Here is a 57671-nt window from a genome sequence, read left to right as displayed (position 1 = left end):
GCCGTTGCTGATGATCGGCCGCTCCGACGGCGGCATCCGCCAGGTGGCGCTGGCCCAGCGATTGGGCATGGAAGGCCCCTCACTGGTGCGGCTACTGGACAAGCTGGCCGCACAGGCGCTGGTGCGCCGCGAAGCCGACAGCAGCGACCGCCGTGCCAATCAGCTGTGGCTCACCGATGCAGGCCAGGCGCTGGCCGGGCGTATCGAAATCCGCCTGGATGCGTTGCGCGCCGAGGTGTTCGGCACGCTCGGCGATGCCGACGTGCAGGTGGTACTGACCCTGTGGGAGCAGATCGCGCAGGCGCACGCGCGGCTGAGCCAGCCCGACTGAGTCGGGTGTCAGGCGTCGCCCTGCAGCGCCGCTTGTGAGTTGCGGACGGCATGGCGCGCACTGCGCGCTGCCCGGACGCAGGTGTTTCCCATTGCCCAGGATGTGCCCGATGTACGGCGAATTCAGTCTTTACGGGGTGTTCGTGCCCACCTTGCTGGCGTTGATGACGCTGGCCTACCTGCTCAATAGCGCGCTCGCCGCGCTGCTGACCCGCGCCGGCGCGTATCGCTACATCTGGCACCCGGCGCTGTTCAACCTGGCGCTGTACATCGCGCTGCTGGGCGGCCTGTTTTTCCTTACCCGTTGGATGCACTCGTGAAAAAGTTGATCAAGACCGCGGGGCCGGCGCTGCTGACCCTGGCAATGGTGGTGGTGGCCGCGTTGGTGTTGCAGCACCTGTGGCGCTATTACATGGAGGCGCCGTGGACACGCGATGCGCACGTGGGCGCCGATGTGGTGCAGGTGGCGCCGGATGTCTCCGGGTTGGTGGAGTCGGTGGCGGTGGCCGACAACCAGGCCGTCAAGCGCGGGCAGTTGCTGTTCGTGGTGGACCGCGCGCGCTATGCGATTGCGCTGGAACAGGCGCGTGCCGCGCTGGCCGAGCGCCAGGCCACGCTGCGCCAGTTGCGCCGCGAGAGTGCGCGCGATCGCAGCCTGCAGGACCTGGTCGCCGCCGAAGATGCGGAAGTGCGCCGTTCGAACGTGCAAAAGGCGCAGGCCGCGGTGGCCACGGCGCAATCGGCGGTGGATCTGGCCCAGCTCAATCTGGACCGTACCGAGGTACGCAGCCCCGCCGATGGCCATGTCAGCGACCGCACCGTGCGCGTGGGCAACTACGTCAGCGCCGGGCGGCCGGTAGTGGCGGTGCTGGACACCGGCTCGTTCCGTGTCGATGGCTATTTCGAAGAGACCCGCCTGCACGGCGTGCACCCCGGCCAGCGCGTGGACGTGCAGCTGATGGGCGAGCCGGGCACCTTGCACGGGCACGTGCAGAGCATCGCCGCCGGGATCGAAGACCGCTACCGCAGCGGCAGCGCCGGCGCGCTACCCAATGTCACCCCGGCGTTCGACTGGGTGCGGCTGGCGCAGCGCATCCCGGTGCGCATCGTGCTGGACCGCGTGCCTGCGCAGGTGCAGTTGATCGCCGGGCGCACCGCCACGGTGAGCATCCTGCCTGACACCGCTCACGCGGCCCCGGCCGCTGCGCCTGCCCGTGTGCAGGCCAAGGCGGCGCCATGAAACGCGCCGTGTTTCGTCCACTGGGATTGGCTGCACTGCTGACCACGCTAAGTGCATGCAGCACGGTCGGCCCCAACTACGCGCTGCCGGACGATGCGGCCTACCAGCGGCCAGCCGCCAATGCGGCGTTTCTGGACAGCGGCAACGACCAGGTGCAGCCCGGCGCCGCGCTGCCGGCGCGTTGGTGGGCGCTGTATCAGGACCCGATGCTCGATGCCCTGGTCGAACAGGCCTTGCGTGACAACGTCGAGCTGAAGGTGGCCGGTGCCAACCTGCGCCGCGCCGCTGCGGTGTACGAACAGGCCATGGATGCCGGCGGTTTCGATTACGAGGTGGACGCCGGCGTCAGCCGCGCGCAGGTCTCGGCCGAGGCGTTCCTGCAGGAAGAAAAGCTGCCGGTGTTCAACCTGGCCGACGGCAAGTTCGGGGTGTCGTATCAGTTCGATCTGTTCGGCAAGCTGCAGCGCGGCGCCGAAGCCGCGCACGCCGATACCCGGGTGGCCCAGGCGGCGATCGATCTGGCCCGCGTCAACGTGGCCGCGCAGGTGGCCGGCAGTTACGTGGAGATCTGCCACGCCAACCACGCGCTGCAGGTGGCCGAGCATTCGCTGCAGTTGCAGCAGCGCAGCCGCCAGATCACCCAGCGGCTGATCGCCGCCGGCCGCGGCACACCGCCGGACCTGGCGCGTGCCACCGCCCAGGTGGCGATGCTGGAAGCTTCGCTGCCGCCATTGCGCGCGCGCCGCCAGGCGGCCGGTTACCAATTGGCCGCCCTGCTCGGCAAGACACCAGGCGAAGTACCGGCCGGTGTGGACAGTTGCGAGCACGCCCCTGCGTTGCAGCAGCCGATTCCGATCGGCGACGGGCGTGCGTTGCTGGCGCGTCGCCCGGATGTGCGCCAGGCCGAGCGCCGGCTCGCCGCCGCCACCGCGCGCATCGGCGTGGCCACTGCCGCGTTGTATCCGGACATCCGCCTGGGCGGTTCGATCGGTGCCACCGGCCTGCTGGCGGATTTCGGCGAGCCGGCCACGCATGCGTGGTCGTTCGGCCCGCTGATCTCCTGGACGCTGCCGTCCAGTGGTGCGCGTGCCCGCGTGCGCGCCACCGAAGCCGGCGCCGACGCGGCACTGGCGCAATTCGACAACACCGTGCTGCAGGCCTTGCGCGAAGTGCAGACCACGCTGTCGCGCTATGCGCAGGATCTGGACCGCCTGCACCTGCTGGAACAGGCGCAGCAACAGGCCGAACTCGCCTCGGCGCAGAACCGGCGGCTGTATCAGGGCGGGCGCACGCCATATCTGTCCAGCCTGGATGCCGAGCGCACGCTGGCCACCGCCGACATGACGCTGGCCAATGCGCAGGCGCAGGTGTCGCAGGACCAACTGCAGCTGTTTCTGGCACTCGGCGGCGGCTGGGATGCCGCTGCCGGGCGCAGCGACACTACGGCTGCGCGATGATCCCCTTGTTGCGCGATCGCCAGGCCTGGCTGTTTTCGGCCAAGACCTTCGCCGCCTCGATCGCGGCGCTGTACTTGGGGCTGGCCGGCAATCTGTCGCGGCCGTACTGGGCGATGGCCACCGTCTACATCGTCTCGCAACCGCTGCTCGGGCCCACCCGCGCCAAGGGCGTGTACCGCGTGCTCGGCACCTTGCTGGCCGGCGTAGCGACGTTGGTGATGCTGCCGAATCTGGTGGAAACGCCCTTGCTGCTGAGCGCGGCGATGGCGTTGTGGCTCTCGGCCTGCCTGTTCCTGGCGCTGCTCAATCGCGGCCCGCGCGCTTATGCATTTTTGCTGGCCGGCTACACCACCGCCTTCATCGGCTTTCCTGCGGTGACCGCGCCCGAAGGCATCTTCGACACCGTGGTGGCGCGCAGCGAAGAGATCGTCCTGGGCACGGTGATGGCGGTGTTGTTCGCCGCGCTGGTGTTCCCGGCCTCGGTCAAGCCGATGCTCACCGCACGCATCGGCAACTGGATGCAGGACGCGGCGCAGTGGTGCAGCCAGGTGCTGCAGCGCGGCCCGTCGCAGGCGCCGCGCAATCGGCTGGCCGCCGATCTGGTGCAGTTCGAGGCTTTGATCGCGTTCGTGCGCCACGACGACCCACGTCATGCCGGCGCCGTTCCCACGCTGGAACAGCTGCGCGCACGCATGCTGATGCTGCTGCCGGTGCTGTCGTCGATTGCCGACCGCATCGATGCGTTGCAGCGCGATGGCGCGGCGCACGCGTCGGCGCTTGCGGCGTTGCTGGACGATGTTGCTGCGTGGGTGGATCACGTGGACCACACTCGCATTGGCGATGCTGATGCCAAGGCTGATGCACTGCGTGCACGCATCGAGGCACTGCGCCCGGTGGTGGATCAGGACATCGACCACTTGTTACTGGCCAGCTTGCTGCTGCGCCTGCAGGAACTGCTCGACCTGTGGCAGGACTGCCGTGCATTGCAGCAGGCGCTGGTGCACGGCACGGCAATGCCGCTGCCGCATGCGGTGCAGGTTGCGTCTATAGAGCCGGCACCTGCCAGCACCACGCGGCACATCGATTTCGGCATGGCCGCGTTTTCCGCACTGAGCGCCGGGTTCGCGTTGATGGCGTATTGCGTGCTGTGGATCGGCATCGGTTGGGAAGGCGGCGGCAACGGGGCGATGATGGCGGCGGTGACTGCCGCGTTCTTCGCCGCCCAGGACGACCCTGCGCCAAGCATGCTGTCGTTCCTGACCTGGGCAGTGGTGGCCAGCGTGGTGGCCGGCATCTATCTGTTCGGCATCTTTCCGGCCATCCACGATTTCCCGATGCTGGTGTTGGTGCTGGCGGCGGTGTTCCTGCCGATCGGCGCGCTGCTGCATCGCCCCAAAAGCATGTTGATCGCACTGCCGCTGGTGGTGAACCTCACCGCGTTGCTGAGCCTGCAGAACACCTACAACGCCAACATCCAGAGCTTCGTCAACGCCGCAGTGGCGATGGTGCTGGGCATTGGATTTGCAGTGGTGCTGACGCGGGTGTTCCGCTCGGTCGGCGCCGAATGGAGCGCGCGTCGGTTGCTGCGCCAGGGCTGGCGCACGCTGGCCGACGCGGCCGAAGGACATGGCGCGCAGGATCGCCAACGGTTCGCGGCGCGCATGCTGGATCTGCTTGGTTTGCTCGCACCGCGGCTGGCGTTGACGCCGGAAGGCAGCGACCTGGCCTCGGTGGATATGCTCAACGAAGTGCGCGTGGGCTTGAACATCCTGCAACTGCGCAGCGCGCGGCATGGGTTGCCGCAGGCCAGCAAGGAGGCGGTGGACGCGATTTTGGCAGAGGTTGCCAAGCATTACCGTCAGCAGGTTGCGCACAAGCGTCCGTTGCCGGGCCCACATGCGCTGCGTGAGCGTCTGGATGTGTCGCTGGCGCGTGTGGGCAAGGTGCCAGCGGGCGCGCATCGCGATGACGCGCTACTGGGGTTGATCGGGCTGCGTTACAGCCTGTTTGCACAGACAGTGCAGCGGCGCGAAAACATCAAGCACGAGCCATCTGCGTTAGCCCCTCTCCCCTCGGGGCGATAAGGCACTGCTTGCGCGCCACTGGCGCGCGTGCCTTGGAGCGCCCGCGCCGCAAGCGCGGGCCGGGGCGCGGAGCGGGGGTTGGGGTGAGGGTACGGGGCGAAGCCACTCGCGGTAGATGACACGAGGCTTCGCACGTACCCTCGTCCGCCCCTACGGGGCACCTTCTCCCCCCATAAAGGAGGACAATGTCCCGCAGGGAGAAGGAAACGGTACAGCCCGCGCGCGCTCATCACCGATTGCGCTGAAGCATCACCGCTTCGTCGTCCAGCCAATTGCTGCCCTTGTTGGTCAGGAAGACCATGTAGACCACCAACGACACCGCGATCACTGCGGTCGCATAGATCACGAACTCGGTCACATGCCCGGTCTTCAACGAGGCTTGATACAGCAACGGCGCCGTGCCGCCGAAGGCCGAATTCGCCAGCGCATACCCCAGGCCGACGCCCAGCGCGCGCACATGGGTGGGGAACAATTCCGCCTTCACCACCGCATTGATCGAGGTGTAGCCGGTCAGGATCACAAAGCCCACGGTGAGGATCGCAAAGGCGGTCAGCCAGTCGGTCTGCTTGGGCAATTCCATCACCAGGAACCAGGTGTACAGCACACCGCCGATGCCGAAGAACACCAGCAGGGTCTTGCGCCCGACGATGTCCGACAACCAGCCGCCCACCGGCTGCATCAACATCAGCACCGTCAACGCCACCAGGTTGATGATGGTGCCGGCCATGACGTCGCCCCCGGCGAACGCGGTCTGGATCATCTTCGGCCCGGTCACCGAATAGGTGTAGAACGCGATCGTGCCGCCGGCAGTGATCAGGAAGCACAACAGCAACGGACGCCACTGATTGACGAACAACTCGCGCATCGAGCCGGAGGCCTTGGCCTTGCCGGTGCGCGAATCGGCGATGGATTCGGAGCTCAGTGATTCGTCCATCGTGCGGCGCAACCAGAACACCACCAACGCGCCGATGCCGCCCAGACCGAAGGCCACACGCCAGCCCCATTCGGAAATCTGCGGAACCTCGAAAAAGTGCAGCATGATCAACAAGGTGGTCTGCGCCAGCACATGCCCGCCCACCAGCGTCACGTAGTGGAACGAGGACAAGAACCCGCGCCGGCCCGGAATCGCCGCTTCGGACATGTACGTGGCGCTGGTGCCGTATTCGCCACCGGTGGCAAAGCCCTGCAGCAGGCGCGCCAGCAGCAAAATGATCGGCGCAGCAATGCCGATCGTCGTCACGGTGGGCGTGATCGCAATGACGAACGAGCACAGCGCCATCATCGATACCGAAATGGTCAGCGCCAGCCGGCGACCGTAGCGGTCGGCAAAGCGGCCGAAATACCACGCCCCGATCGGGCGCATCAAGAACGTCATCGCAAAGATCGCCCACACGAACATCGTGGCGTTCTTGTCTTCCTTGGAAAAGAACTGCGACTCGAAATAGACCGCAAACACCGAGTAGACGTAGACGTCGTACCACTCGACCAGATTGCCGGCCGAGCCCTTGAGCGTGTTGGACACCGAGCGGCGAAGGCTACCGGGAGCTGCGCCAGAACCGGCGGCGATCGGAGGCGATGGGGGTGCGCTCATGCAGTCAGAACCTCATGGATGGGGCAGCCCCAAAGTATAGGTGCGCGCTTGTGTGACGCATGTAAGCATTTCGGCGCATATACAGACAGCCCGCAGATCCGGCTGCCACGGGCCAGCTTCAGCCCGCTTTGGGCGTTGGCGCCGCAAGCGATTCATGGCACATCCCCGACCGGTCGAAACAGCACGCACGCCGCTTGCCGGAGGCGAGCATGTCGCAGGCAGTGGCAATACGCTTGACCCGTGTGTCGGCCTTCTTGCCCGAGATGACCCAAAAGATCCCGTCGCGCTGCGCCACTGCGGTGAAGGTGTCCCAGGTGGCCCGCGCGTTTGGGTGCGCGGCCAACGCGGCATGCAGATCGTCCGGCAGCACCGGCTCGGGTTCTTCGGCAACCAGCACGATGTCCAGCACCGCCATCTCGCCAGCGACAACCCCGGCCGCACACTGCAGCGCACGATCCACCTTGAGCCAATGCCCATCCTGCCCGTCCGGCTGCAAGGTCGCCCGTAATGGATTACCTACGAAGGCACATGCCACGGTGAGCATGTTGCGAGTAGGCAATGTGTCGCTGCACCGAAAAAACGCCGTCACCCTCGCGGTTGGTCATGGACTGATCGGCGTCCCTCTCGACTTGCAACGACCGCTCACGACAGTTGGAAGAATCAGCCAATTGCACGGGCAGCAACCCACCGGGTCAGACGCTCTTGTGCTAACCGCGCAGCCATTTCATGAACCGACTGGGCGATGGCTTATGAAGCGGCCGCGCCTGTCGCACAAGTCGTTCCTTGTGCGACGCAATTTCTACGGCCTTTTCGTATGCCGCCTGAGTTTTCTCCAGGAAATGATCTGACGTTGGCGATGTTGGCCCTTCGGCGAACTCAAAATGCTCCAGATCTGGTGACGACAGATTTGACCTGTTTTGAAAATAATCCTGCGGTGGTTTTGGCGAGCCTGGAGACGACTTCCAATCTAGCGCAGCGGACGTTGACTCCTCTTGAGACTTCCTAGTTAACTCCTGTAACTGCGCTTGAGAGTTCCTAATGAAATTTTTTAACTCCTCGGAAATTTCCAGCGTCTTGGGAGGCTTACGGAGATCGTTGGTTTGATGATGCTCCAACAAGTAAGCTTCCATCTCCTCCATGAGTTCCAGTTTCTTGTGAAGGTTGCTCTTTCCGGAGCTGCTACCAATCGTGTGATTTTTACGATCTTGACTGACTACCGGGCTATCACCAGAATTTTCTGCGGCACGGAGTTTTTCATAAATCTCAACACCATTTAGCTCATCATTCTCTGAGAATAAATTAAAGATCTCTTGCTTATGGTATTCATCGATTTTCTGCCAGAAAAGGTTTTTTGGATTGGCGTCTTTGGCCCAGGGTATCAAGATCTCACCATTTGGCTTGATGCTGTCGCCCTGTTCTGCCTCGCGCAATTCTTCGTTACTTTCTTCCTCGATGGTCGCAAGTCTTTCTGGCGCAACCGTATTTTCTCTCGGTTCGTCGATCTCTTCGATTTCGCTACGTGTGCTACTGCCGCCAACACCTCGGATATGTGCTTGAACAGATGAAGCAGGCGTGTGTATGCCACCGCTAAAAACAACGAGTGGCGCATCAGCTTCGTGCATTTCTTTTGTTTCTTCGAAAAGCTCTTTCAGCGTTTTTCTTTTTCTCGGCACCTCCGCACCGCTCGCAGGGCGTTGGCCAAGCGTTGCCTGCCTGGTTGGCGCTTGAGCATGCTTTTCGCCGGCCAGGTGAGAGGCATCGACACCAGCTCTGGGGCTGGCTTCAGGCGGCATCCTGTCACCAGACGCGCGGCTACTTGTCCGTGATGTGCTTGCGCCAGCAGAGAAGCAAAATTTCTGAAGTAAGTCCTTCTTGGGCTTTGCATTTGGTCTGTTGGATTTTTTCCGATCAGGCGGCCTGCGCCCAAGCGGACTGTCAGGGTCGGGGGAATGATCGTCCCGCTGCCGCTGCGCATCCACTTTCGCGTCGCATCGGTCTTTGACAGCGGCATGGGGCTGCTGTCTATGGACACTGGGGGTAAATAGTGATTTCAAGGGAGTACCTCATCCGGGTAGGCAACCTGAGTAGCTTCGGTGCCTAGCGAATTCACAAAAGCTGCGAGTGGTTGCTCACGGCAAACGTCTTGAGTGGTTTCATTATTCGTTGGTCTACACGCGAACCGCGTCGTGGTACCTGCGAATGGCGTTTCTGGAAGAATTTTTGGTTTTCATGGCGTCACTTAGCTTGACGGGCTTGTTATTGTTTGCAACCTCTCACGGACCACACCACCCGTTCACGACGAAAGGCGAAACACCAGAGCCTTGCGCGAATAGTTCAGCTGGTACATGCCAACGCGTTAACTCAACCATTATGATTGGTTTATTTTTCGGATCGGGTATTTGCCTGCATGCAGGCGCACCTGATGCATTGAAGTGTGTCGCACTGCCAGCATCCCGACAGATGATTCCGCCGTCCCCAGACGTCTCCGGGCACGTCTGGGGTACAGCACGCCTGCTGTCCTCGGCGATTTCTGGATGTCGACGATTTGGTCATCAAGAATTCCCTCTCATGATGGAATGGCAGTACGCCTCTGCGCCAACGCAGCATGACGTTGAGCAGGGGAACCAGGTCCGATGGACAAATCTGGGCAATAACCGCCTGTCATGCCGAATGCCGACATTGCAGCCAGCCCGAATCACGCTCCTTCACACCCCCCATGCCGCGCGCCTTGCCAGAATGCCGGCCGTTTGTGGCCGTTGATGGCAGGGGAACAGGAGCTGGATGCATGCTATGGATCATCGTGGCCACGGTCGTCATCGCCTTGCTGGTGGGGCTGCTGTTGCTGAACTTCGCCACGCCTGAGAAGAAGCTCGCGCACATCCCGAGCCATTGCTACGACGTCTCCGACCCGCAGTTCAAGCGCGAGATGTCGGTGTTGCTGGGCCCGACCATCCTGCCCGGCAACAAGATCGAGGTGCTGCAGAACGGGCGCGAGATCTTCCCGGCGATGCTGGCGGCCATCCGTGGCGCGCAGCGCACCATCACCTTCGAGACCTATATTTATTGGTCCGGCGAGATTGGCCGCGAGTTCAGTGAGGCGCTGTCCGAGCGTGCGCGTGCGGGCATCAAGGTGCGCGTCACCATCGACTGGGGCGGCAGCCTGAAGATGGACCCGGCGCTGGTCGAGGCCATGACCGAGGCCGGCGTGGAGGTGCATCGCTACCGTCCGCTGACCTGGTACAACCTGCACCGCGTCAACAACCGCACCCACCGCAAGCTGCTGGTGATCGATGGCCGCATCGGGTTCACCGGCGGCGTGGGCGTGGCCGACCAGTGGATGGGCGATGCGCAGGACCCGGAGCATTGGCGCGATTCGCATTACCGCATCGAAGGCCCGGTGGTGGCGCAGGTGCAGGCCGCCTTCAACGACAACTGGATCAAGACCACCGGCCGCGTGCTCAACGGCGCCGAGTACTACCCGGAACTGGCCCCGGCCGGCGACAGCGACGCACAGCTGTTCGTGGCCTCGCCCTCGGGCGGCAGCGAAAGCATGCACCTGATGTATCTGATCGCCATTGCCGCCGCGCGGACCTCCATCGACCTGGCGGCTGCGTATTTCGTGCCCGATGCGCTGATCACCCGTTCGCTGCTGGAGGCGCGCAGCCGCGGCGTACGCATCCGCGTGCTGCTACCCGGCAAGCACATCGATGCGATCTCGGTGCGGCTGGCCTCCAAGGCCAGCTGGGAGCCGCTGTTGCAGGCCGGTATCGACATCCACGAATACACGCCCACCATGTTGCATACCAAGCTGCTGATCATCGATGGCCTGCTGGTGTCGGTGGGCTCCACCAACTTCGACATCCGCTCGTTCCGGCTCAACGACGAAGCCAGTTTGAATGTCTACGACAGCGCGCTGGCCGCACAGATGACCGAAGTGTTCGAGCGCGATCTGCAACGCGCCGAACTGTATACGCTGGAACGCTGGCGCAAGCGGCCGCTGCGGCAGAAGCTGGGCGAGAAACTGGTGCTTCCATTCCGGTCGCAGGTATAGAGCGCTAACGCATCGGCGTGCGCTGCGCGTGTCATGCCTGCAGCCGCAGCTGGCGCAGGCGCCACCACAGCCCGCCCACGTGCACCAGCGAATACAGCACCAGTGCCGCCGCGATGCCCAGGGTCAGCGGGCTGGCCTGCGACCCGGCAGCCGCCGCGCCCGCATTGGACGCGCCATCGGCCCAGCGCCAGGCCAGACGCCCCAGTAGCACCAGCATCAATCCGCCACCGATCCACGGATTGGGCGTATACCAGCCGCGCCCTTCCACCCATTCGGCATGCGTATAGCGCAGCGACACTGCGCCCAGCCCGACGCCGACCAGCGTGCCCACGGCAATACCCTCCCGCACCTGCGGCAAGCCGTACACCGCATACGCCAGCGCCGCTGCCGCGATGACCAGCACCACGCTGCGCAACGCCGTGCTCGCCGGCTTCCACTGCTGGCGGCCGAAGCTGCGCCGGATGCGCCGGTAGTAGAGGTAGCCGATGGCGGCCATCGAGAGGTACGGCGTCAGTGGTGCGATGGCAGCTGCGGGCATGGCGGTTCCTTTGCGGGGTGAGCTGAAGCGACCGACGCAGAATGAAACCAGCCACCGACGCGAACAAGGTGCCAAGTGTCACTTTCTGCAGGCGGCAGCGTGGCGGTCGGTCCCCGCAACCGACCATCCGGCAAAGCACTACGCAACCGAGACCACCACCGCGCAGGCGCTTGCCGCCCCGGCCGGTGAACGCCGCGAACGCGCACCAGCCGCTGCCACACGCGAACCAGAGCAGCACAGGTAGACTTGTCGGCAGAACTCCCCACCGCCGTGCCATGTCCGCCATCAAGCAAGACGCACATACGCTGATCGACACGCTGCCCGATGCTGCCGGATGGGACGACGTGATCCGCGTCGTGGCCGCTGCCAGCTTCCAGGCCGCGGTGCAGGACGGCATTGCCGCTGCAGAGCATGGCGCGTTTACCGCTCCGGCACAGGTGAGCGCACTGTTCGCCAGATGGGGCGTTGATGTTACGGCGTGACTGGACCGTCCCGGCCGTCACGCAGCTTGCCCACGCCCAGGATCACTACCACGCGCTCAACCCGACCGCCGCCGCAGCGATGGCGCGGCAGGTGCTGGAAGCCACCCGCACGCTGGCCGAGCAGCCCGGACGCGGGCGCGCCGGCCGCGTCGCCGGCACCCGCGAGTGGGTGGTCAAGCAAACCCCGTACGTGCTGGTCTACCGCGTGCGCGACGACGCGCTGCAGGTGCTGCATGTCCATCTCGATGCCAGCGACTGGCTACCACGGACCGAACCGCTGATCGAACGCATCGAACCGTGGATTGCCGCGCTGATCAGCGCGCTGTTGCACGTGCTGATGCTGCTGATCCTGCTGTCGGCCTCCACCCCCACCATGACCCCGCCGCAAGGCTCGGCCAGCGGTGGCCGCACCAAGGTGGATTTTGTCGGCGACACCTCCCAACCCGATCAGCCCACGCCCTCCCCGACGCCGACCCCTCCGTCGCAAAAACCCGCGCCCGTGCAGCCGCCGCCGGCCGCCTCGCCGGTGCAATCGACGCTGGTCAAGACCGCCAAGAACCCGATCCCGCCGGCAGGCAACACCCGCCGCGGCGGCCTGGTCGAGCAGCGCCAGACCCAACCGGTGCAGCGCCCCACCCCACCGCAACCGCCGGCCGAACCGTCGTCGCCGCCGCAGCGCCGCCCCGAAACCTGGACCGGCCGCCCGCCGGGCATGCTCGAAGAGCAAGCCGACGCCGCCGAAGACGGTATGTCCAACACGCCCACCATCAGCGAAGGCCGCCGCCGCGATCGCAACAACGCCCAACCCAGCCTGGATATCGGCGGCTACCAGGTCTATTACGAAGTACGCAGCGAAACCCAGCTACGCAACTGGCGCGACCAGGGCATGAAGGAAGTGGCCATCATCCTGCCTGGCACCCAATACCGCATGGTCTGCCCACTGGAAGTGGCCCTCAAGCGCGGCTCCAGCAAATGCCGCCTGCTGCCGCCGGATTCCCCGGAGCTGAAAGACATCGGCGATGCCCGCGAGGTCATCAACATGATGGAGGTCTACAAGCAGGGCGAGCCGGTGTGGCGCGGGCCAGGGCCGTATCGGTGAGATTGAGTTGTACTGCTGGACCTAGCTAAAAACTCAAGCCAAGGTGCGCGTGACTGGATCCACCGTTTGAGCAAGATTTTCTGGAATTACCACATACAGATGAGGTCATCTGTGCCAACGGTCAAGCAGGCCTCGCAGCTGACCTGGACCGAAAGCTCTTGAAGTCCCGCAAGTCTTGGCGCCTTATGCACGCCCGACAATAAAACCACACATAAATCTGATTTCAGACTAGCCTAGCTGAATTCGCGCAGTTGAATAATTTTCTTGATTTCAACTGTTCTCTTTGCTCAATGGAGAATCAGCGTCCAACGTTGCAAATTCTTTCACCTCAACCTCATTAGTCGCCCCTGAAAAACCCCCAAACCACATCCATTGCAGGGCGTCTCCCGCGTTTTCGGCGTGCTGGAACTGTCAGTTTTCGTTAATGTACGCACTGGTTTCTGGCAGTTTTCGCCCATGCGCACACGCCGTCCCGCTGCCGAGCACTTACCTGCCGATGAGTTGTTTCGTTCGCGTCTGGAAAACCAGATCGACCTGCGCCATCCACTGGTTCAACTAAGCCATCGGCTGCCGTGGAGTGCGTTGGAGCAGGCGCTATCGCTACATCACGCTATCCCACCATGTATGTCACCCATGGCTTCGGCGGCAACTACAACCGCTTTGCCGGCAGCATCGCGTCCACCTGGGCCGCGATGGCCGCCAAGCAGATGCCGCCGATGATCTGGGTGTTCCTGGACCAGTCCACGCCCACCGGCACCCGCGAGTTCGCCGACTCGGTCAACAACGGCCCCTGGGGCACCGCACTGACCGAAGAACTGATCCCCGCGCTGGAACGCCAGTACAAGATGGACGGCAAGGCCAAGGGCCGGTTCTTGAACGGGCATTCGTCCGGTGGCTGGGCCACGCTATGACTGCGCAGACGCGCTACCCCAAACTGTTCGGCGGCACCTGGTCCACCTCGCCCGATTCGAGCGATTTCCACGACTTCACCGGGCCGGATCTGTATGCGCCCAACGCCAACATGTACCGGCACGCCGACGGCAGCAAGGTGCCGTTGATCCGCGACCAGGGCAAGGTGGTGGCCGATCTGGAAACCTTTGCCAAGCTCGAACGCGTGCTGGGCCAATACGGCGGCCAGTTCACTTCGTTCGACTGAGTGTTCTCCCCGCGCGGGCCAGACGGCCGGCCGCTGCCGATGTTCGACCGCGACACCGGCACCGTCGACCCGGCCGTGGTGGCTTACTGGCGCACCCACTACGACATCGCCGCGCGCTTGGCGGCGCAATGCCCACGCTCAAGCCGGATCTGGACGGCAAGATCCACTTGATCGTCGGCACCGCCGACACGTTCTACCTGGATGGCGCGGCGCGCAAGTTCCAGGCGGTGCTGGACGGCCTGGGCGCCAAGAGCGACTTCCGCTACCTGGAAGGCCGCACCCACTTCGACCTATACAAGGAGGGCGACGACAGCAACGCCCTGATGAAGAAGATCGCCTGGGAGATGTACGCGGTGGCGCGACCGAAGCAGTAAGCGCGCCGATGCACGGCCGGCGCTGCCGACGGGCGCGCCGGCCGCACGCGCGTCAAACGCGACGGGCGCCGGGACCGCGCTTCAGGCCGAGCGCTTCGGCAGCTCCCACTCCAGCTGCTGCCTGAGCACCAGCAGCAGCACCTGCAGGCGGCCGCTGCGCACCAGGGCGGCCGGCGTCTGCCCGTCCAATGCGTTCATGGGCTTGCGGAACCAGCCGATCAGCGCCTCAGTGTTGCCGCCGTTCAAGGCCCAGGCGTGGCAGACAATCTCGCCCAGGGCCTGGATGCCGGCGCTGCCCAGCAGCTTGATGTGCTCCGGTGTGAAGGCGAACAGCGACAGCACCAGCTCGGCGTCGGCGGCCTTGCCGTGGTCGACCTCCATCTGCTGGCTATGCGCGGTGCTGTAGATGGACGCCTGCGCACGGAAGTCTTCGGCACGCCGCATGCCGGTGAGCAGTGATGCAATGAGGTCGGCGCGTTCCATGGGGCAATCCAGCGGTGTGATTGCGCGCACGCTATCGGTGTCACCACTGCGGCTCAATCGGGAGTCTCCTGACACGCGATCCCAGCGTCAGCAACCGTTGCGTTACCCAGCGGCCGGCCGCTGCGGCGTTGATGCCCTGGGCGGCGGCGGGCTGGTTGCGGCGTGCATGCACCCGCGGCCAGGCGGCGCCGGCCTTCGCCGTGTTTAACGCGGGGGTTGCTAGGCTCCGGGCGCGTCACTGGCAGCAGCCTGCAAGTCAACGGGCTGCAGTATTGGAGTGTCACCTCATGAGGAGTTGTCAGATGCCCTGGAAATCCGCGCTCGCCGTACTTGCCCTGTCCACCGCCGCACTGCCGGCGCTGGCCCAATCCGACCGACAGGTGGCCGAAGACATGATCACCCGCTCGGCCAATGTCTGCCCCGGCCACAGCACCGAACGCACCAGCCCCACCGTCAAGGCCGTGCCCGTGGGCGCGCTGCGGGTGATGCTGGAACGCGGCCTGGTCATGTGTCCGGACCGCCGCCTGGATGCCGCTGCGCCGGCGGTGTTCTACGGCCGCCTGGGCGTGTTCGCCTGGAACCCGGACGTGCCGGCCGCCAAGACCGTGATCGTCCAACGAATCGGCACGATGACCCGCAAGGACGACTACCCCGTCGAAACGCTGGTGTGGGATGCGAAGGGCACCGCGCTCAAACAGCAAACCGTGCCGATGTTCGAACCCAGGCCGGGTGCGGCGGTGTTGTACAGGGTGCGTTGAGGTTGATGCGATTGCACGCGGCGCCCGGTCAGACCCTGGCGCCGCGCTGCCCGCTCGCTTCGGCCGCATCGTCCGGACCATCGCCACCGAGCCGCTGCTCGTAAATCTCGTCGACCACACCGCGCACCGCGCGGGCGGCATTGAAGATGCTCTCGCCCAGAACCGACAGACTGGTGGCATCCAGCGGCTTGCCGCTGCACACCGCAACCATGTCGCTCTGCGCAGTGATCGTGCGCAGCAGCGTGTGGAACTGGTCGATCTGCTGCAGGGTGACGCCGAAGGTGAAGGGCTCTTCGGACGTTTGTATCCTGGCCGCTAGCCGAGCGCGCTGCCGGGTATTGGTCGTAATGGCTTTCGAAGTGGTCATGGCGTCCGTCCTCGACGTGAGCGGACGGGATGTCCGCAAGGCCACCGTAGCGCGCTTCTTCGGATATCTGAAAACCAGATATTTCGTCTGATTTTTCAGCGAAGCACAGGCTCGCGTCTCAAGCCAATTTTGTCGGTCCGACCGTCGCGGTGAAGCGCCGAGGATCACCGGTCATCGGATCATCGAATGCAAGCGTATGTGCGAAAAGTTGCAGCGGCCGCTCCGGATCATCGGGCCGCTGATCTTCCAGCTCTGGATAGAAGCGGTCATGCAGGATCGGTGCGCCCAGCGCGGCCATGTGCACGCGCAACTGGTGCTTGCGCCCGGTGACTGGCTCCAGCCGATACGTCCATGCGTGCTCGCCGCGCGCGACCACGTCGATCACTGTTTCGCTATTCGGCTCGCCCACGCCCTCGCGCATGCGGAAGAACGGCTCGCCCGGCTCCAGCCGGCTGCGATGCACATACGGAAACATCAGCCCCGGCAGCGGCGGTGCGATCGCAAGATAGTGCTTGCGGATGCGTTGTTCGCAGAACAGCGCCTGGTAGATGCCGCGTGTTGCCGGGTTGGCGGAAAACAGCACCAGCCCTGCGGTATCGCGGTCGATGCGGTGCAGCGGCACCAATGCAGGGTTATCCAAGCGCCGCACCAACCGCGTCAGCAATGTCTCGCGCACATAAGCGCCCGCGGGCACCACCGGCAGAAAGTGCGGCTTGCAGGCAACGACCACGTGCGCGTCGGCGTGCACCACGGTCTCGGCAAACGGAATGACCGGCTCGTCCACCACCTCGCGGAAGTACAAAATCTCCGCGCCCAGGCGATACGGTGCGGAGGCATCGAGCGCGCGGCCTTCGGCATCCAGCACACGCCCGCGCGCGAAGCGGTCCCGCCAGGTGGCAGCATCCACACCCGCAAAGCACGCGCACAGCGCTTCCAACACCGTGGACCAGGGGCCGGGTGGCAGCTGGAACTGGCTGGCGGGGATGCCATCGAGGATCGGGCGTGCCGGAAGCATGGCCACAACAAGGCGCGCTCATATGAACAGGGCTGGCATCGTACCTTGCCCGCGTTTGCCGTTTCCTCCTCATCTCTGCAAAGTGAACAGAAACGCCTCGGCGGCAACAGGTCTGACAGGCGATACGCATGACGCCACGTTAGGCAATGCTGCAGCTCTATCCCAAGGAGATGTGAATGCGCCTGCTTCCAGACACCAACCTGTGATCGGCGCGCGGAAAAGCGTCATTTTTCCCAGTAGTGCCTTTTGCCAATGGCCTAACTGCGATTTCTTGGACCGTCAACAAATTCAAAATTGCTACTTACAGTAAAGTCGCTGTGTCCTACGCCGACTCGCCGATAGCGCAGATCAAGGAAGCGTTCAATGACAGCTCAAATAAAGTTCAACAAGAAGATCATGCGTTGCATGTCACTCACCGTAGTGGCGCTGAGTGCAGCATGCTCGAATGCTTCGCCACCGGCTGGTGCGACGGTCGGTAACTTTGCAAACAAGTGGGCATACGCCACCGCCTGCGGTTCTGGCCACTTTCTGAGCGTTGACCTCCATCAGCAGAAGAGCCATGTCACGGGAGAGTGGAGCGAAGGAACCAACGCGCGTGGGGGTGGCGGAAAATTGGAAGGGGAAGTGCGTAGCGGAAAGCTCTACGTTCGCTACTGCAGCGATGATGGCGAGGCAGGCTATGAGGCATGTCCCAACTTTTCGGGGGAAGAAGATTACTTCGTTCTTGAAAAGCGGGCCTTGGTTCGCTACCAGAAGTTCGGCGATGCATATAAGCGAGATATCGCCTTGCACCCTGATATCAAGGGCAAGCAGATTCCATCCGAAACCTGTGCAGACACGGAAAGCGACTCATGAGCAGGCTGACAGATCAGGAGTTGCGGGCCACGCTGTACTTTGCCGTCGGCGTGTCATCCGAAAGCGGCTATGCCGCTTATCAATTGGAGGTCGCTGGCGACAATCTCAGGACACCGTTGCTAGAGCCGGCCGACAACAGTGGCTACACGATCGGCACCATCCAAACTGACTTGGGACAGCACTATCAGCCGAACATGCCTAACGGGGAGAATGTTCCAAGGGACCTCGTGAATGCCTATCAACAATGGGCGCATGGGCAGCAGCAAGATCTTGTTCTCAGCCAACAGCAGGTTGATCAGACAGTCGCCGATCTTGGCCGTAACGGCCGCGCTATCCGCGTCGATGCCGGTCGGCCGCTCGATGCTGAAGTGAAATCCAAGCTGGACGCATTCCTTTCTTCTAACGAGGGCATCAGCTGGGTACATCAACGCGATGTGGCGCAAATCGACAAGTTGATGGATCGCGCTATCGCGCCCTTGCAGCGGAGTGAGCTCTACCAGAATGCGTCTCTGGACGACCAAGTTAGGTTGGCGACGATGGTTGGGAAGGCCTACAATCAGAACGAAACGCGTACCGCGCCGATGATCCGCGACATCGAGGCAAATCAGTACCATTCGCTCACGGATGTGAGTGCCGCCATTGATGATCTGAATCCAAGGGCGACTGGACGTGGCGACTATCTGGAAGCTGGGCGAGACAAAGCGCTGGAGGGCGCCGAGGTGGTAAATGCATTGCGCAATGCGGATTCACGTAGCCCGCTTGCAACAGCATGGACCAATGTGGCCGCCAGCCCGCTTGTGGATCCGACAACACTCAATGCGCCGCAGGCAGGCCAAAACTTGGCGCACGAATACCATGCGGTGAAAAACCTGTTTCTGCACTACAACCGTGCAGAGGAATTCGTGAGCGCGCTGGATCGTGGCGCTACCTATCAAAATGCTTCAACGGACCGGGCAGACCCAACGCGATTCAATGGTGCCGGCTTTTATGCTGCCGGTAACGACTTGGTGACCTGGGACAAGACAGGTCAGGGTCACGCATTCTTGAATGGTGCTTGGAGCGGTGTTGAGCGGCAGAATCTTGCGCGTGTGCGTAACGATGACGGAACCACAGATCTGAACATCAACGAAAATGGTCAGGCGCGTAGATTGCTGCATGTCGATCCACATGCAAATCCATTGCGCGGATCGGAAGAACCAGCGCAGCCAACGCTGCATGATCAACCGCCCGTGGTGCCTAGGCATGGTTCCTTGCTTCCATCACAGGACCCGCTCCATCGCCAAGCCGAAGATGCCGTTCGCCGCCTTGAGCAAGGCCTCGGCCGTGAGTACGACGACAACAGCGCACGGCTGGCAGCAAGTAGCGCGTACTTAGCTAAAGAGAATGGGCTGACAAGAATCGATCATGTCGTGTTGAGCGAGAACTCTAAGTCTGTGCGACAAGGCGAGAACCTGTTCGTTGTAGAGGGGGCGTTGAACGATCCCGCACACAAGATGGCGCACATGAAGACCAACGACGCCATTGCACAGCCGGTTGAACAGTCTCTGGCGCAATTGCAGTCCTTAGGTGAGACGCAGCGGCAGCAACAGTCCCAGCAACAAGAGCAGCAGCGCGAACAATCGATCACTCCGCCGCCCCGGATGGTATGAGAGGGCACGAAATAGCTTTGGCCCTGAGGTTTCGCGAGGGCATTAATACTCCGACGCACGCGGGCGCGCTGATGGACGCATAAGCGGCCTCAAGCGGTGGAGCGAGAATTTGGTTTCTCACTTTCGAGCGCGTGTGGCTGATGTCTGGTGGAAGATTGCTCGCAACGGCGCAGATGCTCTGCTGACAAAACCTGTTGCAGCGGCTATGGTCGAAGCTGGGACGGGGGTTCTTGCATGGGACGCAGAAAGAAGAAAACCGGGTTTGAAGCATTGGCTGCATTACCGTGGCCGGGTGGCTTGGTTGCAGGAGTCGCTGCGTATCTTGCTGTGCGCTACGGCATCGGCTGGTGGTTTTCTCAACACGGCGGGATGCTTTCGCAGGGCATTGCCCAGCAATCGAGCGGGATGCTCGCGCCATTGGCGTGGACGCTGCTCGGCGTCTGCTGGCTTGCCGCGCTGTTCTCTTACCTGGGCACACGCAGCCGGCAGCGCTTTCTGGAAACACGCACAAGCCTGGAGAGCCTGGCCGCCGGCGGCTGGCGCCAGTTCGAACGATTGGTGGGCGAAGCCTTTCGCCGCCAGGGCTACAGCGTCGAAGAAACTGGCCTGGGCGGCGCCGACGGCGGCATCGACCTGATCCTGCGCAAGGACGGCCGCCGCACGCTGGTGCAATGCAAGCAATGGAAGCGCCAGCAGGTCGGCGTCAGCGTCGTGCGGGAAATGTTTGGCCTGCTCGCTCATCACCAAGCCCACGCGGTCAAGATCGCCTGTATCGGAACCTACACGAAGGACGCGCAGCGCTTTGCAGAAGGCAAGCCGATTGAATTGATTGGTGGGGAGCAGCTGCTGGGAATCATTCGAGCAGTGCAACTACACGCAGCGTCGCAACCGATACCACAAGTGGCACGCGTCGAATCCCACTTCGCTTCCACAGAATCCACTGCCTCTGCAACGATCGCCGCCCCAAGCTGCCCGCGCTGCGGCAGCGGGCTTGTGCAGAGAAAGAATCGGCGCACTAGCAAAAACTTTCTAGGTTGCAGCCAGTTCCCGAAATGCAGGGGAACTGCGTGAGGGCGTCTGACCACGTTTTTCCTTTTTTCGAACTTAAACTCGAGCGATGAACATGAGGCTGTCTGTAGACCTTAAGAACTGTTATGGCATCAGTGAATTGGTGCATGAATTTGATTTCACCAATAGCAATGGATATGCCATTTATGCGCCAAATGGTTTCATGAAAACTTCGTTTTCAAAGGCCTTCGATGATTTTTCCAAAGGACGAGAAACAAAAGACCTTATTTTTCCAGATAGAGCTTCAAATAAATTAATTAAAGATGCTGCGGGAACCGACATTGCTGCTGATTCAGTTTTTGTTGTAGAGCCATATAATGTCGACTTCGCTTCTGAGAATACATCATTACTTCTTGTGAACAGTGAAGTTAAACAAAAGTATGATTATGCTCTTAAAGAGATTGCGGACAAGCAGTCAGCTTTGGTTTTGAAACTTAAACAACTATCCGGATTGACGGGGAGAGCAATTACTGTAGAAACAGAAATTTTGAAATGCTTTGGAAAGAAATCACTCGCTGAACTTGTAGATTCACTGGAAGAACAAGTGAATGCCGGCACTCCGTCGCAGCTTTCCAGTGTCGTGTATTCGGAAGTTTTTAATGATAAGACTGTTGGACTTTTGGATTCCGGGTCCATCAAGCATCAGCTGGAAGAATACATCCAACAATACAACGAACTGGTGTCCAATTCTGATGTCCTCAGCAAGCAGTTCAATCATTACAGCGCGTCGACTGTTAACAAGCAGCTCAAAGATAATGGGTTTTTTGAAGCCAAGCACACAGTAAATCTCAGAACTAAAGATGGGATGAAAGAGGTTACTACTGCTGATCAACTTGCTGAGAAAATTGAGGAAGAGCGAAAGAAGATTCTGACAGACAAGGATCTTGCTACAAAGTTTGATGCGATAGATAAGAAAATCCAAAATACTGAGCTTAGGAAATTTAGAGACTACCTCTTTGATAACCAACACATTCTTCCATACCTGAAGGACTTCAAGAAGCTTCAGAAGGAACTTTGGATTGCTTACTTGGTCGATCAGAAGGACCTTTATAGTCAATTCCTCGAGGCCTACAGAACGAGCAAGGTCACTATTGAAGAAGCTGTTGAGCAAGCTAAGAGTGAAAGAACAGAATGGGAAGCAGTTGTTGATTCCTTCAACAAGCGGTTCTCTGTCCCGTTCAAGATGATTGTGGCAAACCAAGATGATGTAATCTTAAAAGGCTCACAACCTTCCATTTCATTCAAGTTTAGAGATGGTGATGGTGAGGGTGATGTTGCTAGAGAATCCTTGCTAAAGGTTCTTAGCCAAGGCGAAAGAAGATCACTTTATATACTGAACATCTTGTTTGAGATAGAGACAAGAAGGAAGAAAGGCGCAGTTACGATATTAGTGATTGATGATATTGCAGACTCGTTTGACTATAAAAACAAGTATGCAATCATTGAGTATCTAAAGGATATTTTCAACTCAGGGAAGTTCATGTGTTTTTTTCTCTCTCACAATTTCGACTTCTACAGGAGTATAAGCGGACGGTTAAGTTTAGATTGGAGCTGCAAGCTACATGCAACAAAAACCGGTAGAAAGTTGAAGCTGGTGCAAGAAAAATATCAGAACAATCCATTTGATTATTGGAAGAGGAATATAACCACACCCGCTTACTGCATCTCGGCCATTCCTTTTGTTAGGAATTTGGCTGAATTCTGCGGGCACAAAGATGAATTTTTGAAGCTGACATCACTGCTGCATGTCAAAGGTGACACCGACACTTTAACTCTTGATGAGCTTTGCTCGATATATAAAAAGATATTGGCTGATAAGCAGCAATTGACACTGACCCCACCAGCGAAGTTTGTAATTGATGTGATCCACGAAGAAGCAGAATCGGTTCTCAATCAGCAGGAGGAAGCAATAGAGCTTGAGGGAAAGATTGTCTTATCAATTGCCATCAGGCTTTTAGCCGAACGGCATATGATTAGAACCATCAACAATGCTGTTTTTATTGAAGCCATCAAGAAGAATCAGACAATCGAACTTCTTCAGGAATACAAGAGATTAGGCCTTGGTAGGCTGGAAGATGTTTCTGTTCTTGAGCAAGTTAACTTGATGACCCCTGAGAACATTCATCTAAACTCATTCATGTATGAGCCCATTCTGGATTTGGGAATAGCTCATCTGAAAACGCTCTATGTAGAAGTCAAGTTGCTTCCATAAAACAAGCACACGAGGTGACGGAGGTGATGTCACGTTTTCAATTGACATGGGACACCTTGACCTCCCATACATCCCCCACCCGCCATCCTCGCCTCCAGCCTCAACTGGAGAACACACGATGATGAAGTGGATGGGCACCGCGCTGGCTGCGGCACTGTTGGTGAGCGGTTGCGCCAAGGTGGAGGGCGAGCAGTTCGTTGGCCACTGGGTCAACGTGCAGACGCAGGAAGAGACGATGGACATCGAGCGCAATGGCGAGACCTTCATGGTCCGCAGCACCACGCCGAAGTTCTTCAGCCGCCAGCCCAAGACCGAGAGCTACCCGGCGGTGTACAAGGACGGGGCGCTGCAGGTCACCAACGATGGCGAGACGGTGAACTTCGCCATCGACGAGAGCAATGGCCACCTCAACACCGGCGGCGAGCAGTACCAGCGCGTGCCGGCCAAGTAACGCTGCTGCTGTCACCGGATGCCATCAACGCCCGCGTGCGGACCTTGACGGTCGCACGCAGGCGTTTTGGTCGTTGGGCCTTGTGGTTTTGCCGTCCGCTTCGATGGGCTGCCGGCCCTTGCCCCGCCTTGCGAAGACCCGTCCTGCCGCTCAGTTCGGCGCTTGGCCTGAATCTGCTGCCATCCATAGCGCACAAGCCTTACAGTGCGCAGGCACGCCAGGGTCATGGCGCTGCCCGACCGATCAATCCAGCAACTACGAGGGTGTCATGAGCAAGGGGATGGACCAGAAGAAGAGCCAGAAGAAAGAGCCGACCAAGACGCTGAAGGAAAAGCGCGCGGCGAAGCAGGAAAAGAAAGGCAAGTAAGCCGCCCGACCTGTTAGACGGCGAACGAGGTCAGGCGGATGCCTGGCCTCGCGGTTTTTTTTGGATCACCAGGCGCTAAGCGTTGGCTTGCGAACTCGGCCCGTCAGATTTCTCAATCGCTGCTGACATGGCGTGCGGCAGTACCCTCAACGCTGCTATAGACCGATCAACGGGCCGACCAAAGTTGCTGTGCTAATGTGGGTTTGTGCGGATTTCGGAGCTTGTCATGAGCCGTTTGACCATCGATCTGAGCGACCAGCAGCACCAGAGTTTGAAGGCGCTGGCGGCTCTGCAGGGCAAGACGATCAAGCAGTACGCGCTTGAACGCCTGTTCCCTGGCGACGTGAACGCCGATCAGGCGTGGCAGGAGTTGAAAACCCTGCTTGGGGAACGCGTCGCCGAAGGCCTAGCCGGCAAGGTGTCTAGCAAGAGCATCAACACCATTCTGGATGAGGAATTGGCCGAGGGCCGCCGCGGTTGATGCACGGCTACGTCCTCACCGACGCAGCCGAAGCCGATCTGCGGGGGATCATCCGCTACACCTCGGCACGCTGGGGCCAGGCGCAGGTTCGCCGATACATCGCAGACCCGGAACAGGGCATTGCCCATCTCGCAGCAGGGGAATGCACTTTCAAGGATCTGAGCACGCTGTACCCTGCGTTGCGGATGTCGCATTGCATGCACCATTACATCTTCTGCCTGTCGCGTGAGCACGCTCCATCGCTGATCGTGGCGATCCTGCATGAGCGCATGGATCTGATGATGCGTTTGGCCGGCAGGTTATAGCTCACGATCCACGTAGCGATGGTGTGGCTCTCAATTCAAGCGGCCAGCCGCTTGATCCGTGACGGCAGGTCGCCCAGCGCGCGATGCGCTTGTTCCAGTTCGTAATCGGCTTGCAGGCCCAGCCAGAAGCGCTCGGTCGTGCCCAGTGCTGCAGCCAGGCGCACGGCGGTGTCTGCGGTGATGCCGCGCTTGCCCAGGACGATCTCGTTGATGCGGCGCGGCGGCACGCCGGTGGCGCGCGCCAGTGCGTTCTGGCTGATGCCCATCGGCTCGAGGAACTCTTCAAGCAGGATTTCGCCAGGGTGGATGTTGGGTAGGACTGTCATGGACAGATGCCTCGTGCTCAGTGGTAATCGACAATTTCGACCTCGGAAACATCGCCCTCCATCCATCGGAAGCAGATGCGCCACTGGTCGTTGATCCGGATGCTGTACTGCCCGCGCCGCTCGCCCTTCAAGGCTTCCAACCGGTTGGCAGGCGGAATGCGCAGATCATCGAGGTGCGCGGCAGCGTTGAGCATGCGCAACTTGCGGCGCGCGATCGACTGGATGTCGGCCGGCAACCGGCGGGAGCGCTCACCCAGCCAGATCTTTTCGGCTTCCTTGTCGACAAAGCTCCTGATCATGCAGCAACCATAACGCGACCCGTCATATGACGCAAGCCGTCATGGATGGGTGGTCACTCAGTTTCCGTAGGCAGCAGTCATCCGAAAATTTCGGATGACTGACTCTTGCTGTAACTCAACTTTCGTTTAACACCGTTAATCAGAACAACGACCCCTGCACGGGTAAGGCAGTAGATGGTTCTGTTGCTTGCGTGGCGGGTGCCGCCTGCTGCTGTGCACCTAACCGCCACGCCAGGCCCGAGATGCGTGCGGCGTGCCTTGTCAGCGCGGCGCGGATGACCGCTTCGCTGCCGGACAGGTGCAGGGCGCGGCGGGCGCGGGTGATGCCGGTGTAGAGCAGTTCGCGGCTGAGCACGCGGGCGTCGCGGGTGGGCAGTTGCAGCCAGACGTCGTCGAATTCGCTGCCTTGCGCCTTGTGCACGGTCATGGCGAAGGCGCTTTCGTGCGCGGGCAATGCGGCGGGGTGGAAGCCGCGCACCTGGCCGTCGCCGTCGCCTTCGAACCAGGCGACCAACGGGCCTTGGGCAAGGTTGTCTGTGGCGGGGGTATCGCGCGGTGAGGTGCTGCCAGCGTGGCCCGGCCTTGAAGGCGGTGCATCGTTGCCGCGCGTTGGAAAGGCGCTTGCGTCGCTTGGCCCGGAGGAGGCACTTGCGTCGCTTCGTCCAGAAAAAGAACCCGCATCGCTTCGCAGGCAGATGCCGACGTCGCCGTTGAACAGGCCGTGGCGGTAGCTGTTTTCGGTAATCAGCAGCAGGCGGCCCTGGAACCAGGGCGAGGCAGCACCGAGGCGGCGGGCGCCGGAGCCGGTGTCGGCCAGCAGTTGTTCGATGCGGGCGTTGAGGCCACGCGCGCCTTGCGGGCCGGCGCGTACGGCAGTGAGCAGGCGCAGGCGGCCGGCCGCGCGCAGTGCCGCGGCGGGGTCTTGGGCGTCGGCCAGCGCGCGCCAGTGGGCGAGCAGTGCGTCGCGGCCGTCGCTGAGCGGGTCTTCGCCGTCTTCGTGGAAGTGCACTCCGGCCAGTTCACCGCTGCGTAGCAGGGCCAGGGCGGTGTCGGCGTCGCCGGCGCGGATGGCGTCGGCCAGGGGGGCCAGTGCGAAGTCGTCGGCCTGCCGGTAGCCGCGCAACAGGTGTACGCGGTGGCCGGCCAGGCCGCCGGTATGGGTATTGGCTGCGGTGCCGGCGGGTGGGCCGCCAGCGGGCGCGCTGCCGAGCAGCGGTTGTAGCGCCTGGGCGTCGTCGGGCTGCAGGGCATCGCCGGGGCCGGCCGCTTGCAGGATGGCGGCGAGCACGTCGCCGGCTTCCACCGAAGGCAGCTGGTCGGCGTCGCCGAGCAGGATCAGCTGGGTGCCGTCGGCGACGGCGTCGACCAGCTTGCACATCAGCGGCAGGTCGACCATGGAGGCTTCGTCGACGACGATCAGGTCCAACGGCAGCGGGTTGTCGGCGTGATGGCGGAAGTGCGGGGAATCCGGGATGACGCCGAGCAGGCGATGCAGGGTGCTGGCGCCGCTGGGGAGGAGCGATTCCCAGGGCGGCGGCTCGCGCTCGGCGGCGGCGGCCTGCGACGGTGGCGCGGTGTGTTGCGCGTGGGTCCCGCCATTTGGATCGGCAGCTTCCTTTTGCAGATGGAGCTCTGCTTCGGTGGACGGGACAAGGGATGACGCCGCAGCGGACCAGCGCGCGGAGGTGTCGAGGTCTGTGCGCGTCGGCAGCGTGGTGTCTGCGGTTGGCGCAGGCAACTGGACACCATCGGCGATGGCGCGGGCGACAGCCAGACGCAGGCTTTCGGCCATGCGCTCGGCGGCGCGGCCGGTGGGCGCGGCCAGCGCGATGCGCGGGGCCGGGTGGCCGGCGGCCTGGGCCTGGGCGATGCGCAGCAGTAGCAGGCGGGCGATGGTGGTGGTTTTGCCGGTGCCGGGGCCGCCGGTGACCAGCAGCAGGGTGCGGCGCAGGGCCAGGGCTGCGGCCTGGGCTTGGCGGTCTGGGGAGTGGGATGGCTCGGGCAGGCCCGTACCCTCACCCGCCCTTCGGGCACCCTCTCCCGGGGGGTGAGGGGTTGGGGTCGCGTTCGGGAATAGTTGGGCGAACAGTGGGGCCAGGGCGGCGGGGTCGAAGGCCGGCATGGGCTGGGCGGCGATGCGTTGCAGGCCCAGCGCCAGGCGGCGTTCGTACTCGCGGTAGCGGCGCAGGTAGAGCAGGCCGTGTTCGAGGACCAGCGGGCAGTCGGCGGCGGCGGGGTCTTCCGGGGCCGGTTGGTCGACCCAGCGCGAGGCAGCCAGGGTGCGTTGCCAGTCGGTGGGGTCCGGAAGGGCCGGCAGTGGGCCGTCGCGCTGGTCCAGCAGCATGGCGGCGCGGGCCGGGTCCAGCCCGGCGTGGCCGCTGGTGACGGCAAGCGACGCGAGCGCGGCACCGGCCAGGACCTGTGGGTCGGTGTCCGGGGCCAGGCGTTGCAGGCTTTGGGCGAAGGCCAGGTCCAGGGTGCGTAACGCTTCGGCTTTGATCAGCGCGCTGAACGGGTTCGGCTGGTTCATGGGGTGGTGCCTGCCATGGCGGACGTGCCTTTCTCCGGGCGCTTGTGCCGCAGCTCGATGCGTGCGAAGTGGCGTTGGCATGGCCAGGCAGGCGCGGCATGGGGTGCGCGCGGTGTCTGCTTGCCCGGAGGGAGGAGCGCTTTGTGCACGGCGCTGATTGCCGGTGGGGTTTGTTGGGTCATGGGTCGGGCGCTTCTGTGGCGGACGTACCCTCACCCCAACCCCTCTCTCCTTGAAGGGGACCGAGGTCCCGGGGGGGGAGGGGCTTTGAGCCATCGGGGACCAGTTGCGTTGGTGCGCTGCTGGACATCGGCTCCGGGGCGTTGCCGGCGAACAAGGCGTCCAGGGCTTCCACCAGGGCGGGGTCGAAGCGCCAGGCGTGGATGCCGGGGGCCGGGGTGCCGGGGTCGGTGGAGGTGGCCGCGTCCAGGCCGCGGCAGAACAGATAGCGCACGCCGCCGAAGTCGCGGGTGTAGTCGTAGCCACCGCCCTCGGCGGCATCGCCCAGGCGGAAGCGCAGCCAGCGGTGCAGCGCCACGGTGTAGATCAGCGCCTGCAGCGCGTACTCGCTGTGCGCCATGGCGCGGACCAGGGCGTCGGCGTCGTAGCTGGGCAGGCGGTTGGATTTGTAGTCCAGCACGTACCAGCGGCCGTCCACGGTGTAGGTGAGGTCGATCAGGCCGGTCATCAGGCCTTCCAGCCGCTGGCGCATGCCGAAGGCCTTGCGGTCGCCGACCACGCCAAACCGGTGCAGCAAGGCCAGCAGCGCATCCACGCGGGTGGGCCGCATGGCGAAGTGGAATTCCATTTCATTGCGACGCTGCGGCGCGGGCACGTCGGCCAGGCGGGTGCCTTCGGGCAACGCGACAGTGAGGGTGTGGCCGATCAGCGCGGTGAGCATGCTCAGGCCGTCGTCGAGTTCGTCCTGGGCATAGCCGCCGCGTTGCAGGGCCTCGACGATGGGCGCCGCCTGGCCGTCGGGCGCGGGTTGGCCGGGCCACCACGCCTGCCAGGCAGCAAAATCGCAGCGCTCGAACACGTCGTGCATCACCACGCCGAAGCGGTTGCCGGCGAACCGTGGATCGAAGGGTTCGGCCTCGGCAGCCACCGCAATTGCTTCGCTGCCGGACGGTTCGTCGCTACCGCCACTGCCGACCACGGTGGCGCTGGCCATCGGGTCGCTGGCGGCGCCGGCATCGGCGTTGGCCAGCTGGGTGAAGCTGTAAACCCACCACTCCGGCGCGATGTGGCGTTGCGGGCTGCGCGCGGGCGGCACTTGCGCCTCGTCCGGCGGCGGCAGGCGTGGCAGGTGGGCCGGCGGCGTGCTGGTGTCGACCACCACTGCGCCCTCGCCGGCCGCGCCCTGCAACACATCCAGCGCGCGCAGCATGCCGGCCAGCGCAGTGCGCTCGTGCTGGTGGAACGGGCCGCTGGCGATCCACAGCGCGTGCTCGGCGCGGGTCAGGCCAACGTAGAGCAGGCGCGCGTCTTCGGCGCGTTGTTCCTGCTTCCAGGCGGTCTCGGCAGCGCTCCAGGTCGGCTCGTCCTTATCACGGCTCCATTTGGACACGTTCCATTGCAATTGCCGGCCAGCGTCCGGCGCATGCACCACGCAGTGGCGGCCGGCGCCCTTGTCGCTGCGGCCGATGCCGATGTACGGCAAAAATACCAGCGGATATTCCAGGCCCTTGCTCTTGTGCAGGGTGACGATCTGCACGCGGCGCGCGTCCGATTCCAGCCGCAGCTGCTGGGCTTCGTCGTTGTCGTCGGCATTGGCGATGCGGCGCGACAGCCAGTCCACCAGGCCATGCGGGCCGAGCGCGCGGGCGTCGGCTTCCTGCAGCAGTTCGGCCAGTTGCAAATAGTTGGTGAGGCGGCGTTCGCCATCGACCAGGGCCAGCAGGCGTTGCCCGTGCGCGGCGCCCAGCTCGCCGATCAAGGCCAGCGGGCCGCCGCGTTGCCAACGCTCGCGCCAGTCCAGTGCGTGCTGCTGCCAGCGGCGGTGACGCTCGCCGTCGTGTGCGAGCGCAGCGATGGCGGCGGCGTCTTCGCCGATCAACACGGTGGCCAGGGCGGCGCGCAGGCGGCTGTCGTCGCCCGGGTCGAGCAAGGCCTGCAGCAGGGCGAGCAGTTCCAGCGCTTCGTCGGTGGCGAACAGGCTTTGCTTGCCGGCGGCCACGGCGGGGATGCCCACTGCACCCAGCGCCTGCTGGATGCGGGTGGCCTCGCCATGGCTGCGCACCAGCACGGCGATGTCGCCGGCCTGCACCGGGCGGCCGTTGATGGTGGCGCTGCCGTCGCGACCACCGGCCAGCCAGCTGCGGATGGCTGCAACGCAGGCGGCGGTGGCCAGCTCGCGGGCGTGGCCGGCGCTCCAGGGTTTGGGCTTGCCCTTCATTACCGGCGGTGGCTCGGGCGCGCGCCACAGCGTGAGTGCCGGCGCGGTGACGCCGTTGCATTGCAGGTCGGTGTCCAGGCGTTTGGTGCCGGCCTGCACCGGGTGGAAGGCGATGCCGTCGGTGAGGAAGGCGTCGGTGTAGCCGGCCTGTGCGTACAGCGCATCGATGGCCGCCAGCACGCCGGGGCGCGAGCGGAAATTGTGGCTCAGCGGTGGGGCCAGTTCGGCAGTGACTGCGGCAGCCAGATAGGTGCGCACATCGCCGCCGCGGAAGCCGTAGATGGCCTGCTTGGGGTCGCCGATCAGAAACAGTGCCGGCTCCAGGCCGGCGGCGCGCGCGAGCGGGCCTTCGCCGAACACGTTGGAAAAGATCGCCCACTGGCGGTCGTCGGTGTCCTGGAACTCGTCCACCAGCGCGATGGCGTATTGCGCGCGCAGGCGCTGCACCAAGGCATCGGCTTGCGGGCCCTGCAGCGCATGCGCCACACCATCGACCAGGTCGTCGTAGGTCTGCACGCGGCGCTGGCGCTTGAGCAGTGCCAGCCGTGCGATGGCATCGTCGCGCAGCGCGTGCAGCAGGCGGATGCGGCGACGGCTGCGCCATGCTTCGACAGCGTCCAGCGCGGTGAGATAGCCATCGATTTCGTGGCTCATCGGCGAGGCCGGCGTGCGGTCGACGAACTTCTTGTTGGTGCCTGTGGCCAATTCCACAGCGGTCAACTTGAGCAACTTCGGATGCGGCACGGTGTTGAACGAGGGCGCAGTCGCGAAGCTCTCGAACCAATGCCACAGCGAGGCCAACCACTCAGGTTTGTAGCTGACCTTGCTCAGGATGCCGCCATCGATGGCGGCCATGATGGTGTCGAAAAACGCGGTGCCGTGCACCTGGAAGGCGGCAGCCAATGCGCTGCTGGCGTCTTGCACGGCCTGCAGCAATGCCGCCGCATCGTCGGTGCTCGTGGCCACCGCCGGCAGCAACTGCGAATGACGCACCAGCGCGCGCAGATCGCTGGCCAATGCCTCCGGGCCACCCGACCACAGCGCGATCAGGTCTTCGGCCATCACCGCATCGGCGGCGCGTTGGCGCCACAGATCGGCCGCGACTTCGCCCAGCAATTCGCGGTCGTTGGCGAGCAGTTCCGGTGCGGCGAAGGCCTGGCCGCTTTCCAGCGCGTGTTCGCGCAGCACGCGCGCGCAGAAGCCGTGGATGGTGAACACGGCGGCCAGGTCGATTTCTTCGACGGCCTGTTGCAGGCGGCGGCGCAAGGCGGCGGGGGTTTCGGTGCCGGTGGCCAGGTGCGCTTCGAGAATGACGCGGGTGAGCAGGGCGTCGGGCGCTTCGTGCAGGAGCGGGCTTGGCCGCGACGGGTCGTTGGCGACGTCGGTCGCGGCCAAGGCCGCTCCTACAAAAGCCGATGCGTCATGGGCCACCAGCGTTGTAGATGGTTCGGTCGCGCCCTGGCCCGCTGCTTGGGTGGCATCGGGCACCAGCGTTGCGGCCAGCACCAGGCGCTCGCGGATGCGGCGGCGCAGTTCCTGGGTGGCGGCCTCGGTGAACGTCACGGCGAGGATCTGGCCGATACGCAGGCCGCGCTCGACCACCAGCCGGGTGAACAGCGTGGCCAGGGTGAAGGTCTTGCCGGTGCCGGCGCTGGCTTCGATCAGGCGCACGCCGTGCAATGGCAACTGCAGGTACGGGTCGGTTGCGGGAGCGCTGCTCATTCGGCGTCGTCCTGCGCGCCCTGCCAGTGGCGCCAGCTGTCGATCAGGCGCTGCGGATCCAGCGTGGTGTCGGTGCTGCCGCGTTCGAGCAGGTCGTACACGCGATGGCTGGTGGTGGCGAAGTCGGCGAAACGCTGCGCATCGGCAAACGGGTCGCGGCCGCGGTTGACCAGGCGCAGTTCCGGGCTCTGCGATTCGCTCCAGCCGAAGCTGGATTGCCACTGCCCGGCGGCGTCCTTGATCGCCTTGTCCAGATTACCGCTGCGTACGGCCTGGTGGTATTTCCAGCTGCTGTACGGCGCGAACGCCAACGGCGTCTGCAACCCATGGCGATAGACCTGCAGCAGTTCGGCCAGCGCGCTGTGCGCCTGCGTCTGCGGCAGCGGTTCGGGGTCGATGGGATGCGGGCCGAGGCCGTCGTCGTGTTCGAAGAAGCGCACATACGGCGCCTGCTCGCCGGCGGCGCGCAGCAGCAGCCATTCCAGGCCGTGGCGGATCGCGCTGCGGCCGCTGAGCGCGCCGACCTGCACCCGCCCTACGCCGCTTGCATACCAACCAGGCACGCGGCCATGCACTTCCGTCGCGCCGATCTGCACCTGCAGCCGGCGCGACTGCGCCGGCGCTTCGCCACGCCATTGCCGGAATGCCTGCGCATACGGGCGCAGTTGCGCCACCCGCTCATCGAGTTGGCGCCGCCCCAGCGGGCCGGACGGCAGCAGCGCGCGTGCGCGCAGACGCTCGTACAGCCGCTCGGTGTCGCCGGCCAGTGCGGCGTCCAATACATGCTGCTGCAGGCCGTATTGATCCAGCCCGCGCGTCGGTGCGAGCAACGGCTCCAGATCGCTGTCTTCGCTGGCAGGATCGGGCAAACGCATGCCCAAGCGATGGCGCAGGAACTGCCCGGCCGGGTCGGCAAACAGGCGGCGCAGGTCGTCGATGGACACGCTGCTCGGCACTGCACGGTCGTCGGCCGGCAATGCAGCGGCCACCCATGGCGCAAGCGGCTGACGTTGCCCGACCAGACTGTCCACCGCCGGCCGCCATTGCCGGCGGTAACTGAAACGGCGCGGGTCGGCGCCGTCTTCGCCCAGCGCACCGAATGCGGCAGCGGCGAAGGGCTGCAACGGGTGATGCACCACCAGCGTGTCCAGCGCCGCTGGGTCGGCGTGGTACTGCGCTGCGCTGCCCAGCAGTTCGCTCACCAGCACCGAGGGTTCGCGCGCGCTGCCATCGCGCGCATCGGCGCCGAGATAGCTCAGGTAGAACACCTCCTGCGCAGAGGCGAACAACTGCAAAAACAAGAACCGGTCGTCCTCGCGCGTTGAACGATCGCCGTGGCGGCGGCGCTCGGTGCCCAACTCGGCGGTGAGCCGATTGAGCCCGGCGGCCGGGTCGCGGCGCGGGAAGTCGCCGTCGTTCATGCCGAGCAGGCAGATCACCCGGAACGGCAGCAAGCGCATCGGCACCATGCGGCCAAAACTGATGCCGCCGGTGAGCAATGGCGCGCGCGTGTCCGATTCGCCCAGCACCGCAGCGAAATGCGCACGCACCACCTCGGCCGGCACCTTGCCTGCGTACTCGGCGCGCACGGCATCGCGGGCGAACTGGTCGATCAAGCTGCGCAGGCGGTCCAGCGCGCGCTGTGCACGCGGTGCGGTAGGCGCTTTTGGCATCAGCGCCTCCAGCAGGCCAAGCAGACGCTCGCGCCATTCGACCGGCGTCATCGCTTCGGCCAGCAACGATTGATGGCGTTCGAGCACGCGCAACAGCTTCAACAAGGTGTCCAGTGCGGCCAGCGCGCTGCCTTCCAGCTGCGGCCACGGCGCCACGCCCTCGATCTCGTCGTCGGCACCGCTGGCGTGACCCAGCAGCAGCCGGTCCAGCGCGAAGCGCCAGGTGTAGGCGTCGTCGCTCGGGGCCTGCAGTTGACGCCGATGCGCGGCATCCAGGCCCCAGCGCGCGCCGGCCGCGTGCAGCCAGCCGCGCAGGCGTTCCAGCCCGGCTTCGTCCAGGCCGGCCGCCTCGGCGATCGGCGCGCTGGCCAGCAGGTCGAGAATTTCGTGCAGGCCGAAGCGTGCGATCGGCAAGCCGAGCAAGCTCAGAAAAACCTCGGCCAGCGGCTCGCTTGCCAGCGGGCTGGCATCGGCCAATGCATACGGCAACGCGTCGTCGTTGCCGTGGCTGCCGAACACCGCGTCCAGATACGGCACATACGGGTCGATGTTCGGCGACAGCACCGCGATTTCGCGCGGCTGCAAGGGCGGGTCGAAGCGCGCATCGTCGAGCAAGGCACGCAGCTGGTCGTGCAGCACCTGCAACTCACGCAGCCGCGTGTGGCAGGCATGTACCTGCAGGCTGGGGTCGTGCAGATTCACCGCCGGCAACGCGGCCGGTACGCGTGGCGCGCGGCGATGGAACAGATCGCTCTGCATGCGCCGCAACAGGCTGTCGCCCAGGCCGTCATCGGCCAGCGCGCAGCGGCCGGAGTCCAGCGGGTCGGCATACGCTGCGATCTCGGCCAGCGGGTGCACCACCTCGTAGTCGCCCACCAAGGCCATGAAGTCGCGCCCGGCCGCGCCCCAGGCCTGCAGCAGCGGGTTTTCCTGCACCTGTTCGGCGAACAGCTGCACCGCGCCGTCTTCGCGCCGGCGCTGCCACAGGGTTTGCAAATCGCCCCAGTAGCCTTGCGTGGGCGTGGGCAGATAGAAATGCAGCGTGCCCACGCGTGCCTGCGTGGCCAGCACGCGCAGCACGTCGGGCGAGATATTCAAGATGGCGAAGGCGAACAGGCGCCTGGGCAAGCCCTGCGGCAGCGGACCGTCGACGCGCGCGTAGCGATCCAGATACTGGCCGATGCGACGCGCACGGTATTGCCGGCCGGCAGCGATGCTGCGCCACAGCCGCGCCTGCGGATCGTCGGGGTCGGCGCCGCCTTCCCAGCGCAGCAGCCAGTCGCGTCGCCAGGCCTGGTACTTCTCGAACACATTGCCCAATTCGCCGGCCAGCGCCCAGGGCTTGAGCGCATCGCCATCGGACAGATACCCGGCCAGCGGCGCCAACGCTGCATCGCTGCCCAGGTCGGCCTGCAACGCGGCGTACAACCGCCACTGCGTGGTGGCCATGTCCAGATCGTCGTCGGCCGGGCCGAGGTTGCACTCCAGCGCACGCGCGACGAATTCGCCGGGGGTGAGAAATTCCAGATTCGCCGCAACACCGTGCTCGGCCGCCAGCGTGGACTGCAACCAGCGCCGCATCGCCACCTGCGGAATCAGCACCACCTCCGGCTGCAACAACGGCTGCTCCGGCACCGGCCGGCGCAGCTCCTGTGCCAGCAGGGCAGCCAGGGTATCCAGCGCGTTGGATGGATAAAGACGGAAATCGGGCGCGGAAGTGGCGTGCATGCGTGCGTGCATTGTGCCGGATGCCGGCGGACAGCGTTGTTTGCGCATGCGCCGACGACCGCACGATGGCGATCGATGCGGCACGCAAACGCGATGGGCCGAGCGTTTCCGCCCGGCCCATCGCGTTGTTTAGTGCGTAACGCGCGACGCGATCAGTATTTCTTTTCCAGATTGAGCATCCAGGTCTGATCGTTGTTGCTGTCGCCATCGGTGATGCCGCGGTATTCCAGACGCGTCGACAGCCCTTGCTCGGTCAGCAACGCCGCGCCGATCCCCACCATCAACCGGTTGCGGTCGAACGCACTTTGCGCCGTGCGGTAGAACGGGCCGCCGCTGAGATCGGCATAGCTCAGCGTGGCATCGCCACGACCCTGGAAGTCGCGCTGATACTCCACGCGCAACTGCGGGGTCAGCCGTCCCCAGGCGACTTCGCGGCGCCATTCCAGACGCAGACCGAGATTGCCGGTGGTGGTGGCCACATCCATGTCGGCATAGCGCAGTGCGAACGGCGCCACGCCGTCTTCTGCATAGCCATCCAGCGTGGCACGTGCCACATCCACGCGCGCATACGGGGTGATCTGCAGATCGCCACGTTGCAGGTCGGCGCCGGTGGACACCGAGGCGATCCACTGCTTGCCGTCGCGGTTGCCTTCGGCCAGCGAGCTGTCGTCGGTGACGAAGCGGCGCAGGTCGTAGGACAACATCTGGTAACCCACCAGGGTGTCGAAGAAGAACGCCTTGCCCGGGTGGAAGCTGGCGTACAGCGCCATGGTGTACGCGGTGCCCTTGCTGCGGCTGCCGCGCGTGCCCACATCGCTGTCGTCGCGGCCCCAGCCCAGGCCCGCACCGATCGCCAGCGACTGCGCAACCCGGTAGTCGGCGCCGACGCTTAGGCCGTCGGTCTGGAAATCCACGCCGTTGCTGTTGGTCTGCCGGTTCAAGCTGCCCGAGCGGATCGCACCGCCGATCCACAGACCCAGGTCACCCTGGCCCTGCACACCCTCGCTGTTGCCCGCCGCCGCTGCCGGCGCATCGCGGAAGTCGTTGTCGGCATCCTGGGTGTCCGGGCTGCACGGCTGCGCAGTGATGCCGCGCTCGGCCTGGCGGCAATGCGAAGTCGGCTGGAAGCTCACCGCGTTGGTGAAGCTGCCGCCACCGCGATGGGTGGCCTCCAGACGGCGCTGGAAGTTGTCGATCTGCGCACGCGCAAACCGCCGCGTGGACTCGGACTGCGCATCGATCAGGCCACGCACTTCCGCATCCTGGCTCGGGTCGCGGCGCGGCGCGATGTTGAACACCACATTGGCCGGCACCGAGGTCGCAAAGGCGTTGGACAAGGTGAACTGCACCGTGGCCTGGCCGACGAACGCCGGGTTGGGGGTAAAGGTCAGCATGAAGGTGGGCGTTTCGGCCATTGCAGCCGCGGCCGGCGATGGGCCGGAGGCACGCGCCGCCGCTGCGGTGGCGGTACCGCCAACCCGGGTGATGGTGGCGGTACCGGCCGAGGCCGGCAGCACCGCGACCACCGCAGCGGCCACGAACGGCCCACCGGTCGCGTTGCGGGTGATGTCCACCTGCTGCGCTTCGCCCGGCACTGCGGCAGCGGTGACCGACACCGCCACCGGCCGCGCGTTCACCGTGATGGTCAACGTGGCCGCCGCCGAGCTGCCGCCCGCACCGGTGGCGGTATAGCTCAGCACATCGCTGCCGACGAAGCCTGCGTTCGGCGTGTAGACCAGTTCCAGGCCGTTGACCACGGCGGTGCCGTTGGTCGGCGCGGTGGCAACCGCAATCGCCGTGATGTTGCCGGTGTCGTTGGCGGTAACCGCCGCGGTGACCGCGGTGTCGGTCATGGTGGCTGCCACATCCGCCACCGCCACCGGCGCCGCATCGCTCACCGTGAAGGTGTAGGCCTGGGTGGCGCTGGCATTGCCGGCGTCGGCCACTGCGATGGTGAAGGACGAGCTGCCCTGCGTCGTTGGCGTTCCCGACAGCGTGCCGTCGCTGGCCAGGCTCAGGCCGGCCGGCAAGGTGCCGCTGGCGACGCTGTAGCGGTACGGCGCAATGCCACCGCTGGCGGTGAGCACCTGGTCGTACGCGCTGCCGCGCACCGCCGGTGGCAGGGTCGGCTGCGCCAGCACCAGCGTTGCCGCGGCAATGGTGACCGCATAGCTCTGGCTGGCCTGTGCCGCCGGGCTGGGCGTGCTGTCGGTTGCGGTCAGGGTGAAGTTGAACGTGCCCGACAAGGTCGGCGTACCGCTCAGCCCGCCGGTCGCAGTGTCGAGGACAACCCCATTGGGCAACGCGCCCGCTGTCAGTGCATAGCTGTAGGGCGCGGTGCCGCCGGTGGCGGGCGTGATTGCCGCGGAGTACGCCTGCCCGGCGGTGCCTGCCGGCAAGGTGCTCGCCGGCAAGACCAGGTTCGGGCCGGCCACGGTCAGGCTGTAGGCCTGATTGCCGGTGAAACTGCCCGCATCGGTCGCGGTGACGGTGAAGTTGAAGCTGCCTTCCACCGTCGCGGTGCCGGACAGCGTGCCGTTACTGGCCAACGTAAGCCCGGCCGGCAGGGTGCCCGCGCTGACTGCATACGTATATGGCGCGGTGCCGCCGCTGGCGCTCAAGGCCTGGCTATACGCCGTGCCGCGGGTGGCAGCCGGCAGCGCGGTAGGCGCAACCACGATGACAGGTGCCGCGATGGTCAGCGCATAGCTGCGGCTGGCCTGCGCCGCCGGGCTGGGCGTGCTGTCGGACACGGTCAGGGTGAAGTTGAACGTGCCTGCCACGGTCGGGGTGCCGCTGAGGGTGCCAGTCGCCACGTCCACGACCACACCCGTCGGCAGGACGCCGCCGGTCAGTGCGTAGCTGTAGGGCGCGGTGCCGCCGGTGGCGGGCGTGATTGCCGCGGAGTACGCCTGCCCGGCGGTACCTGCCGGCAAGGTGCTCGCCGGCAACACCAGGTTCGGGCCGGCCACGGTCAGGCTGTAGACCTGATTGCCGGTGAAACTGCCCGCATCGGTCGCGGTGACGGTGAAGTTGAAGCTGCCTTCCACCGTCGCGGTGCCGGACAACGTGCCGTTGCTGGCCAGGGTGATACCGGCCGGCAGCGTGCCGCTAGCGAGCGTGTAGGTGTACGGCGCAGTGCCGCCACTGGCGCTCAGCAGCTGGCTGTAGGCCGTACCACGCGTGGCGCTCGGCAGTGTGGACGGCGCCACCACGATCGACGGCGCGGCAATATTCAAGGCATAGCTACGGGTGCCTTGCGAGGGCGTATTCGAGGTGCTGTCGGTGGCGGTCACGGTGAAGGCGAAGGTGCCCACGGTGCTGGGAGTCCCGGTCAGGGCCCCGCTGCTGCCATTGAGCGTGATGCCCGCCGGCAAGCTACCGGCGGTAACGGCGTAGGTGTAGGGCGCAATACCGCCCGTGGCCGGATTGAGCGCACTCGCATAGGCCTGGCCTGCCGTGCCGGCCGGCAAGCTGGTCGCCGGCAAGATCACCATCGCGCCGGCCACGGTCAGCGTATAGGCGCGGCTGCCGCTGGTGGGGCTGCCGCCGCTATCGGTGGCGGTCACGGTGAAGTTGAAGCTACCGCTGGCAGTGGGAGTACCGGACAGCACGCCGGTGCCGCTCAGGGTCAGCCCGGCCGGCAAGGTACCGGCGCTGAGCGCGAACGTGTAGGGCGCGGTGCCGCCACTGGCGGTGAGGTTCTGGCTGTAGGCGCTGCCTGCAGTGGCCCCCGGCAGCGATGCCGGGCCGACCGTCACCACCACATCGTCGTTGAGGATGGTGCCGGTGCCGGTGGCGCGCGCGATGCTTGCGTTGCTGGCGCCAGACAGACCGACGCTGAAGGTCTCGTTGGGTTCGACCGCGGTGTCGCCGTTGACGGTAACCGCCACGCCCTGCGCGGTGGTGCCTGGCGCAAAGGTCAGCGTGCCCGAGCGGGCGCTATAGTCGCTGCCCGCGTTGGCGGTACCGTCGGCGGTGGCGTAATTGACCGTAACGGTCTGGCCATTGGCCGCGCTCAGGCTCACCGTGAAGGTGGCCGTGGTGGTGCCACTGTTGCCTTCGTTCACGCTGATATCGTCGATCGACAGCGACGGTGCCGCATCGTCGTTGACGATGGTGCCCAGGCCCTGGCCGTCGCCGACGCTGGCGCCACTGACGTTGCTGACGTTGACGAAGAAGGTTTCGTTGGGTTCGTTGAGCGTGTCGCCGTTGACCAGCACGGTGAAGGTGGCGCTGCTGCTGCCGGCGGGAATGCTCTGCCCGCTCAGGCTGGCAGCGACATAGTCCACGCCCGCGGTGGCAGTGCCGTCAGCCGTGGCGATATCGAAGCTGACGCCGCCAGTGCCGGCCGGCTGGCTCAGCGAGACAGTGAAGGTGGTATTGGTGGTGCCGGCATTGCCTTCGTTCACGGATACGTCGTTGATCGACAGCGCCGGCAGCGTATCGTCGTTGACGATGATGGCACTGGCGCTGACCGGGCTGCCGGGGGCATAGCCGGTGCCAGTACCGACGGTGTAGACGATCGTCTCATTCGCTTCCACCATCGCGTCGGGGGTCGGCGTGATGGTGAAGCTGGCCGAGCTGGCGTTGGCCGGAATCACGATGTTGCTGCGCGCGCCGGAATAGTCGCTGGCGCTGTCGGCGGTCCCACTGCCGGCCAGGTTCACCGTGGTGGGCACGCTGTTGGTCTGACTCAGCGTCACCGTGTAGACGAACGCAGTGCCGCTGTCTTCGTTGGCGCTGGCCGGCGAGACCGCGATGCTGGCAGACCGCGACGGCACAATGGTGATGTTGAAGGTAAGGACATTTTCTTCCTCGTCGCGCAGGTAGAACGCGTCGGACGTGGCGCTATTGTTTCCATGCGTGTAGGTAACGGTCTGCGTACCAGGTCCGCTGAGCTCACTGAGTGAGATGGTCCCGTTGGGCGTGCTGCCGTTGCCTCCGCCGTTGCCGAAGGGGGTCAGCGGATTTCTGGGGTCATCGCCCATGCCGATGTTGGAGGGGCCATCGCAGTTGCTGACGTCGAACGTCACCGAACCGCTCTGATTGATCGTGGCGTTCCGGGTGGAACAATAGGCCGACGCCCCCTGTGCCCAGACCTGTGCGGGTAGCAGGAGCGCCAGGGCGCAGATCATCACGGCCACCATCCAGCGCACCGGCGCACCGGTGCCCGTTCCACGCCACTGCGGCTTGTTCACGTTCTACCCCTATGAAGCGCCACCCCGGCGCCGGCACGGTCCTCATGCCTGAAGGCAATGCCGCCCTAGAGAAGTGATCCCCTGGCATTGCGAGCGAATTGAAACAGGAACTGACTTTCAGTTAAAGAACAAAAAATTAATACTTCATTCCAGTTCTGAATTTTCCTGGCTTGTGAGACACCGGTGCGACGGGTATCTGTACGGCGACCCCCGACACATGTCGGCGACGCACCTACGCAGGGAGAGCTGCATGAGCGAGTTTTTCATCGGCCAGGTCATGCTGACCGGTTTCGCGTTCGCGCCGAAATATTTCGCGCAATGCAATGGCCAGCTGCTGCCGGTCAATCAGAACCAGGCATTGTTCAGTCTGCTAGGTCCGCGTTTTGGCGGTGATGGCCGGACCACGTTTGCCCTGCCTGATCTGCGCGGTCGCACACCGATCGGGTATGCGCCTTCGGTCGATGCGAATTGGCAGCCGCCGGTTACTCCGATCGGTCAGGCGGGCGGCGCGGAAGCGGTGACCCTGGTGCCTGCCGACCTGCCCGCGCACAGCCACCTGGTGGAATGCAGCAGCACCGGTGGCAACAACCGCACACCGACCGGCCGCGTGTTTGCCGCCAACGTGGCCACATCCGGTGCCGCCACGCCGCTGTATGCCGCTTCGGGAACGACCGTTCCACTGGCGCCGCCAACGGTCTCGCCCGCTGGCGGTAACCAACCGCATCCGAATGTGCAGCCCTACACCACGATCAACTTCTGCATCGCGCTGTCGGGCATTTTCCCCTCGCGTGGCTAAACGCAACCCCATTCGGGTGCGCCTGCATGCGCGGCGCCTCATCGACCAGGAAGGATCACATGGGCACTCCATTCATCGGCGAAATCCGCATGTTCGGCTTCGGCCGCACGCCTCAGGGCTGGCAGGCGTGCGACGGCTCGCTGCTGCAGATCTCAGAATACGAGCCGTTGTACGTCCTACTCGGCATCGCCTATGGCGGCGATGGGCAAAATACCTTCGGGGTGCCGGATCTGCGCGGTCGCCTGCCGATTCACCAGGGCCAGGGCCCTGGCCTGAGCAACTACGTGTTCGCCCAGAAGAGCGGTACCGAAACGGTGACCTTGACCGAACCGCAGATGCCGGCGCACACCCATGTTGCGCAGGTCACGACGGTAGCGGCAACCAGCCCCTCACCGGCCGGACTCCTGCCAGCGGCGGTCGGTGCCACGCTGTTCTATGTCAGCGACGTGACCGGGGCCACCGCGCTGGCGATGTCCACGCAGAGCACCTCGTTCACAGGTGGCAGCCAGCCGCACGACAACACCATGCCGACGCTGACCGTGCAGTACTGCATCGCCACCACGGGCATCTTTCCGCAGCAGCCCTGATCCACCGCGCCGCGCCGAGTCGGTCGCGGCCTGCATCGCTCCACTGGAGGAAATGCGCATGACCGAACCCTATTTCGGCGAAATCCAATTGTTTCCCTTCGATTACAGCCCTTACGGTTGGGCGCTGTGCAACGGGGCAACCCTGCCGGCTATGCAGAATAGCGCGCTATTCTCGTTGCTGGGCATGGCCTATGGCGGCAATGGCAGCACCACATTTCAGTTGCCGAACTTCTCCGCGCGCGCCGGCTGCCAGCAGGGGACAGGGCCGGGTCTGACTCCACATGCGCTGGGCAGTACGTTCGGCTCCGCCTCGGTGAGCCTGTTGAGCACGCAGATGCCCAATCACGCGCATGGCTTCAATGCGTTTTCGCAGGCGGATCCGAGCAAGAAAAGCGGCACCCCCAGCAGCGGAGCAGCGCTGTCGAACTTGAACAGCAACAGCGACCGGCCGTTCAGTGCAGTCGCACCCGACCAGCAGTTTTCCCCGACCATGGTGCTGCCCACCGGCAACGGCCAGGCGCACGAGAACCGGCAGCCCTATCTGGCCATGAATTTCTGCATCGCGTTGTCCGGCAGCTATCCCATGTTTGATTGACGCCATGCAGGACGATGCAGATGCATCCGCAAGCGTGCACGCCGGCGTCGTGCCACCGCATGCGCTGAGCGCCCACGGCATCTCGTTGCGCCCCGAGCAGGGCGACGATCTGGCCTGGTTGCGTGATCTCTATGCCAGCACGCGTCACGACGAAATGACGCAGGTGCCCTGGCCAGACACGACCAAGCGTGCGTTTCTGGAGCAGCAATTCGACTTGCAGCGCACGCATTACCGACACCATTTTGCCGATGCCGCCTTTCTGATCGTCCAGGTCAGGGAGTTACGTATCGGTCGCCTGTATCTGCACCGCACCGCAACGCAACACACGCTGGTCGATATCAGCTTGCTGCCGGACCGGCGCGGCAAGGGCATTGGCTCGCACCTGATTGCCTACGCGCAGGCGTCGGCACGCGCTGCGCCGTGCGCCTTGTGCCTGCATGTGCTGCATGCCAACCGCGCAGCGCAGCGGCTATATGTTCGGCACGGCTTCGTTGCGGGCCACAGCACCCAGACACATCTGCAGATGCACTGGAATCCGCACGCTCAACTGCTCAGTTGAGCGCGCTCAATTGAACACGGCCTGATACAGAAACCCGTCGCGTTCGCGCGCCACCGGCACCAGAAAAATGCCGATCTCGCCCAGGCGCGCGTGACGCATCTGATAGGTCTGTTGCGGAAACAAAAAGGCCGAGCCATTGCGAAACAACAGCGAGAACGGCGCACGTTGCGCGTTGCGTGTGTCCTGCAATGGCCTGGCTTCCACCAGCACGAACGGTACCTCGCCCTCATTCAAGGAGGCAGCGAAGGTGTCGTTGACGCTGCCGGCGAAGTGTTCAAGCGTCAGCAACTCCATGGATGATTCCTTAGCGACGGTGTGCGCAGATCGTCGCGTCTTTTGCGCAGGCACCACAAGGCAGCGATGCCGACAACGCGACGCACTCGACAGATCGGGAGGACGGGCAGGAACCCTCAGACGAAATACCTGACCGCGAGAAACGACACGACGGTGCGGGGATTGCGAAATGTACCGAGTGATAGCGCGCCAATCCTCCCTACTGCAGCGTACGTTGAACAGCGATGCAATCCTGCGCGACGGTGCCTGCGCTGCGGGACACGCTGTTACGCAGGATGGCGACATGCGCACCCACATTGCTTGCCGCATGAATGCGACAATACTGCACGCGTCAGTCTGGTTATGTTCAGCGGTGTGACGGCTACTCTATCGCGTTGGAATTCTGTTAAAGGTCTCGATGACGGCGTCCGCTCCCCCTGTCGTGCAATTGTCTGATGTCCGCATCGATCGCGGCGGACGCACGATCCTGCGCGATGTCTCGCTGGATGTGCCCCGCGGCAGCATCACGGCCGTGCTCGGTCCATCCGGTAGCGGCAAGTCCACGCTGCTGGCCGCGTTGACCGGCGAGCTGCGCCCGGTGGCCGGCACGGTCACGCTGTTCGGCAACACGATTCCGACCGGTAGCCGTGCGCTGCTGGAGATGCGCCGCAATGTCGGCGTGCTGCTGCAGGGCAATGGGCTGCTGACCGACCTGAGCGTGGCCGACAACGTGGCGCTGCCGCTGCGCACGCATACGCGCCTGCCGGCGCCGGTGCTGCAGCGCCTGGTACAGATGAAGCTGCATGCGGTGGGCCTGCTGGCCGCGGCCGATGCCTGGCCGCGCGAGTTGTCCGGCGGCATGGCGCGCCGCGTGGCGTTGGCGCGCGCGTTGGCGCTGGACCCGCCGCTGATGATCTACGACGAGCCGCTGACCGGGCTGGACCCGATCGCCTCGGGCGTGATCATGAGCCTGATCCAGCGCCTCAACGACAGCCTTGGCCTGACCAGCATCATCGTCAGCCACCACGTGCACGAGACCCTGCCGATCAGCGACCAGGCCGTGGTCATCGCCAATGACGGCATCGTGTTCGCCGGGACACCGGCGCAACTGCAGGACAGCACCGATCCGCTGGTGCAGCAGTTCCTGCACGGCCAGCCGGACGGCCCGATCGCCTTCGATGCCGCCCCGCGCCGCGACCGGAGTGCTGCCTGATGGCCTTTGCCGACTCGATCCGCGCCTTTGGCCGTGCCGGGCTGTTCTCGCTCACGGTATTGCGCGGTTCGCTGCCCACCCGCGACTTCATCGCCGAGCTGGTGCGCGAGATCTACAAGGTCGGCGCGCGCTCGTTGCCGATCATCGCCGTGGGCGGTGCCTTCGTCGGGCTGGTGCTGACCCTGCAGGGCTATCGCACGCTCACCACGTACGGTGCCTCGGATGCGTTGTCGACGCTACTCGGCCTGTCGCTGTATCGCGAACTGGCGCCGGTGCTGACCGCGCTGTTGTTCATCGGTCGCGCCGGTAGCTCGATTGCGGCCGAGCTCGGCTTGATGCGCGCCACCGACCAGATCAAGGCGCTGGAGCTGATGGCCATCGACCCGGTCGCCAAGGCGGTGGCCCCGCGCTTCTGGGCGGCGGTGCTCACGGTACCGTTGCTGACCGGCGTGTTCTGTTCGCTGGCGATCACCGGCGGCTATTTCGAAGCCGTGCACGTGCTGGGCATCGACAACGGCACCTTCTGGTCGGGCCTGAGCAACAGCGTGGACTTCTGGGACGACTTCGGCGTGGCGATGCTCAAGTCGGCGATCTTCGGCGGCACCGCTGCGCTGGTCGCCGCCTACGTGGGCTTCCATGCCGAACCGACCATCGAAGGCACCTCCATCGCCACCACCCGCGCGGTGGTGAATGCCTCGTTGCTGGTGCTGATGTTCAACTTCGTCCTTTCTGCAATGTTGTTTAGGTGAGATAGCCCATGGCCATGCGTGGACCACGACTCGAATTCGCCGTTGGCGCCTTTTTGCTGCTGACCCTGGCCTCGCTGCTGGTGCTGGCGGTGGCCTCGACCAACCAGCGCTGGGGCTTCGGCTCCAGCCAGTACACGCTGACCGCGCGCTTCAGCCAGATCGGCCAGCTGCGCGCGCAGGCGCCGGTGAAGATCGGTGGCGTGACCATCGGCAAGGTGGCCGACATCAGCCTGGACCCGACCAAGTTCGATTCGGTGGTGACGCTGTCGCTGGACACCAAATACAAGGATCTGCCCGCCGACACCTCGGCCGGCATCTTCACCAGCGGCCTGCTCGGTGAGAGTTATATCGGGTTGCAGCCGGGCGGCGACCCGGAAACGCTCAAGCCGGGCGAAGAGATCGGCTTCACCCAGCCGGCAGTGGATCTGCTGCAGCTGGTCGGCAAATACATGTTCAGTGGTGGCGGTGGCGGCAGCAATGCCCCGGCCGCCACCGACGGCCAGGCGCCCGCGCCTGCCCAGACCGCTTCTCCCTCTACGGAACCACACCAATGAAGACCACCCTGCTTTCCGCCATCCTGGCCTCGACCCTGCTGGTGTGCGCACCGGCCACCGTCCTGGCCCAGCCAGCTGCTGCCAGCGCGCCTGCGCAGGGCGCGGCGACCAAGACCGTCATCGACAGCAGCACCCGTATCCTGAGCACGCTGGATCAGCGCCGCGCCGAGTTCCGCAGCAACCCGGCGGCGCTGCGCCAGTTCATCGATGGCGAATTGAACAAGGCCTTCGACCGCGATTACTCGGCCCGCCTGGTGCTGGGCGTGAACGGCCGCGGCGCCTCCGATGCGGACGTCAAGCTGTTTGCCGATGCGCTGGCCGACAACCTGATGCAGCGTTACGGCACCGCGTTGTTGAACTTCGAAGGCAAGCCGACCTTCCGCGCCAAGTCCGAAAGCGCGCTGCCGGGCAACCGCGGCGTCAAGGTGTCCACCGACCTGCTGCGCGCCGGCAACGACCCGACCCCGGTCGATTACATGATGCGTAACGTCGGTGGCCAGTGGAAAATCTTCGACGTGATGATCGAAGGCATTTCCTACGTGCAGACCTTCAAGACCCAGTTCGACGGCCCGCTGCGCGAGAAGGGCATTGCCAAGGTTGCCGCCGAGCTGCGTAGCGGCAACCTGCAGGTCGGTGCGGCACCGGCCAATGGCAAGTAATACCGTGCAACGCACCGGCGACACGCTGGCAGTGACCGGCGTGATCGACCGTGCGGCAGTCACTACGGCCTGGCCGCAGGCGATTGCACAGCTGGACGGCGTGCGCACGTTGGACCTGGCGGGTGTACAACGTCTGGACAGCGCCGGCGTGGCGATGTTGGCCGAGCTGGCAGCGCGGTTGCGCCACGCCGGCAGCGGCGCGGTGGTGGGCGAGGCGCCCGGTCTGGACGAATTGCGCGCCGCCTATCGGTTGTCCCCTACTCTCGATTTTCAGGCCTGAGCGCCACCCCATGACCCAGTTCCGCTTTCTTCCGTTGTTGGCCTGCCTGTTGCTTGGTGCGTGCGCCAGCCAGGCACCGAAATCCGCACCGCCTTCGGGCGGGACCGCCATCGCGCCTGCCGCCGATGCCCCCGTACGCGACGATGCCGGGGTGACGGCGCAGCCAGCCGCCGCCGGTCTTGCCGCACCGGATGCCTTGCCTGCCAGCGCTGCGGCACCCGCCGATCAGGCCACTGCAGACACCGGCACCGCCGCTGCGGGCGCGCCGACCGATGCCGAAGCCGACTTCGACGCGTTGTACGGCCCGACCACCCCGCAGGCAGGGGCCAATGGGGCCCCGGCACAGCCGGGCGCTGCCCCGGCGTACGACCCGTGGGAGCGCTACAACCGCGGCATGCACCGCTTCAACATGGCGGTGGACCGTGGCGTGGCGCGTCCATTGGCGACGGCCTACACCAAGGTGGTGCCGAGCCCGGCCCGTCTGGGTGTGACCAACTTCTTCGACAACCTCGGCACGCCGCTGACCATGGTCAACCAGCTGCTGCAGGGCCACCCGGTCTATGCGGCGCAGTCGCTGGGTCGCTTCGTGATGAACACCACGCTGGGTGTGGCCGGTCTGTTCGACCCGGCTTCGGCGGCCGGCATCCCACGGCGCAGCGAAGACTTCGGGCAGACGCTGGGTACATGGGGCTGGCGCAACTCGCGCTACTTCGAGTTGCCGCTGTTCGGGCCGCGCACCGTGCGCGACACCTTCGGCCTGGCGGGCGATATTCCGCTGTCGTGGGTGCGTCAGGTGGACGACGGTGGTGCGCGCTTCGCACTGCAGGGCCTGCAGCTGGTGGACACGCGCGCGCAGCTGATGTCGCTGGATTCGCTACGCGACCAGGCGCCGGACGAATACGCCCTGACCCGCGATGCCTGGATGCAGCGCCGCAATTACCAGATCACCCGCGACCTGCGCAGCCACCGCGAAGAGAACAACGAGCTGCCGGATTATCTGCGCGAAGACAAGGACAACACGGTGCCGGTGGACGCAATGCCGATTCCGCAGTGGATTCGTTGATCGTCTGAGTTTTGGCGTGGTGTCACAATGCAAAAGCCCGGGAGCGATCCCGGGCTTTTTTGTTGGGCAATGGCTCAGTGCGCGTTGTCGCGTTGGCAGCTGACGCGATGCCTGTGACACAGCAGTTGCGCTTGCAACGCGATCATTGTCGCCTCATCGCTTGCCGGCGTGTTGCGGGGGTTCGGGTTTGATCGATGGAGTGCGATCTACGTAAGTGAGATAGGCCTTCCAAAGATCGTGCGCGCGTTGATCGTTGAGGTCGACCATGCAGCTGGCTGCCTTTGCTGCTGCGACACTTGCAGTGCCCCAGCGCTGACGCACGTTGCCGCATTGCAGCGCCGCGTAATTGGCCCAGGCGGTCTGCGCATTGTCGAATGCATCGGCTGCAACACCTAACGTGGTTACTGCTCTTTCGCGCGCAACGCCCAAGTAATCGTCCAAGCGCGCCTGCGCGATGGCGACCTCTTTGACCCAGCACGCGTTGCTCTCAGCGGTTGTTTGCAAGTCAACGCACAGGTCTGCGGCATGCAAGGTCCCGCAGCTGGGAAACAACGCGGTCGCTCCAAGGCACGCGCGCCAGTGGCGCGCAAGCCGTGCCTTATCGCTTCGAGAGGAGAGCAGCTTCACTTGGATGCCAGCGCCGCATCCACCGCTGCACGCAGGCGTGCATCGTCGGCGGGGACATCGGGGGCGAAACGGTCGACGATCTGGCCGTCGCGGCCGATCAGGAATTTTTCGAAGTTCCACAACACGCCAGGTGCGGGGTTGGGCGTAATGCCGTAACCGGCCAGTTTTTCGCGCATCGGGCCGTCGCCGGTGGCCTGCGGGTGTGCGCTGGTCAGCTGTTGATACAGCGGATGCGTGTCCGCGCCGGTGACGGCGATCTTGGCAAACATCGGAAAGGTGACGTCATAGGTGAGCTGGCAGAACTGCGCAATCTCCGCCTCGCTCCCCGGCTCCTGGCCGTTGAAGTCGTTGGCCGGAAACGCCAGCACTTCCAGACCCTGCGCCTGCTTGTCGCGATACAGCGCTTCCAGGCCTTCGTACTGCGGGGTCAGGCCGCACTTGGAGGCCACGTTGACCACCAGCAGCACCTTGCCGCGGTAGTCGGCCAATGTGGCCGGCTCGCCTTCGATGCGGGTCACGGGAATGTCGTACAGCGTCTGGCTCATCGGGGCTGTCCTGATCTGCGGGGTAGCCAGCATAAACCGCCGCGCGCGCATGGGTGACCTGCGCTGCACCATGCCCCAACACTTGTAGATGCAAGTATCTTGGCGACACTCGCCGCATGGCCACACCCCGCACGCCGACCGGCTGTACCAATTTCCGCCTGCGCCGCGTGTCGCGGATGGTGTCGCGTCCATTACGCGACATAGCTGAGTGCGAGCGGTCTGAAGGCGACCGGGCAAACGCGAGCGCGCACTGCGCGCGACCTGGATCGGTGCGGCCATGGCGTTTGCCATCACCGAAACCATCGGCGTTGCGGCGGCGCTGTTCCCGCGCGGCTGGCTGTCCCTGTATGGCAACGACCCGACCATGCTGCAGACCGGCACGCTGTACCTGCAGACCGTGGGGCCGTTCTACGGCTTCCTGGGCATGGGTCTGGCGATGTACTTCGCCTGGCAGGGCGCAGGAAGGCTGCGATGGCCGATCGGTGCGGCCGTGCTGCGCCTGGTGATCGCGGCCGGCATCGGCATCGTGGCGATCCGGCTGGGCGGCGGCCTGCACCAGGTCTACCTGGCACAGAGCGCGGCGCTGCTGGTGTCTGGGGTGGGAATTGCGCTGGCCATTGCCGCTGGGTCGATGTTCGGCCGGCCTGGCTGGCCGCGTCGCACCGCGGACGCGGTGGTGGACGCGTAGGCGCTGGCGCCGGTGCATGCGTTGGGGCATCTCGACGCGACGCGCCTGACGCCCTACCGCCGCATCAGTCGATGCACAACGCGGCCTGGCCCTTGCCGCCGATGACTTCCTGGCGGCAGCCGAAGCGGTCGCTGTCGCGCTGGCAGCTGCCGTTGGTATCGGCACCGGTCGGCACGATGCTGGTGGCCAGGCAATCGCCGCTGCAGTCGCTGTTGTCGCTGCAGGTCTTGCCGGCATCCGCGTAGGGCACGATGCAGCGCGGAATCTGCATGCGGCCGACCGGACGCAGTTGGCCGCCCTTTGCGGTGCATGCTGCGGCATCGGCAGAGGCTGCGCGCGGTGGCTGCGCATCGGCTGCGGTGGTGCCCGAACGAGATGCCGGTGTCGCGCTGCAGGCGCCCAGCAGCAGCACGCACACCGTTGCGTAGATCCATCGCGTCGCCATGGGATGCTCTTCTTGAATAGGGTGCGTGCAAGCATCGCGGTGGCGATGTCTGCGCGGTGTGCTCGACATCCGGCGCAGGAGCAGGACGACACAGACCTGCTGTGTAGGAGCGTCCTCGGGCGCGATGAGGCGTTATCGGCAACGCCTCATCGCGCCCGAGGGCGCTCCTACGGGTGGGTCGCTTTTCGGGCGCTGTGCGGCCGGTCAGGCCTCCTGCGCTTGCTGGCTACTCCTGCTCGTCGCTGCTGTCGTCGTGTGAGACCCCGGCGCCTTCGTCGCTGCCATCGTCCAGCAGCGCCTGCGATTGCTCGCCGGACAACGTCTCCACGCCGCGCAGGCGGCGTTCGATGGTGCGGGTCTTGCGGCTGGCTTCGCCCAGGCTCTTGCCGACCGTGCTGATCTGCCGCTCGGCCTTTTCAAGAATGCCGGCGAACTTGCCGAACTCGCTTTTCACCGCGCCCAGCACCTGCCAGACCTCGCTGGAGCGCTTCTCGATCGCCAGCGTGCGGAAGCCCATCTGCAGGCTGTTGAGCAGCGCGGTGAACGTGGTCGGGCCGGCCAGCACCACGCGATGCTCGCGCTGCAGCAGATCGACCAGGCCGGCGCGCCGAATCACTTCGGCATACAGGCCCTCGGTGGGCAGGAACATCACCGCAAAATCCGTCGTATGCGGTGGGCAGACATACTTGTCGCTGATGGATTTGGCCTGCACGCGGATGGCGCGTTCCAGCTGTGCGGTCGACGTCTTGATTGCCTCCAGATCGCCCTTTTCCTGCGCGTCGATCAGGCGTTCGTAGTCTTCGCGCGGGAACTTGGCATCGACCGGCAGCCACACCACCGTGTCGTCGCCGCGCCCCGGCAGGCGGATGGCGAAATCCACCGCTTCGGCGCTATCGGGCCTGACCCGCACGCTGCGCGCGTACTGCTCCATCGTCAAGGTCTGCTCGAGGATGTTGTCCAGCTGCACTTCGCCCCAACCACCGCGGTCCTTGACGTTGGTCAGCACGCGCTTGAGGTCGCCCACGCCGGTGGCCAGCTGCTGCATTTCGCCCAGGCCGCGCTGCACCTGTTCCAGCCGTTCGGACACCAGCTTGAACGAGGCATCCAGACGCGTGTTGAGGGTGGTCTGCAGTTTTTCGTCGACGGTGGCGCGCATCAGTTCGAGCTTGCTGGCGTTGTCGTTTTGCAGATTGGCCAGCTGCTGTTCCAGCGTGGCGCGCATTTCGCCGATGCGCAGTTCGTTGCGTTGGGTGAGCTCGGTCAGGCGCTGGCCCAGCGCTTCGGTGAAGCGCTGTTGCGATTCGCCGGCTTCCTGGCGGCCCTTGCGCGAATCTTCGGCCAGCGCTTCGCGCAAGGCGGCCATGTGCGTGTCGGTACGCGCAATCAGCTCGGTCAGTTGCTGGCCGAAGATATGGATGCGGGTTTCCTGCTGCTGGCCGAAGCCTTCCAGCTGGGTACGCAGTTCGGTGAGCCGCAGGGTCAGCAGTTCGCCGGTGCGTTGCTGGGCCAGGGCGCTTTCTTCGCGCGCCTTGCGGGCATCTTCGCCGAGGGCGTCGCGCAGCAGGTCCAGGCGCTGGTCGGTGCGCGTGGACAGTTCGGTGAGATTGCGCGCAAAGGTTTCCAGGCGGCCGTCCTGCTGCCGCGCCAGGCCTTCGAGTTGCTCGCGCAGTTCGCCGCGGCCGTCGCGTTGTTCGGCGCGCAGCGCGTGCTCCAGCGCGGTGGTGGAGGGACGTCGCAGCAGCGCGAGCAGCTGCAACACCAGGACTACGACAAGCAGCCCGAGAAGGATCAGGGATTCGGATGACATGCGCGCAGTGTAACGGTGCCTGTCGCAACAGCTGCGTCGCTGAGTTCGGCCAGCGGCAATTGCGCGCAAGCGCTGCAGGATGCGCCAGCGAGACAGCGGCCATGCCAGGCCGCTGACGCGCGTGAGGCGTCTGCGCTCAGAAGCCTTCCAGCACCAGCTTGCCGCGGGTGCGGTGCGATTCCAGCGCGGCGTGGGCGCGGCGCAGGTTGTCGACGGTGATGCGGCCGTAGTGCTCGCCCAGGGTCGTGCGCAGCACGCCGCTGTCGACCAGGTCGGCGACGCGATTGAGCAGGTGGTGCTGGGCGATCATGTCGTCGGTTTCGAACAGCGAGCGGGTGAACATCAGCTCCCAGTGCAACGACAGGCTCTTGCGCTTGAGCGGCAGCGCATCCAGCGTGGCCGGGTCATCGATCAGCGCCAGCTGGCCCTGCGGTGCGAGCACCTCCACCAGCTGTGCAAAGTGCTGGTCGGTGTGGGTGAGGCTGGCCACGTGCTGCACCTGCGCGATGCCGATCCGCTGCAGGCCTTCACTCAGCGGCTGGGTGTGGTCGATGACGTGATGCGCGCCGAGTGCGTAGACCCAATCCTGGGTCTGCGGGCGCGAGGCGGTGCCGATCACGGTCAGCTTGGTCAGCGTGCGCGCCAGCTGCACCAGGACCGAGCCGACGCCGCCGGCCGCGCCGACCACCAGCAGTGCCTGGCCTTGGCCGCCGCCTTCGGCAATGCGCAGCCGGTCGAACAGCAGTTCCCAGGCGGTGATGGCGGTCAGCGGTAATGCGGCGGCCGCAGCGTCGTCGAGCGTGCTTGGCTTGCGCCCGACCAGGCGCTCGTCCACCAGATGGAATTCGGCATTGGTGCCCGGGCGGGTCAGCGCGCCGGCGTAGTACACCGCATCGCCGGGGCGAAACAGGCTGACCTCGCTGCCGACCGCATCGACCACGCCGCTGGCGTCCCAGCCGAGCACGCGCGGCGACTCCACCGGCGCGTTGGCGCGCACCTTGGTGTCCACCGGATTGACCGAAATGGCATGGATACGCACGCGCAGATCGCGCGGGCCGGGCTCGGGCAGCGGCAGTTCGAGTTCGACCAGCGCGCGCGCGTCGTCGATGGGCAGGCCGTGTTGCGGGTAGGCGATGGCTTTCATGGCGGGCGTCATGCAGGGAGGGGACATGCAGGGTCGGCTGCCGGGATTAGGAGAAAAACCGGCAAACTGCACAAGCACTTTCACGATTGGAGTGAAGATGGTCCGCTTCGAGGACCTGGCGCTGTTCGTGCGCACGGCGGCGCTGGGCAGTTTTTCCAATGCCGCGCGCGAGGCCGGCCTGCTGCCGGGGCAGGTCAGCGCGGCAGTGGCCCGGCTGGAGCGGGCACTGGATCTGCGCCTGTTCGCCCGGTCCACCCGCAGCCTGCGGCTGACCGCCGAGGGCGAACAGTACCTGCCGTATGCGCGCCAGGTGCTGGAGCTGCTGCGCGACGGGCGCGAGCAGGTGCGTGGGCACGACACCGAACTGCAGGGCCTGCTGCAGGTCACCGCGCCGTCGGATCTGGGCCGCAACGTGCTGCTGCCGTGGCTGACCGAGTTCCGCGCTGCGCATCCGAAGCTGACCTTGCGCCTGCATCTGTCCGACCAGGTGGCCGACCTGTATCGCGCGCCGGTGGATGTGGCATTCCGGCTCGGCCGCATCGACGGTGCGGACCACGTGGCATTGCCGCTGGCGCCGGACAATCGCCGCGTGCTGGTGGCCGCGCCCGCCTACCTGCAGCGCAACGGGCGGCCGGCCACGCTGGAGGCGCTGCGCGAGCATGCCTGCCTGCTGTATGTGCTGGCCGGGCGCGCCTACGACCGCTGGCAGTTCGAACAGGAGGGCCGCCGCCAGGTGGTGCCGGTGCGCGGCGCGATGCTGTGCGACGACGCCGATGTGGTGCGGCGCTGGGCGGTGGCCGGCGAAGGCATCGCTTACAAGTCGTGGCTGGATGTCTGCGACGACGTGCAGGCCGGGCGGCTGGAGGTGCTGTTGCCGGACTGTGGCGACCGCTTGCCGCTGCATCTGGTGTGCCCGCACCGCAAGCAGTTTTCACCGGCGATCCGGCAATTGCATGCGTTGTTTGCACGACGCTGCCAGGCGCTGACGGCGTTGTATCCGGTGTAGGCGGATGGGGTTGTTGTGGAGTGATGGGGTGGATGAAAGGCAACGCGTTGAGCGGTGCGTCTTGTGAGAATGCACTGCGCAAGCTGCAGCTGCCTGGCAGAGTGCGTGGATACATGCGCCTGCGCTGGGTGTAGCGCGCGCGCGTCCTTGCAGGCAGCGCGCGCCGCCATCGCGCATTGCTGCCACTCATGCGTAGCACGGAGCAATACATGCTGGAACTCTACGGAAAGCCGACGTCGATCAATGTGCGCAAGGTGCTGTGGCTGTGCGATGAGCTGGCGCTGGAGTACACCTTGCATCCCTATGGCAGCGGCTTTGCATCGGTGCAGACGCCGGCCTTTCGCGCGCTCAATCCCAATGCGCTGGTGCCGGTGCTCCGCGATGGCGAGCTGGTGCTGTGGGAGTCGAATACGATTTGCCGGTACCTGGCTGCGCGCAGCCAACGCCACGATCTGCTGCCGGCCGCACCGGCCGCACGCGCAGTGGTCGAGCAATGGATGGATTGGCAGGCCACCGAACTCAACACCGCCTGGCGCTACGCGTTCATGGCCAGCGTGCGTGGCAGTGCGGCGCATACCGGTCCGCGGGCGATTGCCGACAGCGTGGCGCAATGGAACCGGCACATGGCGATCCTCGATGCGCAGCTGCAGCGCGGCGGTCCGACGTCCTGGGTGCAGACTTCACCCTGGCCGATATTGTGCTGGGCCTGTCGAGGCAACGTTGGGTCGCCAGCCCGATCGCGCATGCGGCATTGCCTGCGGTGTCGGTGTATTACGCATGCTTGAAACACGCGCCGGTTTTCAGCGCCACGGTTGCACGGCCCCGTAACGCGGCGCACACCGCCGGCGCGAAGCGAGCCAGACAACGCAACGACTGCATTGACCTCAACGTGACCTGCGCATGGGTAGGGTGAGATTCTGTTTTTGCGAGGCTTGCCGATGACCACTGCCACCAACCAAACTCGTCTGCTGGCCCTGGGCCTGTTTGCTTTTCTGGCCACCTTCGCGGCGATCGTGTGGTCTTTGATGCGGCCTTACGGCACGGCGTATTTTTTCCCGGTGCATTTTTTGATCGGCGCAGCGTTGCCGTTTCTGATCTATGCGATCGGTGGAACCCGGCTGTGGTTCTGGATCGGCATGGGCGTCACTGCGCTGGTGCTGCTGTGGTTCAACCTGTGGGGTCATGAAGCCAATGGCGCAGCGCCGCAGTTGCTGGATTGGAGCCACTTCGCTGCCGGTGTGGTCGGGCTTGCCGGTGCCTGGGCGGTGCAGCTGATTTATCGCAATGCGCGCCCGCCGCATCGTCCGTCGGTTGAGTGAGCGATTAAGCGGGATCGGTGCGTCGGGATGTGGAATCTGTAGAAGCGCTGGGCTGCAGACGTCGGTCGGGTTGGCGAAGATCTGGCAAGGTCAAGCGCGCGCCACGGCGATACAGGTGCGCTCGTCCACCCTGCCCGACCTGCGCCGCCACATGACCTTGGACCGATAGCATTGCTGCGCTGCGTTGGGCGACACTCGCGCATTCTTTTGATTCCCGCGAGGTCCGCATGTCGTCTTGGCTCAGGCGCAAATCCATCGATCAGGTCACCGTGCACGAGGCCGGCCGGCAACTGGTCCGCAGCCTGAGTTGGCCGCATCTGATTGCGCTGGGGATCGGCGCGATCGTCGGCACCGGTATCTACACGCTGATTGGTGTGGGCGCCGACAAGGCCGGCCCGGCGGTGCTGCTGTCGTTCGTGGCGGCCGGCATCGTGTGCGCCTGCGCGGCGCTGGCGTATGCGGAAATGGCCACGATGATGCCGGCCGCCGGCAGTTCCTACACCTACAGCTATACCGCGCTGGGCGAGAGCATCGCCTGGGTGGTGGGCTGGAGCCTGGTGCTGGAATATTCGCTGGTGGTCAGCACGGTGGCGGTGGGCTGGTCGGGCTACTTCGTCGGTTTCCTGCAATGGCTGGGGGTGGAGCTGCCGCAGACGCTGATTGCCGGGCCGCATGCCGGCGGCATCGTGAACCTGCCGGCGGTGGTGATCACCTTCCTGGTGGCCGGCATGCTGATGGCCGGCACCAAGGAAAGCGCCACGCTCAATGCGGTGCTGGTGGTGCTGAAGATCATCGCGCTGGGCGTGTTCGTGGCGATCGCGTTGCCAACCTTCAACAGCGCCAACCTGCAACCGTTCATGCCGTATGGCTTCTCCAAGGCGATGGGCCCGGACGGCGTGGAGCGCGGGGTGATGGCGGCGGCGGCGATCATCTTCTTTGCGTTCTATGGCTTCGATGCGATTTCCACCGCGGCCGAAGAGACCAAGAACCCGGGGCGCGATCTGTCGATCGGCATCGTGGGCTCGATGATCGGCTGCACGCTGATCTATGTGCTGGTGGCGCTGGCGGCGGTGGGTGCGATGAGCTTCACCGTGTTCGGCAAGAGCCCCGAGCCGCTGGCGCTGATCCTGCGCGAACTCGGCCACGGCAAGGCCGCGTTGGTGATCGGTGCGGTGGCGATCATTGCGTTGCCGACCGTGCTGCTGGCGTTTTTGTACGGGCAGAGCCGGATCTTTTTCGTGATGTCGCGCGACGGGCTGTTGCCGCGCGGCTTGTCCAAGGTCAACGCACGCACCGGCACACCGGTGGCGATCACGCTGTTCACCGCGGTGCTGGTGGCGGCGTTGGCGGGCGTGGCGCGGCTGGATGAGATCGCCGCATTGGCCAATGCCGGCACGTTGGCGGCATTCACCGCGGTGGCTGCGTGTTTGCTGGTGCTGCGCGTGCGCGAGCCCGGCCGTGCGCGCGCCTTCCGCACGCCACTGGCGTGGGTGGTGGGCCCGGTGGCGATCCTGGGCTGCCTGTACCTGTTCTGGAGCCTGCCGAGCAAGACGCAGCTATGGTTTCTGGTCTGGAACGTGCTGGGTGTGGTGGTGTACCTGGCGTACGGGCGGCGCAATAGCCGGTTGCACGTGGGGTGAGTCGCCCTTCTCCCGTCGGGACATTGTCCTCCTTTATGGGGGAGAAGGTGCCCCGCAGGGGCGGATGAGGGTGTGGGCGAAGCCTCGTGTTATCCAATTCGTCAGGGGCTTCGCCCCCGTACCCTCACCCCAACCCCTCTCCCGAGGGGAAAGGGGCTTTCGAGCTGCTGCGATGTTGCCCTTCTCCCACCGGGAGAAGGTGGCGCGTAGCGCCGGATGAGGGTACGGGTGAAGCCTCGTGTTATCCAACTTGGTCAGTGGCTTGGCACCGTACCCTCACCCCAACCCCTTATCTCTTGGCGATCTGCCAGATTAGGTGTCGAGAGCCGGCGTGGTCGACCGATAACCCACAGGTCTAAACAACCGCGGGAGAGCGAGGTCGCCACGCCGGGATCTCCTGGCAAACGCCCGAACAGTTGCTGGAGTTGGCACTCGTAACGATCAGGCTGGGCAGCCCAGGAGAGCTCTCGACCCTTCGAGCATAGCGGAGTTTTTCCATGGCATACGGCGTAGGTATCGATGTCAGCAAGCAGTGGTTGGATGTGCATGTGCATGGCTGCAAGGGCGAGCGGCGCTTCCCCAACACGGCGGCAGGTCTGCGCCAGCTGCGCAGCTGGCTGGGACACATGGAGCTGCACCAAGTGGTGCTGGAGGCCACGGGCGGCTACGAACTGGCAGCGTTGGATGCGCTGCATGCGGCCGGCCTGCCGGTGGCGCGTGTGAACCCTCGCCAGGCGCGTGACTTTGCCAAGGCCATCGGCCAACTAGCCAAGACCGACACCTTGGATGCGCGTGTGCTGGCGCAGATGGCGATGCTGTTATCACTCACGCC

General features: G+C 64.7%; 46 protein-coding genes and 8 pseudogenes (1 of these 54 running past the window's edge). 34 read left to right on the top strand and 20 right to left on the bottom strand.

Annotated features, from left to right (window positions below):
- The 5 genes from A7D16_RS08160 to A7D16_RS08140 all read left to right on the top strand — a co-directional run.
- A protein-coding gene (locus A7D16_RS08160) for a MarR family winged helix-turn-helix transcriptional regulator (RefSeq protein ID WP_064631546.1) crosses the window boundary here: on the top strand, positions 1-331 show its 3' portion. 125 nt of this gene lie to the left of the window's left edge; the window shows 331 of its 456 coding nt (coding positions 126-456); its start codon lies off the left edge, out of view; it ends in the stop codon at positions 329-331.
- Between the two features lie 100 nt (positions 332-431).
- Positions 432-650, top strand: coding sequence for a DUF1656 domain-containing protein (locus A7D16_RS08155; protein WP_095522312.1), 219 nt, complete (start codon positions 432-434; stop codon positions 648-650).
- Positions 647-1570 carry an efflux RND transporter periplasmic adaptor subunit gene (locus tag A7D16_RS08150; protein ID WP_064631542.1) on the top strand — a complete coding sequence of 308 codons (924 nt, stop codon included), beginning with the start codon at positions 647-649 and terminating at the stop codon, positions 1568-1570. Before A7D16_RS08155 ends, A7D16_RS08150 begins: the two co-directional genes overlap by 4 nt.
- Positions 1567-3027, top strand: coding sequence for an efflux transporter outer membrane subunit (locus A7D16_RS08145; RefSeq protein WP_064631540.1), 1461 nt, complete (start codon positions 1567-1569; stop codon positions 3025-3027). The genes A7D16_RS08150 and A7D16_RS08145 overlap by 4 nt, the downstream gene beginning before the upstream one ends.
- Positions 3024-5111 carry an FUSC family protein gene (locus tag A7D16_RS08140; RefSeq protein ID WP_064631538.1) on the top strand — a complete coding sequence of 696 codons (2088 nt, stop codon included), beginning with the start codon at positions 3024-3026 and terminating at the stop codon, positions 5109-5111. Before A7D16_RS08145 ends, A7D16_RS08140 begins: the two co-directional genes overlap by 4 nt.
- A gap of 229 nt (positions 5112-5340) precedes the next feature.
- Here A7D16_RS08140 and A7D16_RS08135 read toward each other — a convergent pair whose 3' ends face one another.
- The 3 genes and pseudogenes from A7D16_RS08135 to A7D16_RS21415 all read right to left on the bottom strand — a co-directional run bounded on the left by A7D16_RS08135 (position 5341) and on the right by A7D16_RS21415 (position 8756).
- Positions 5341-6702: an MFS transporter gene (locus A7D16_RS08135; RefSeq protein WP_064631536.1), complete on the bottom strand. Its 1362-nt coding sequence runs from the start codon at positions 6700-6702 to the stop codon at positions 5341-5343.
- A 118-nt stretch (positions 6703-6820) separates the two neighbouring features.
- Positions 6821-7270, bottom strand: a pseudogene (locus A7D16_RS08130) (YdeI/OmpD-associated family protein); the annotation flags it as partial.
- Between the two features lie 139 nt (positions 7271-7409).
- Positions 7410-8756: a hypothetical protein gene (locus tag A7D16_RS21415; RefSeq protein WP_239686964.1), complete on the bottom strand. Its 1347-nt coding sequence runs from the start codon at positions 8754-8756 to the stop codon at positions 7410-7412.
- Between the two features lie 731 nt (positions 8757-9487).
- Here A7D16_RS21415 and A7D16_RS08120 point away from each other — a divergent pair.
- Entirely contained in the window at positions 9488-10753 is a 1266-nt protein-coding gene (locus A7D16_RS08120; RefSeq protein WP_064631532.1) for a phospholipase D-like domain-containing protein, read from the top strand.
- Positions 10754-10784: 31 nt separating this feature from the next.
- Here A7D16_RS08120 and A7D16_RS08115 read toward each other — a convergent pair whose 3' ends face one another.
- Positions 10785-11291, bottom strand: coding sequence for a hypothetical protein (locus tag A7D16_RS08115; RefSeq protein WP_064631531.1), 507 nt, complete (start codon positions 11289-11291; stop codon positions 10785-10787).
- Between the two features lie 275 nt (positions 11292-11566).
- Between A7D16_RS08115 and A7D16_RS08110 the strand changes: the two genes are divergently transcribed.
- The 4 genes and pseudogenes from A7D16_RS08110 to A7D16_RS08100 all read left to right on the top strand — a co-directional run.
- Positions 11567-11773, top strand: coding sequence for a hypothetical protein (locus tag A7D16_RS08110; RefSeq protein WP_064631528.1), 207 nt, complete (start codon positions 11567-11569; stop codon positions 11771-11773).
- Entirely contained in the window at positions 11760-12872 is a 1113-nt protein-coding gene (locus tag A7D16_RS08105) for a type II toxin-antitoxin system RelE/ParE family toxin (protein ID WP_064631526.1), read from the top strand. Before A7D16_RS08110 ends, A7D16_RS08105 begins: the two co-directional genes overlap by 14 nt.
- Positions 12873-13328: 456 nt before the next feature.
- Positions 13329-13472, top strand: a pseudogene (locus A7D16_RS22435) (IS5/IS1182 family transposase); the annotation flags it as partial.
- A pseudogene (locus A7D16_RS08100) lies at positions 13472-14402 on the top strand (alpha/beta hydrolase-fold protein); the annotation flags it as partial. The pseudogenes A7D16_RS22435 and A7D16_RS08100, both read left to right, overlap by 1 nt.
- Positions 14403-14483: 81 nt before the next feature.
- Here the strand turns inward: A7D16_RS08100 and A7D16_RS08095 are convergent.
- Positions 14484-14885, bottom strand: coding sequence for an antitoxin Xre/MbcA/ParS toxin-binding domain-containing protein (locus tag A7D16_RS08095; RefSeq protein ID WP_064631524.1), 402 nt, complete (start codon positions 14883-14885; stop codon positions 14484-14486).
- Between the two features lie 302 nt (positions 14886-15187).
- On the opposite strand from A7D16_RS08095, the gene A7D16_RS08090 reads away from it, so the two are divergent.
- The gene (locus A7D16_RS08090; protein WP_064631522.1) at positions 15188-15643 is read left to right on the top strand and encodes a hypothetical protein; all 456 of its coding nucleotides are present in this window, start codon (positions 15188-15190) and stop codon (positions 15641-15643) included.
- A 28-nt stretch (positions 15644-15671) separates the two neighbouring features.
- Here A7D16_RS08090 and A7D16_RS08085 read toward each other — a convergent pair whose 3' ends face one another.
- Together A7D16_RS08085 and A7D16_RS08080 are read right to left on the bottom strand one after the other, a co-directional pair.
- Entirely contained in the window at positions 15672-16010 is a 339-nt protein-coding gene (locus tag A7D16_RS08085; RefSeq protein WP_064631520.1) for a hypothetical protein, read from the bottom strand.
- A gap of 118 nt (positions 16011-16128) precedes the next feature.
- A complete protein-coding gene (locus A7D16_RS08080) occupies positions 16129-17025 on the bottom strand; it encodes a pseudouridine synthase (protein WP_064631518.1) in 897 nt (298 codons plus the stop codon).
- Positions 17026-17388: 363 nt separating this feature from the next.
- Between A7D16_RS08080 and A7D16_RS08075 the strand changes: the two genes are divergently transcribed.
- The 7 genes and pseudogenes from A7D16_RS08075 (at position 17389) to A7D16_RS08045 (ending at position 24413) form a co-directional block, all read left to right on the top strand.
- Positions 17389-17880, top strand: coding sequence for a hypothetical protein (locus A7D16_RS08075; RefSeq protein WP_064631516.1), 492 nt, complete (start codon positions 17389-17391; stop codon positions 17878-17880).
- A gap of 1256 nt (positions 17881-19136) precedes the next feature.
- Positions 19137-19529: pseudogene (locus A7D16_RS24450) on the top strand (XVIPCD domain-containing protein); the annotation flags it as partial.
- 234 nt (positions 19530-19763) lie between these two features.
- Positions 19764-20600 (top strand): restriction endonuclease, encoded by an 837-nt coding sequence (locus A7D16_RS08065; RefSeq protein WP_064631514.1) that lies wholly within the window; start codon positions 19764-19766, stop codon positions 20598-20600.
- Between the two features lie 52 nt (positions 20601-20652).
- A complete protein-coding gene (locus A7D16_RS08060; protein ID WP_064631575.1) occupies positions 20653-22809 on the top strand; it encodes a hypothetical protein in 2157 nt (718 codons plus the stop codon).
- Between the two features lie 118 nt (positions 22810-22927).
- Positions 22928-23260 carry a lipoprotein gene (locus A7D16_RS08055; RefSeq protein WP_047695743.1) on the top strand — a complete coding sequence of 111 codons (333 nt, stop codon included), beginning with the start codon at positions 22928-22930 and terminating at the stop codon, positions 23258-23260.
- Positions 23261-23853: 593 nt separating this feature from the next.
- Positions 23854-24108, top strand: a complete 255-nt coding sequence (locus tag A7D16_RS08050) for an antitoxin (RefSeq protein WP_047696333.1) — start codon at positions 23854-23856, stop codon at positions 24106-24108.
- Entirely contained in the window at positions 24108-24413 is a 306-nt protein-coding gene (locus A7D16_RS08045; RefSeq protein WP_064631513.1) for a type II toxin-antitoxin system RelE/ParE family toxin, read from the top strand. The genes A7D16_RS08050 and A7D16_RS08045 overlap by 1 nt, the downstream gene beginning before the upstream one ends.
- A gap of 35 nt (positions 24414-24448) precedes the next feature.
- On the opposite strand, the gene A7D16_RS08040 is transcribed toward A7D16_RS08045, so the two are convergent.
- The 7 genes and pseudogenes from A7D16_RS08040 to A7D16_RS08015 all read right to left on the bottom strand — a co-directional run bounded on the left by A7D16_RS08040 (position 24449) and on the right by A7D16_RS08015 (position 40080).
- Positions 24449-24739: a HigA family addiction module antitoxin gene (locus A7D16_RS08040; RefSeq protein ID WP_064507888.1), complete on the bottom strand. Its 291-nt coding sequence runs from the start codon at positions 24737-24739 to the stop codon at positions 24449-24451.
- A gap of 17 nt (positions 24740-24756) precedes the next feature.
- Complete coding sequence (locus A7D16_RS08035) at positions 24757-25038, bottom strand: type II toxin-antitoxin system RelE/ParE family toxin (RefSeq protein ID WP_064631511.1); 282 nt, start codon at positions 25036-25038, stop codon at positions 24757-24759.
- A 139-nt stretch (positions 25039-25177) separates the two neighbouring features.
- Positions 25178-25474 (bottom strand): annotated as a pseudogene (locus tag A7D16_RS24445) (ATP-binding domain-containing protein); the annotation flags it as partial.
- 237 nt (positions 25475-25711) lie between these two features.
- Positions 25712-27568 (bottom strand): annotated as a pseudogene (locus A7D16_RS08030) (AAA family ATPase); the annotation flags it as partial.
- Between the two features lie 178 nt (positions 27569-27746).
- Positions 27747-31688 (bottom strand): exodeoxyribonuclease V subunit beta, encoded by a 3942-nt coding sequence (recB, locus tag A7D16_RS08025; RefSeq protein WP_064631506.1) that lies wholly within the window; start codon positions 31686-31688, stop codon positions 27747-27749.
- Positions 31685-35089, bottom strand: coding sequence for an exodeoxyribonuclease V subunit gamma (gene recC / locus A7D16_RS08020; RefSeq protein ID WP_064631573.1), 3405 nt, complete (start codon positions 35087-35089; stop codon positions 31685-31687). Before recC ends, recB begins: the two co-directional genes overlap by 4 nt.
- Before the next feature lie 152 nt (positions 35090-35241).
- Positions 35242-40080 (bottom strand): putative Ig domain-containing protein, encoded by a 4839-nt coding sequence (locus A7D16_RS08015; protein ID WP_457853255.1) that lies wholly within the window; start codon positions 40078-40080, stop codon positions 35242-35244.
- 460 nt (positions 40081-40540) lie between these two features.
- Here A7D16_RS08015 and A7D16_RS08010 point away from each other — a divergent pair, with 460 nt between their 5' ends.
- The 4 genes from A7D16_RS08010 to A7D16_RS07995 are packed head-to-tail and all read left to right on the top strand — an operon-like array spanning position 40541 to position 42827.
- Complete coding sequence (locus tag A7D16_RS08010) at positions 40541-41086, top strand: phage tail protein (RefSeq protein ID WP_064631501.1); 546 nt, start codon at positions 40541-40543, stop codon at positions 41084-41086.
- A gap of 59 nt (positions 41087-41145) precedes the next feature.
- The gene (locus tag A7D16_RS08005) at positions 41146-41673 is read left to right on the top strand and encodes a phage tail protein (RefSeq protein WP_064631499.1); all 528 of its coding nucleotides are present in this window, start codon (positions 41146-41148) and stop codon (positions 41671-41673) included.
- A gap of 58 nt (positions 41674-41731) precedes the next feature.
- Positions 41732-42268 (top strand): phage tail protein, encoded by a 537-nt coding sequence (locus A7D16_RS08000; RefSeq protein ID WP_064631572.1) that lies wholly within the window; start codon positions 41732-41734, stop codon positions 42266-42268.
- Positions 42269-42272: 4 nt separating this feature from the next.
- Positions 42273-42827, top strand: coding sequence for a GNAT family N-acetyltransferase (locus tag A7D16_RS07995; RefSeq protein WP_064631497.1), 555 nt, complete (start codon positions 42273-42275; stop codon positions 42825-42827).
- Positions 42828-42833: 6 nt separating this feature from the next.
- Here the strand turns inward: A7D16_RS07995 and A7D16_RS07990 are convergent, their stop codons facing one another.
- The gene (locus A7D16_RS07990) at positions 42834-43121 is read right to left on the bottom strand and encodes a DUF6916 family protein (RefSeq protein ID WP_064631495.1); all 288 of its coding nucleotides are present in this window, start codon (positions 43119-43121) and stop codon (positions 42834-42836) included.
- Positions 43122-43518: 397 nt separating this feature from the next.
- Between A7D16_RS07990 and A7D16_RS07985 the strand changes: the two genes are divergently transcribed.
- From A7D16_RS07985 to A7D16_RS07960, 6 genes are read left to right on the top strand one after another with little or no spacing between them, the layout of a single operon-like run.
- Positions 43519-44313 carry an ABC transporter ATP-binding protein gene (locus tag A7D16_RS07985; protein ID WP_064631493.1) on the top strand — a complete coding sequence of 265 codons (795 nt, stop codon included), beginning with the start codon at positions 43519-43521 and terminating at the stop codon, positions 44311-44313.
- Positions 44313-45062 carry an MlaE family lipid ABC transporter permease subunit gene (locus tag A7D16_RS07980; RefSeq protein ID WP_039441429.1) on the top strand — a complete coding sequence of 250 codons (750 nt, stop codon included), beginning with the start codon at positions 44313-44315 and terminating at the stop codon, positions 45060-45062. Before A7D16_RS07985 ends, A7D16_RS07980 begins: the two co-directional genes overlap by 1 nt.
- An 8-nt stretch (positions 45063-45070) precedes the next feature.
- On the top strand, positions 45071-45616 hold the full coding sequence (mlaD, locus tag A7D16_RS07975) for an outer membrane lipid asymmetry maintenance protein MlaD (protein WP_064631491.1): 546 nt from the start codon (positions 45071-45073) through the stop codon (positions 45614-45616).
- Positions 45613-46275, top strand: coding sequence for an MlaC/ttg2D family ABC transporter substrate-binding protein (locus tag A7D16_RS07970; protein WP_064631489.1), 663 nt, complete (start codon positions 45613-45615; stop codon positions 46273-46275). The genes mlaD and A7D16_RS07970 overlap by 4 nt, the downstream gene beginning before the upstream one ends.
- Positions 46265-46555: an STAS domain-containing protein gene (locus A7D16_RS07965; protein WP_064631487.1), complete on the top strand. Its 291-nt coding sequence runs from the start codon at positions 46265-46267 to the stop codon at positions 46553-46555. The genes A7D16_RS07970 and A7D16_RS07965 overlap by 11 nt, the downstream gene beginning before the upstream one ends.
- Before the next feature lie 10 nt (positions 46556-46565).
- Positions 46566-47618 (top strand): MlaA family lipoprotein, encoded by a 1053-nt coding sequence (locus tag A7D16_RS07960; protein WP_064631485.1) that lies wholly within the window; start codon positions 46566-46568, stop codon positions 47616-47618.
- Positions 47619-47771: 153 nt separating this feature from the next.
- Here A7D16_RS07960 and A7D16_RS21410 read toward each other — a convergent pair whose 3' ends face one another.
- Both A7D16_RS21410 and A7D16_RS07950 read right to left on the bottom strand, forming a co-directional pair.
- Positions 47772-48245, bottom strand: a complete 474-nt coding sequence (locus A7D16_RS21410) for a lysozyme inhibitor LprI family protein (RefSeq protein WP_161945027.1) — start codon at positions 48243-48245, stop codon at positions 47772-47774.
- Complete coding sequence (locus tag A7D16_RS07950) at positions 48242-48790, bottom strand: glutathione peroxidase (protein ID WP_064631482.1); 549 nt, start codon at positions 48788-48790, stop codon at positions 48242-48244. The genes A7D16_RS21410 and A7D16_RS07950 overlap by 4 nt, the downstream gene beginning before the upstream one ends.
- A gap of 247 nt (positions 48791-49037) precedes the next feature.
- Here A7D16_RS07950 and A7D16_RS07945 point away from each other — a divergent pair.
- Positions 49038-49478, top strand: a pseudogene (locus tag A7D16_RS07945) (MATE family efflux transporter); the annotation flags it as partial.
- A 64-nt stretch (positions 49479-49542) separates the two neighbouring features.
- Here the strand turns inward: A7D16_RS07945 and A7D16_RS07940 are convergent.
- The 3 genes from A7D16_RS07940 to A7D16_RS07930 form a co-directional block, all read right to left on the bottom strand.
- Complete coding sequence (locus A7D16_RS07940) at positions 49543-49923, bottom strand: hypothetical protein (protein ID WP_064631478.1); 381 nt, start codon at positions 49921-49923, stop codon at positions 49543-49545.
- A 226-nt stretch (positions 49924-50149) separates the two neighbouring features.
- A complete protein-coding gene (rmuC, locus tag A7D16_RS07935) occupies positions 50150-51682 on the bottom strand; it encodes a DNA recombination protein RmuC (RefSeq protein ID WP_193395453.1) in 1533 nt (510 codons plus the stop codon).
- Between the two features lie 184 nt (positions 51683-51866).
- Positions 51867-52874 (bottom strand): zinc-binding alcohol dehydrogenase family protein, encoded by a 1008-nt coding sequence (locus tag A7D16_RS07930; RefSeq protein ID WP_064631475.1) that lies wholly within the window; start codon positions 52872-52874, stop codon positions 51867-51869.
- A 97-nt stretch (positions 52875-52971) separates the two neighbouring features.
- Between A7D16_RS07930 and A7D16_RS07925 the strand changes: the two genes are divergently transcribed.
- The 5 genes and pseudogenes from A7D16_RS07925 to A7D16_RS07905 all read left to right on the top strand — a co-directional run.
- The gene (locus A7D16_RS07925; protein ID WP_064631473.1) at positions 52972-53880 is read left to right on the top strand and encodes a LysR family transcriptional regulator; all 909 of its coding nucleotides are present in this window, start codon (positions 52972-52974) and stop codon (positions 53878-53880) included.
- 209 nt (positions 53881-54089) lie between these two features.
- Positions 54090-54708: pseudogene (locus tag A7D16_RS07920) on the top strand (glutathione S-transferase family protein).
- Positions 54709-54818: 110 nt separating this feature from the next.
- Positions 54819-55199 carry a hypothetical protein gene (locus A7D16_RS07915; protein ID WP_064631471.1) on the top strand — a complete coding sequence of 127 codons (381 nt, stop codon included), beginning with the start codon at positions 54819-54821 and terminating at the stop codon, positions 55197-55199.
- 227 nt (positions 55200-55426) lie between these two features.
- On the top strand, positions 55427-56839 hold the full coding sequence (locus A7D16_RS07910; protein ID WP_064631469.1) for an amino acid permease: 1413 nt from the start codon (positions 55427-55429) through the stop codon (positions 56837-56839).
- Positions 56840-57336: 497 nt separating this feature from the next.
- Positions 57337-57671, top strand: a 335-nt coding sequence (locus tag A7D16_RS07905) for an IS110 family transposase (protein WP_153043122.1), incomplete at its 3' end; no start/stop codon positions are given.

Origin of the sequence: Xanthomonas nasturtii (assembly GCF_001660815.1) — a bacterium.
Classification (GTDB): Bacteria; Pseudomonadota; Gammaproteobacteria; order Xanthomonadales; family Xanthomonadaceae; genus Xanthomonas; species Xanthomonas nasturtii.
This window is presented reverse-complemented; position numbering and strand designations above follow the sequence as displayed.

Bases quoted from the DNA above. Each gene is read 5' to 3' on its own strand.
- A7D16_RS08155 (WP_095522312.1), top strand. From the start codon at position 432: ATGTGCCCGATGTACGGCGAATTCAGTCTTTACGGGGTGTTCGTGCCC.
- A7D16_RS08145 (WP_064631540.1), top strand. From the start codon at position 1,567: ATGAAACGCGCCGTGTTTCGTCCACTGGGATTGGCTGCACTGCTGACC.
- A7D16_RS08140 (WP_064631538.1), top strand. From the start codon at position 3,024: ATGATCCCCTTGTTGCGCGATCGCCAGGCCTGGCTGTTTTCGGCCAAG.
- A7D16_RS08135 (WP_064631536.1), bottom strand. From the start codon at position 6,702: ATGAGCGCACCCCCATCGCCTCCGATCGCCGCCGGTTCTGGCGCAGCT.
- A7D16_RS08120 (WP_064631532.1), top strand. From the start codon at position 9,488: ATGCTATGGATCATCGTGGCCACGGTCGTCATCGCCTTGCTGGTGGGG.
- A7D16_RS08115 (WP_064631531.1), bottom strand. From the start codon at position 11,291: ATGCCCGCAGCTGCCATCGCACCACTGACGCCGTACCTCTCGATGGCC.
- A7D16_RS08110 (WP_064631528.1), top strand. From the start codon at position 11,567: ATGTCCGCCATCAAGCAAGACGCACATACGCTGATCGACACGCTGCCC.
- A7D16_RS08105 (WP_064631526.1), top strand. From the start codon at position 11,760: ATGTTACGGCGTGACTGGACCGTCCCGGCCGTCACGCAGCTTGCCCAC.
- A7D16_RS08095 (WP_064631524.1), bottom strand. From the start codon at position 14,885: ATGGAACGCGCCGACCTCATTGCATCACTGCTCACCGGCATGCGGCGT.
- A7D16_RS08090 (WP_064631522.1), top strand. From the start codon at position 15,188: ATGCCCTGGAAATCCGCGCTCGCCGTACTTGCCCTGTCCACCGCCGCA.
- A7D16_RS08085 (WP_064631520.1), bottom strand. From the start codon at position 16,010: ATGACCACTTCGAAAGCCATTACGACCAATACCCGGCAGCGCGCTCGG.
- A7D16_RS08080 (WP_064631518.1), bottom strand. From the start codon at position 17,025: ATGCTTCCGGCACGCCCGATCCTCGATGGCATCCCCGCCAGCCAGTTC.
- A7D16_RS08075 (WP_064631516.1), top strand. From the start codon at position 17,389: ATGACAGCTCAAATAAAGTTCAACAAGAAGATCATGCGTTGCATGTCA.
- A7D16_RS08065 (WP_064631514.1), top strand. From the start codon at position 19,764: ATGGGACGCAGAAAGAAGAAAACCGGGTTTGAAGCATTGGCTGCATTA.
- A7D16_RS08060 (WP_064631575.1), top strand. From the start codon at position 20,653: ATGAGGCTGTCTGTAGACCTTAAGAACTGTTATGGCATCAGTGAATTG.
- A7D16_RS08055 (WP_047695743.1), top strand. From the start codon at position 22,928: ATGATGAAGTGGATGGGCACCGCGCTGGCTGCGGCACTGTTGGTGAGC.
- A7D16_RS08050 (WP_047696333.1), top strand. From the start codon at position 23,854: ATGAGCCGTTTGACCATCGATCTGAGCGACCAGCAGCACCAGAGTTTG.
- A7D16_RS08045 (WP_064631513.1), top strand. From the start codon at position 24,108: ATGCACGGCTACGTCCTCACCGACGCAGCCGAAGCCGATCTGCGGGGG.
- A7D16_RS08040 (WP_064507888.1), bottom strand. From the start codon at position 24,739: ATGACAGTCCTACCCAACATCCACCCTGGCGAAATCCTGCTTGAAGAG.
- A7D16_RS08035 (WP_064631511.1), bottom strand. From the start codon at position 25,038: ATGATCAGGAGCTTTGTCGACAAGGAAGCCGAAAAGATCTGGCTGGGT.
- recB (WP_064631506.1), bottom strand. From the start codon at position 31,688: ATGAGCAGCGCTCCCGCAACCGACCCGTACCTGCAGTTGCCATTGCAC.
- recC (WP_064631573.1), bottom strand. From the start codon at position 35,089: ATGCACGCCACTTCCGCGCCCGATTTCCGTCTTTATCCATCCAACGCG.
- A7D16_RS08015 (WP_457853255.1), bottom strand. From the start codon at position 40,080: ATGGGCGATGACCCCAGAAATCCGCTGACCCCCTTCGGCAACGGCGGA.
- A7D16_RS08010 (WP_064631501.1), top strand. From the start codon at position 40,541: ATGAGCGAGTTTTTCATCGGCCAGGTCATGCTGACCGGTTTCGCGTTC.
- A7D16_RS08005 (WP_064631499.1), top strand. From the start codon at position 41,146: ATGGGCACTCCATTCATCGGCGAAATCCGCATGTTCGGCTTCGGCCGC.
- A7D16_RS08000 (WP_064631572.1), top strand. From the start codon at position 41,732: ATGACCGAACCCTATTTCGGCGAAATCCAATTGTTTCCCTTCGATTAC.
- A7D16_RS07995 (WP_064631497.1), top strand. From the start codon at position 42,273: ATGCAGGACGATGCAGATGCATCCGCAAGCGTGCACGCCGGCGTCGTG.
- A7D16_RS07990 (WP_064631495.1), bottom strand. From the start codon at position 43,121: ATGGAGTTGCTGACGCTTGAACACTTCGCCGGCAGCGTCAACGACACC.
- A7D16_RS07985 (WP_064631493.1), top strand. From the start codon at position 43,519: ATGACGGCGTCCGCTCCCCCTGTCGTGCAATTGTCTGATGTCCGCATC.
- A7D16_RS07980 (WP_039441429.1), top strand. From the start codon at position 44,313: ATGGCCTTTGCCGACTCGATCCGCGCCTTTGGCCGTGCCGGGCTGTTC.
- mlaD (WP_064631491.1), top strand. From the start codon at position 45,071: ATGGCCATGCGTGGACCACGACTCGAATTCGCCGTTGGCGCCTTTTTG.
- A7D16_RS07970 (WP_064631489.1), top strand. From the start codon at position 45,613: ATGAAGACCACCCTGCTTTCCGCCATCCTGGCCTCGACCCTGCTGGTG.
- A7D16_RS07965 (WP_064631487.1), top strand. From the start codon at position 46,265: ATGGCAAGTAATACCGTGCAACGCACCGGCGACACGCTGGCAGTGACC.
- A7D16_RS07960 (WP_064631485.1), top strand. From the start codon at position 46,566: ATGACCCAGTTCCGCTTTCTTCCGTTGTTGGCCTGCCTGTTGCTTGGT.
- A7D16_RS07950 (WP_064631482.1), bottom strand. From the start codon at position 48,790: ATGAGCCAGACGCTGTACGACATTCCCGTGACCCGCATCGAAGGCGAG.
- A7D16_RS07940 (WP_064631478.1), bottom strand. From the start codon at position 49,923: ATGGCGACGCGATGGATCTACGCAACGGTGTGCGTGCTGCTGCTGGGC.
- A7D16_RS07930 (WP_064631475.1), bottom strand. From the start codon at position 52,874: ATGAAAGCCATCGCCTACCCGCAACACGGCCTGCCCATCGACGACGCG.
- A7D16_RS07925 (WP_064631473.1), top strand. From the start codon at position 52,972: ATGGTCCGCTTCGAGGACCTGGCGCTGTTCGTGCGCACGGCGGCGCTG.
- A7D16_RS07915 (WP_064631471.1), top strand. From the start codon at position 54,819: ATGACCACTGCCACCAACCAAACTCGTCTGCTGGCCCTGGGCCTGTTT.
- A7D16_RS07910 (WP_064631469.1), top strand. From the start codon at position 55,427: ATGTCGTCTTGGCTCAGGCGCAAATCCATCGATCAGGTCACCGTGCAC.